49 protein-coding genes (1 of these 49 running past the window's edge) are annotated in these 57,671 nt (G+C 70.9%); 27 read left to right on the forward strand and 22 right to left on the reverse strand.

Annotated elements, in window-relative coordinates; translation table 11 throughout:
• The gene (locus HALOF300_RS08425; protein WP_156740515.1) at positions 1–1,212 is read left to right on the forward strand and encodes an MFS transporter; all 1,212 of its coding nucleotides are present in this window, start codon (positions 1–3) and stop codon (positions 1,210–1,212) included.
• 361 nt (positions 1,213–1,573) lie between these two features.
• Here the strand turns inward: HALOF300_RS08425 and HALOF300_RS08430 are convergent, their stop codons facing one another.
• The 4 genes from HALOF300_RS08430 to HALOF300_RS08445 form a co-directional block, all read right to left on the reverse strand.
• Positions 1,574–2,464, reverse strand: a complete 891-nt coding sequence (locus tag HALOF300_RS08430; RefSeq protein ID WP_231955147.1) for an endonuclease domain-containing protein — start codon at positions 2,462–2,464, stop codon at positions 1,574–1,576.
• A gap of 269 nt (positions 2,465–2,733) precedes the next feature.
• A complete protein-coding gene (locus tag HALOF300_RS08435) occupies positions 2,734–3,474 on the reverse strand; it encodes a DUF2306 domain-containing protein (RefSeq protein WP_156740517.1) in 741 nt (246 codons plus the stop codon).
• A 74-nt stretch (positions 3,475–3,548) separates the two neighbouring features.
• Complete coding sequence (locus HALOF300_RS08440; RefSeq protein ID WP_156740518.1) at positions 3,549–4,220, reverse strand: response regulator transcription factor; 672 nt, start codon at positions 4,218–4,220, stop codon at positions 3,549–3,551.
• Positions 4,217–5,590 carry a sensor histidine kinase gene (locus HALOF300_RS08445; protein WP_156740519.1) on the reverse strand — a complete coding sequence of 458 codons (1,374 nt, stop codon included), beginning with the start codon at positions 5,588–5,590 and terminating at the stop codon, positions 4,217–4,219. Before HALOF300_RS08445 ends, HALOF300_RS08440 begins: the two co-directional genes overlap by 4 nt.
• Positions 5,591–5,722: 132 nt before the next feature.
• On the opposite strand from HALOF300_RS08445, the gene HALOF300_RS08450 reads away from it, so the two are divergent.
• Positions 5,723–6,208, forward strand: a complete 486-nt coding sequence (locus tag HALOF300_RS08450; RefSeq protein WP_156740520.1) for a GNAT family N-acetyltransferase — start codon at positions 5,723–5,725, stop codon at positions 6,206–6,208.
• A 68-nt stretch (positions 6,209–6,276) separates the two neighbouring features.
• On the opposite strand, the gene HALOF300_RS08455 is transcribed toward HALOF300_RS08450, so the two are convergent.
• The 6 genes from HALOF300_RS08455 to HALOF300_RS08480 all read right to left on the reverse strand — a co-directional run bounded on the left by HALOF300_RS08455 (position 6,277) and on the right by HALOF300_RS08480 (position 12,944).
• Positions 6,277–7,584 carry an alkaline phosphatase family protein gene (locus tag HALOF300_RS08455; RefSeq protein WP_156740521.1) on the reverse strand — a complete coding sequence of 436 codons (1,308 nt, stop codon included), beginning with the start codon at positions 7,582–7,584 and terminating at the stop codon, positions 6,277–6,279.
• 110 nt (positions 7,585–7,694) lie between these two features.
• The gene (locus HALOF300_RS08460; RefSeq protein WP_156740522.1) at positions 7,695–8,423 is read right to left on the reverse strand and encodes a glycerophosphodiester phosphodiesterase; all 729 of its coding nucleotides are present in this window, start codon (positions 8,421–8,423) and stop codon (positions 7,695–7,697) included.
• Entirely contained in the window at positions 8,420–9,826 is a 1,407-nt protein-coding gene (locus HALOF300_RS08465) for an ABC transporter substrate-binding protein (RefSeq protein WP_156740523.1), read from the reverse strand. The genes HALOF300_RS08460 and HALOF300_RS08465 overlap by 4 nt, the downstream gene beginning before the upstream one ends.
• A gap of 55 nt (positions 9,827–9,881) precedes the next feature.
• On the reverse strand, positions 9,882–10,817 hold the full coding sequence (locus tag HALOF300_RS08470) for a carbohydrate ABC transporter permease (RefSeq protein ID WP_156740524.1): 936 nt from the start codon (positions 10,815–10,817) through the stop codon (positions 9,882–9,884).
• The gene (locus tag HALOF300_RS08475) at positions 10,814–11,776 is read right to left on the reverse strand and encodes a carbohydrate ABC transporter permease (protein ID WP_231955148.1); all 963 of its coding nucleotides are present in this window, start codon (positions 11,774–11,776) and stop codon (positions 10,814–10,816) included. Before HALOF300_RS08475 ends, HALOF300_RS08470 begins: the two co-directional genes overlap by 4 nt.
• A 430-nt stretch (positions 11,777–12,206) precedes the next feature.
• Positions 12,207–12,944 (reverse strand): sulfite exporter TauE/SafE family protein, encoded by a 738-nt coding sequence (locus HALOF300_RS08480; RefSeq protein ID WP_156740525.1) that lies wholly within the window; start codon positions 12,942–12,944, stop codon positions 12,207–12,209.
• Positions 12,945–13,091: 147 nt separating this feature from the next.
• On the opposite strand from HALOF300_RS08480, the gene HALOF300_RS08485 reads away from it, so the two are divergent.
• The 6 genes from HALOF300_RS08485 (at position 13,092) to HALOF300_RS08510 (ending at position 18,812) form a co-directional block, all read left to right on the forward strand.
• On the forward strand, positions 13,092–13,757 hold the full coding sequence (locus HALOF300_RS08485; RefSeq protein WP_156740526.1) for an IMPACT family protein: 666 nt from the start codon (positions 13,092–13,094) through the stop codon (positions 13,755–13,757).
• A 46-nt stretch (positions 13,758–13,803) separates the two neighbouring features.
• On the forward strand, positions 13,804–14,640 hold the full coding sequence (locus HALOF300_RS08490) for a siderophore-interacting protein (protein WP_231955150.1): 837 nt from the start codon (positions 13,804–13,806) through the stop codon (positions 14,638–14,640).
• Between the two features lie 197 nt (positions 14,641–14,837).
• On the forward strand, positions 14,838–15,890 hold the full coding sequence (locus tag HALOF300_RS08495; protein WP_156740527.1) for an ABC transporter substrate-binding protein: 1,053 nt from the start codon (positions 14,838–14,840) through the stop codon (positions 15,888–15,890).
• Complete coding sequence (locus HALOF300_RS08500) at positions 15,887–16,936, forward strand: FecCD family ABC transporter permease (protein WP_408636784.1); 1,050 nt, start codon at positions 15,887–15,889, stop codon at positions 16,934–16,936. The genes HALOF300_RS08495 and HALOF300_RS08500 overlap by 4 nt, the downstream gene beginning before the upstream one ends.
• Positions 16,933–17,994: a FecCD family ABC transporter permease gene (locus HALOF300_RS08505; protein WP_156740528.1), complete on the forward strand. Its 1,062-nt coding sequence runs from the start codon at positions 16,933–16,935 to the stop codon at positions 17,992–17,994. Before HALOF300_RS08500 ends, HALOF300_RS08505 begins: the two co-directional genes overlap by 4 nt.
• On the forward strand, positions 17,991–18,812 hold the full coding sequence (locus tag HALOF300_RS08510; protein ID WP_156740529.1) for an ABC transporter ATP-binding protein: 822 nt from the start codon (positions 17,991–17,993) through the stop codon (positions 18,810–18,812). Before HALOF300_RS08505 ends, HALOF300_RS08510 begins: the two co-directional genes overlap by 4 nt.
• A gap of 36 nt (positions 18,813–18,848) precedes the next feature.
• Here HALOF300_RS08510 and HALOF300_RS08515 read toward each other — a convergent pair whose 3' ends face one another.
• Together HALOF300_RS08515 and HALOF300_RS08520 are read right to left on the reverse strand one after the other, a co-directional pair.
• Positions 18,849–19,277, reverse strand: a complete 429-nt coding sequence (locus HALOF300_RS08515) for a type II toxin-antitoxin system VapC family toxin (protein WP_156740530.1) — start codon at positions 19,275–19,277, stop codon at positions 18,849–18,851.
• Positions 19,274–19,522 carry a FitA-like ribbon-helix-helix domain-containing protein gene (locus HALOF300_RS08520; RefSeq protein WP_156740531.1) on the reverse strand — a complete coding sequence of 83 codons (249 nt, stop codon included), beginning with the start codon at positions 19,520–19,522 and terminating at the stop codon, positions 19,274–19,276. The genes HALOF300_RS08515 and HALOF300_RS08520 overlap by 4 nt, the downstream gene beginning before the upstream one ends.
• A gap of 213 nt (positions 19,523–19,735) precedes the next feature.
• Between HALOF300_RS08520 and HALOF300_RS08525 the strand changes: the two genes are divergently transcribed.
• Positions 19,736–22,108 carry a LamG-like jellyroll fold domain-containing protein gene (locus HALOF300_RS08525; protein WP_156740532.1) on the forward strand — a complete coding sequence of 791 codons (2,373 nt, stop codon included), beginning with the start codon at positions 19,736–19,738 and terminating at the stop codon, positions 22,106–22,108.
• Between the two features lie 7 nt (positions 22,109–22,115).
• Here the strand turns inward: HALOF300_RS08525 and HALOF300_RS08530 are convergent, their stop codons facing one another.
• On the reverse strand, positions 22,116–23,144 hold the full coding sequence (locus HALOF300_RS08530; protein ID WP_231955151.1) for a LacI family DNA-binding transcriptional regulator: 1,029 nt from the start codon (positions 23,142–23,144) through the stop codon (positions 22,116–22,118).
• A 143-nt stretch (positions 23,145–23,287) separates the two neighbouring features.
• Positions 23,288–24,262, reverse strand: coding sequence for an aldo/keto reductase (locus HALOF300_RS08535; RefSeq protein ID WP_197522402.1), 975 nt, complete (start codon positions 24,260–24,262; stop codon positions 23,288–23,290).
• 125 nt (positions 24,263–24,387) lie between these two features.
• Here HALOF300_RS08535 and HALOF300_RS08540 point away from each other — a divergent pair, with 125 nt between their 5' ends.
• The 3 genes from HALOF300_RS08540 to pdxA are packed head-to-tail and all read left to right on the forward strand — an operon-like array spanning position 24,388 to position 27,439.
• Complete coding sequence (locus HALOF300_RS08540; protein WP_156740534.1) at positions 24,388–25,176, forward strand: DeoR/GlpR family DNA-binding transcription regulator; 789 nt, start codon at positions 24,388–24,390, stop codon at positions 25,174–25,176.
• A complete protein-coding gene (locus HALOF300_RS08545; RefSeq protein WP_197522403.1) occupies positions 25,173–26,384 on the forward strand; it encodes a four-carbon acid sugar kinase family protein in 1,212 nt (403 codons plus the stop codon). The genes HALOF300_RS08540 and HALOF300_RS08545 overlap by 4 nt, the downstream gene beginning before the upstream one ends.
• 26 nt (positions 26,385–26,410) lie before the next feature.
• Positions 26,411–27,439 carry a 4-hydroxythreonine-4-phosphate dehydrogenase PdxA gene (gene pdxA, locus HALOF300_RS08550; protein WP_231955153.1) on the forward strand — a complete coding sequence of 343 codons (1,029 nt, stop codon included), beginning with the start codon at positions 26,411–26,413 and terminating at the stop codon, positions 27,437–27,439.
• A gap of 86 nt (positions 27,440–27,525) precedes the next feature.
• Here pdxA and HALOF300_RS08555 read toward each other — a convergent pair whose 3' ends face one another.
• Together HALOF300_RS08555 and HALOF300_RS08560 are read right to left on the reverse strand one after the other, a co-directional pair.
• Positions 27,526–29,544: an ABC transporter substrate-binding protein gene (locus HALOF300_RS08555; protein WP_156740536.1), complete on the reverse strand. Its 2,019-nt coding sequence runs from the start codon at positions 29,542–29,544 to the stop codon at positions 27,526–27,528.
• 49 nt (positions 29,545–29,593) lie between these two features.
• On the reverse strand, positions 29,594–30,568 hold the full coding sequence (locus HALOF300_RS08560; RefSeq protein WP_197522404.1) for a dihydrodipicolinate synthase family protein: 975 nt from the start codon (positions 30,566–30,568) through the stop codon (positions 29,594–29,596).
• Between the two features lie 179 nt (positions 30,569–30,747).
• Here HALOF300_RS08560 and HALOF300_RS08565 point away from each other — a divergent pair, with 179 nt between their 5' ends.
• From HALOF300_RS08565 to HALOF300_RS08605, 9 genes are all read left to right on the forward strand, one after another.
• Positions 30,748–31,491: a GntR family transcriptional regulator gene (locus tag HALOF300_RS08565; RefSeq protein ID WP_197522405.1), complete on the forward strand. Its 744-nt coding sequence runs from the start codon at positions 30,748–30,750 to the stop codon at positions 31,489–31,491.
• Positions 31,488–32,588: a hypothetical protein gene (locus HALOF300_RS08570; protein WP_156740539.1), complete on the forward strand. Its 1,101-nt coding sequence runs from the start codon at positions 31,488–31,490 to the stop codon at positions 32,586–32,588. The genes HALOF300_RS08565 and HALOF300_RS08570 overlap by 4 nt, the downstream gene beginning before the upstream one ends.
• Complete coding sequence (locus HALOF300_RS08575) at positions 32,588–34,513, forward strand: glycoside hydrolase family 127 protein (RefSeq protein WP_197522406.1); 1,926 nt, start codon at positions 32,588–32,590, stop codon at positions 34,511–34,513. Before HALOF300_RS08570 ends, HALOF300_RS08575 begins: the two co-directional genes overlap by 1 nt.
• A 476-nt stretch (positions 34,514–34,989) precedes the next feature.
• Entirely contained in the window at positions 34,990–35,988 is a 999-nt protein-coding gene (locus HALOF300_RS08580; RefSeq protein WP_156740541.1) for an ABC transporter permease, read from the forward strand.
• Between the two features lie 2 nt (positions 35,989–35,990).
• Positions 35,991–37,253: an ABC transporter permease gene (locus HALOF300_RS08585; RefSeq protein WP_197522407.1), complete on the forward strand. Its 1,263-nt coding sequence runs from the start codon at positions 35,991–35,993 to the stop codon at positions 37,251–37,253.
• Positions 37,231–38,373 (forward strand): ABC transporter ATP-binding protein, encoded by a 1,143-nt coding sequence (locus HALOF300_RS08590; protein WP_156740542.1) that lies wholly within the window; start codon positions 37,231–37,233, stop codon positions 38,371–38,373. Before HALOF300_RS08585 ends, HALOF300_RS08590 begins: the two co-directional genes overlap by 23 nt.
• Complete coding sequence (locus HALOF300_RS08595; protein WP_156740543.1) at positions 38,370–39,443, forward strand: ABC transporter ATP-binding protein; 1,074 nt, start codon at positions 38,370–38,372, stop codon at positions 39,441–39,443. The genes HALOF300_RS08590 and HALOF300_RS08595 overlap by 4 nt, the downstream gene beginning before the upstream one ends.
• A 55-nt stretch (positions 39,444–39,498) precedes the next feature.
• Positions 39,499–40,605 carry a sialidase family protein gene (locus tag HALOF300_RS08600; protein WP_156740544.1) on the forward strand — a complete coding sequence of 369 codons (1,107 nt, stop codon included), beginning with the start codon at positions 39,499–39,501 and terminating at the stop codon, positions 40,603–40,605.
• Positions 40,602–42,698, forward strand: a complete 2,097-nt coding sequence (locus HALOF300_RS08605; RefSeq protein WP_156740545.1) for a hypothetical protein — start codon at positions 40,602–40,604, stop codon at positions 42,696–42,698. Before HALOF300_RS08600 ends, HALOF300_RS08605 begins: the two co-directional genes overlap by 4 nt.
• On the opposite strand, the gene HALOF300_RS08610 is transcribed toward HALOF300_RS08605, so the two are convergent.
• Positions 42,582–43,907 (reverse strand): glycoside hydrolase family 28 protein, encoded by a 1,326-nt coding sequence (locus tag HALOF300_RS08610; protein ID WP_156740546.1) that lies wholly within the window; start codon positions 43,905–43,907, stop codon positions 42,582–42,584. The genes HALOF300_RS08605 and HALOF300_RS08610 overlap by 117 nt on opposite strands.
• Before the next feature lie 172 nt (positions 43,908–44,079).
• Between HALOF300_RS08610 and HALOF300_RS08615 the strand changes: the two genes are divergently transcribed.
• The 5 genes from HALOF300_RS08615 (at position 44,080) to HALOF300_RS08635 (ending at position 50,965) form a co-directional block, all read left to right on the forward strand.
• A complete protein-coding gene (locus HALOF300_RS08615; protein WP_156740547.1) occupies positions 44,080–45,471 on the forward strand; it encodes a pectinesterase family protein in 1,392 nt (463 codons plus the stop codon).
• Between the two features lie 100 nt (positions 45,472–45,571).
• On the forward strand, positions 45,572–46,819 hold the full coding sequence (locus HALOF300_RS08620) for a RuBisCO large subunit C-terminal-like domain-containing protein (protein WP_156740548.1): 1,248 nt from the start codon (positions 45,572–45,574) through the stop codon (positions 46,817–46,819).
• A complete protein-coding gene (locus HALOF300_RS26955) occupies positions 46,816–48,285 on the forward strand; it encodes a four-carbon acid sugar kinase family protein (protein ID WP_197522408.1) in 1,470 nt (489 codons plus the stop codon). Before HALOF300_RS08620 ends, HALOF300_RS26955 begins: the two co-directional genes overlap by 4 nt.
• Positions 48,279–50,261, forward strand: coding sequence for a glycoside hydrolase family 127 protein (locus tag HALOF300_RS08630; protein ID WP_156740549.1), 1,983 nt, complete (start codon positions 48,279–48,281; stop codon positions 50,259–50,261). Before HALOF300_RS26955 ends, HALOF300_RS08630 begins: the two co-directional genes overlap by 7 nt.
• A 44-nt stretch (positions 50,262–50,305) precedes the next feature.
• A complete protein-coding gene (locus tag HALOF300_RS08635) occupies positions 50,306–50,965 on the forward strand; it encodes an aspartate/glutamate racemase family protein (protein WP_156740550.1) in 660 nt (219 codons plus the stop codon).
• Here HALOF300_RS08635 and HALOF300_RS08640 read toward each other — a convergent pair.
• Together HALOF300_RS08640 and HALOF300_RS08645 are read right to left on the reverse strand one after the other, a co-directional pair.
• Positions 50,901–51,485, reverse strand: a complete 585-nt coding sequence (locus HALOF300_RS08640) for an MFS transporter (protein WP_197522409.1) — start codon at positions 51,483–51,485, stop codon at positions 50,901–50,903. The two genes, HALOF300_RS08635 and HALOF300_RS08640, sit on opposite strands and share 65 nt — an antisense overlap.
• A gap of 26 nt (positions 51,486–51,511) precedes the next feature.
• On the reverse strand, positions 51,512–52,120 hold the full coding sequence (locus HALOF300_RS08645) for an NADPH-dependent FMN reductase (protein ID WP_156740551.1): 609 nt from the start codon (positions 52,118–52,120) through the stop codon (positions 51,512–51,514).
• Between the two features lie 85 nt (positions 52,121–52,205).
• On the opposite strand from HALOF300_RS08645, the gene HALOF300_RS08650 reads away from it, so the two are divergent.
• Positions 52,206–52,883, forward strand: a complete 678-nt coding sequence (locus HALOF300_RS08650; protein WP_156740552.1) for a TetR/AcrR family transcriptional regulator — start codon at positions 52,206–52,208, stop codon at positions 52,881–52,883.
• Here the strand turns inward: HALOF300_RS08650 and HALOF300_RS27715 are convergent.
• The 3 genes in view from HALOF300_RS27715 to HALOF300_RS08665 are tightly spaced (at most 50 nt apart) and all read right to left on the reverse strand, a layout consistent with a single transcriptional unit that may run on beyond the window.
• Positions 52,857–53,369 (reverse strand): 3'-5' exonuclease family protein, encoded by a 513-nt coding sequence (locus HALOF300_RS27715; protein WP_408636787.1) that lies wholly within the window; start codon positions 53,367–53,369, stop codon positions 52,857–52,859. The two genes, HALOF300_RS08650 and HALOF300_RS27715, sit on opposite strands and share 27 nt — an antisense overlap.
• Before the next feature lie 50 nt (positions 53,370–53,419).
• Entirely contained in the window at positions 53,420–56,161 is a 2,742-nt protein-coding gene (locus HALOF300_RS08660; RefSeq protein ID WP_156740554.1) for an alpha-L-rhamnosidase, read from the reverse strand.
• Positions 56,162–56,163: 2 nt separating this feature from the next.
• Positions 56,164–57,671, reverse strand: the end of a protein-coding gene (locus HALOF300_RS08665) for a glycoside hydrolase family 2 TIM barrel-domain containing protein (RefSeq protein WP_156740555.1). The gene runs 1,591 nt beyond the window's last position; 1,508 of the gene's 3,099 nt are visible here — the last part of the coding sequence; its start codon lies off the right edge, out of view — the gene reads right to left on this strand; its stop codon occupies positions 56,164–56,166.

The raw sequence follows: 57,671 nt of genomic DNA on the forward strand, positions 1-57,671 counted from the left end.
GTGCCCGCCCAGCCCACGCCGTCGCCCCTGCCGCCCCGCGGGCTGCGGACCGCGATCATCGCGATGGCGATCGGCGGCTTCGCGATCGGCACCACCGAGTTCGCCACCATGGGGCTGCTGCCGCAGATGGCGACGAGCCTCGGCGTCTCGGTACCGACCGCGGGCCAACTCATCTCCGCCTACGCGATCGGCGTCGTGATCGGGGCACCGCTGATCGTCGTGGTCGCGGCCCGGCTCGAGCGCAAGCAGCTCCTGGTGCTGCTGGCCGTGGCGATCGCCCTCGGCAACGCGTTCTCCGCGCTCGCGCCGGAGTTCGGCTCGATGGCAGTGTCCCGGTTCGTGGCCGGCCTGCCCCACGGGGCGTACTTCGGCGTGGCCTCGCTGATCGCGGCGACGCTCGCCCCGGCCGGCCGCCGGGCGCGCGCGGTGTCGCAGGTGATGCTCGGGCTCACCATCGCGACCATGATCGGCGTGCCCCTGTCGACGGCGCTGGGCCAGTGGGCGGGATGGCGCGCTGCCTACTGGGTGGTCGTCATCGTCTCGCTCGCAGCCGTGGCCGCGATCTGGCGGTTCGTACCGGCGCTGCCCCGCCCGGCGGGCCAGCGCGCGAGCGCCCGCGGGGAGCTGCGGGCGTTCCGGCACGCACAGGTATGGTTCACCCTCGGCATCGCGGCCGTCGGGTTCGGCGGCATGTTCGCCGTATACAGCTACATCGGCGAGATCGTGCCGGAGGTGCTGGGCCTGTCCATCGGCGCGGTGCCCCTGATCCTCGCCGTCTTCGGCACCGGGATGACCGTCGGCACCCTGATCGCCGGGCGCCTGGCCGACCGCTCCGTGATGGGCACCGCGATCGCCGGGCTGGCCGGGATGGCCGTCCTGCTCGCCGGCTTCGCGCTCACCGCGCACTGGGCCGTCGTCGGGGTCATCGGGCTGTTCGCGATCGCCACGATCTCGCAGTTCCTCGGGCCGTCGCTGCAGACGCGGCTGCTGGACTCCTCCCCGGACGCGCCGTCGCTGGCCGCCGCGCTGCACCACTCCGCGCTGAACATCGGCAACGCCGTGGGCGCATGGGTCGGTGGCCTGGTGCTGGCCGCCGGCTTCGGCTACCTGGCGCCCGCGTGGGCCGGGTCCGTGCTGGCGGTCGGCGGGCTCGGGATCGCGCTCATCGCCGTGGCCGCGCAGCGGCGCGCCGACGCCGCAGGTAGAGGTTGACGGCGGCCCCGCTCTGGTTCCGCTGACTTGAGATGCGGGTCGCGCCCGCGCCGACCCACAGTTCACGTCAGCGGAACTCCGAGGATGCCCGTTCCGCTGACTCGAGATGCGGGTCGCGAGCCGCACAACCCACACTTCGCGTCATCGGAACGGGGGCGTCGGTTCCACTGACTCCAGATGCGCATATCGGGCGGACATACCGACACTTGAAGTCAGCGGAGTCACGAGGCGCCGCGTTCCCCTGTCTCGAGATGCGGGTGCCGAACGTACCAACCGACCATTCGCGTCAGGGGAGGCGAGCCTGAGCGTTCGGCCCAGACGTCAGGGGGCGAGCCGGGGCGTCAGGGGGCGAGCCGGGGCGTCAGAGTCGGTCGGCGCGCGCACGCCGCACGCGCTTGAGCACGTTCTCGGGCCGACCGAACAGTTGCTCCTTGGTCACTCGGACCACGATCCAGCCCCGGGCGGCGAGATCCTCATACCGAGCGATGTCGAAGTCCCATTGCTCGCCGTCGGTCAGGTGGTGCTCACCCTCGTACTCGATGGCGATCTTGAGTTCCGGATACGGGAGATCGATGACAGCGACCATCGTGCCGTCGACCCATAACTCCCAGTTCGCCTCGGGCTCCGGCAACCCGGCTCCGACCACCAGCAGGCGCAGCCAGGTCTCGGGCCGTGATGCAGACCGCGTCCGGATCAAGGGCAGCGCTTCCCGCAGCGAAGCGATGCCCACGCGCCGACCGCTCCCGACCACGCCTGCCAGTTTCGCGATCGTCGTCAGCGGCGGCGGCGTGGTCGTGAACATCTGCTCGCGCACCAGCGCATCGCCGACGGCGACGAGGTCGCGCAGGTCCGTGAGCACAGTGCCGAGCATCGCCCAGGTGGTCGCCGGTGAGGCGAGGCGGACGCCGTACCTGGGATGGGTGACCACGCCCGCCCGATCCGCGTGCACCGCGTGGCCGCGGACCGCATGGTTCCGCGGCACGCGAGCCGGGCTCAACACACCGACGTCCGGCTCGAGAGGCGCTGCGAGGATCAACCGCGGCGGCAACGGCACGCCCCAGAGCAGCGCGGCCGTGAGGTGGGTGAAGAACTGGTTCGCCGGCATGACGAGCGCGTACGCCAGCGCCCGTTCGCTCAGTTCGGCCTCCTTGCGCGCGACTCGTCCGGGCTTGGCCACATCCGTGTTGCGCGCATCGCTCTTGGCAGCACCCGCGTGCCGCGCGTCTCCACGCTCGACCGTGCGCGTCCGCACACCCCGGAAGGGTCGGCCGAGATCGCGTGCCCGAAGTCGCGATGGGGTGACGCCGCGCCCCCGAGCCTGCCTCACCGAGAACGTCCGTCCAAGAGCCTCGGGGAGTTCACCACGCCTCATGGGGTCACGGTGCACCCACCCTCACGCCTCCTGGCGCCTCGCCCATCGGTCCTGTGGACGATCGCTCCTCGCGGATTCCTGTGGATGAGGCGCACCCGATTCCCCTGTCTCGAGATGCGAATGCCGACAGAGCATACTCACGACTCACGTCAGGCGAGCGCGCCCTCGACGCGTCGGGTCCGCCGACGCCGCAGGTAGAGGTTGACGAACAGCAGGTTCGGGATGAACGCGAGCCAGCACGTCGCGGCGTAGGCGACGCCGAACAGGGCGTCGAAGTCACCGCCGTACACCGACTGCAGGATCGGTAGCTGGCCCACGATCGTCAGGCCGAGCCAGGCCCGGAACGTGACCGCGGCGAACGTCACCGCGAAGTTGCGGATCATCCACTGGCCGTGCTGCCGATAGCGTCCGGCGCGCGCATGGGCATAGGCGAGCGCCGCCGTCGTGATCCAGAGCAGGTCACCCACCACGAGGCCGGCCGCGGCCACCGGACCGGACGTGGTCAGCAGCGCCACCACGATCCCGACGATCGAGGACGGGACGACCCCAGCGAACAGGTACACCCGCCCGATGTAGCGGTGCACGCGCGGCACCCGGCGGATCCGCCGCACGAACTGCAGCGGCCCGAGCGTGAGTGCGATGGCGCCGGTGGCGATGTGCGTCCACAGCAGCGGGTAGTGCCAGGGCAACTCGTCCCGGGTCTCGACCTGGGAGGTGGACACGTCGAAGCCCCCGTAGACGACGGCCGCGTAGGCCACCACGCCGAGGGAGAGGAACGCCACCGCCACCACCCGGAACCGGTTCCTGCCCGTGGCGGGTGGCTTGGACATGGCCGCGACGATCGCGTCCCGCCGGTCGGGGTTGCTGGGCCTGGTGAGCTGGTCCGTCATACCCGCGATCCTGCGCCGCGGGGCATGCCCGCCACATCGGCCCGCGGTCCAGAACCCGCCCTGCCACCGTGGTCCTAGCTCGCGGGTGGTCCCTGCCCCGGAGTGACGACGCCGTGGTCGAACGCGTACACGATCGCGGCGGCCCGGTCCCGCACGCCGAGCTTGCCGAACACGGCCCCGACGTGGGACTTCACGGTGCCGTCGCTGACGTGCAGGCCCGCGGCGATCTCGGCGTTCGTGGCGCCGCGAGCCATCCACCGGAGCACCTCCGCCTCGCGCTCGGTCAGCTCCTCGAGGCGTCGGCGCTGCCGCTGGTCGGGCACCACGGAGCGCCGGTACGCGGCCAGCAGCCGGGGGCTGACGGCGGGGTCGAACCAGGCGGCGCCGCCGGCCACGGCCCGCACGGCGTGGATCAGGTCGGTCGCGCCGGCGTCCTTGAGCAGGAACCCGGCGGCGCCCGCCTCGAGGGCGCTCCAGAGCACCTCGTCCTCGTCGAACGTGGTCAGGATCAGCACCGGCGGCGGCTGCGGCAGCGCCCGCACCTCCCGCGTCGCGGCGAGCCCGTCCCGGCGCGGCATCCGCACGTCCATCACCACCACGTCGGGCCGGGACCGGGCGACCGCGGCCGCGACCTCGGTGCCGTCGACGCACTCGGCGACCACCTCGAACCCGTCCGCCGGGGCCAGGATGCGCGCGATCCCGGCGCGCACGATCGCCTGGTCGTCGGCGAGGACGACCCGGATCACGGCGCACCACCGATCGGAACCTCACAGCGCACCGTCCACCCGGCCGGTGTCGGCCCGGCCTGCAGGTCTGCTCCGATGACCTCGGCCCGTTCGCGCATCCCGAGCAGGCCGTAGTGGCCGTGCACCGGGCGCGGCGGGACGGGTCGGAGCGGCCCCTCGGTGACGACCTCCATCATCACCGAGTCCGGCCCGACGGCGGTGCGCACCCGCGTGCGCGCGTCGGGTGCGTGGGTGGCCGCGTTCGCGAGCGCCTCCTGCGCGATCCGGTAGAGCGTGAGCCCGACGGCGGAGCCCGGCCCGGGTGCGCCGGTGGCAGTTGTTGCGCCCGTTCTGGCGGGTGCGCCGGTGGCGCCGGGCGCAGCCGTCCTGCCGGATGCAGCTGTCCCTCCAGGCGCACCGGTTCCGTCGGGCGCATCCGTCTCACCGGGCGCACCGGTTCCGTCGGACCCGTCGGTCCCGTCCTCCAGCGCCACGTCCAGCCCGCGTTCGGCGTAGCCGGCCACGAGCACGGGCAGCTGCGCCAGGCCCGGTAGCGGGGCGTTCCCGGACGGTTCGCCGTCGGCGCGGAGCAGGTCCATGGTCGCGCGGAGGTCCTGCATACTCGCCCGGCCGACCCGTTCGGCCGTGGCCAGGGCGTCGTCGGCGGAGTCGACGTCGCGGCGCAGCACGTGCCGGGCGCTGGTGACCTGCAGCAGCACGGCCGCCAGCCCGTGGCCGACGAGGTCGTGCAGATCCCGGGCGATCCGGCGTCGCTCGTCCTGCACGGCCCGTTCGGCGAGCTCGCGCCGGGCCCGGGTCAACTGGGCGGTGGTCTGCTCCTGGCGGCGGACCACCCAACCGAGGACCGCCGGGAACGAGATGCCGACGACCCACGGCGCCCACGCCACCTCGGCCTCCGGCCGCCCGAGCGCCAGTGCGAGAACGGCGACGACCGACAGCGCGACGAGCGCCCACGCCGTCGGGCGGTGCTCGCACCAGGCCACGCTCACCAGCGCGAACAGGGCGAGCAGGAACAGGGCCGGCTCGAAGTCCCCACCCCACAGCGCGCCGGCCGTGCCGACGATGACCGGGGCGGCCAGGACCGGGATCGACACGTCCCAGCGATACCAGGCCGCGAAGGCGGCGACCGGGAGCAGCAGGAAGAGTCCGTTGCGCCAGTCACCCGCGTCCGCGATCACGGCGAGCAGCGCGAACGCCACCGCCAGTACCGGCACCAGCCGGCGCGCGGGTCCCACCTCGCGGCCCGGGGGCGGCTGCGCCTCGGGCCGGGCCTGCTCCATCGAGGTCATGGCCACGACGGTACCGCCGCCGTCCCACCACAGGTCCAGCCGCCCCCGCTCGGGCTCCGCGTCCCACCTCCCGGTGCTCACCCAGTACCCGCCGCACTGACCTCGCCCGCCTCGATTCCGATCTCAACTCCGCGGGTACTAGGTGAGCAGCGTCCGAAGGGGCGGCGTCACCCGCCTCGGGACCCGAACCTGCCATGCGGCACGATGGGAGCCATGATCTCGATCCGCACCGCCACCGCGGCCGACGACGCCGCGATCGTCGCCATCGATGACGCGACCTGGTCTCCCACGAACTCTCCCGTGTCGGCGCCCGAGGGGCCGCGTTCGGCGTTCGCGCATCTGCCCACGTCGGATGTGCTCGTGGCGGTCACGGCCGAGGCCCGGGTGGCCGGCTACATCCAGTGGCACAACGTCTTCGGCATCGACTCCCACGCCCATGTGCTCGAGATCAACGGACTCGCAGTGGACCCCGCGCTGGCCGGCCGAGGCATCGGTACCGCCCTGGTGGAGGCGGCCGTGGCCGAGCTCGGCCGGCGCGGCGCGCGGAAGGTGAGCCTGCGGGTGCTCTCCACGAACCCGGCCGCGCGCCGGCTGTACGCCCGCTGCTCGTTCGTGGAGGAGGGCGTGCTGCGCGGGGAGTTCCTGCTCGACGGCGCCGAGGTGGACGACGTGCTCATGGCCCGCCACCTCCCCCGCTGAGCCGCGCCGCTGAGCCGCCCCGCTGAGCCGCCGAGCCCTCCGCTGAGCCGCCCAGTGCGCTGGCGCGGCTACCGCTCGACGAGCGTCGCGACGAGCACGTCCGCGATGAAAGTGCCCTCGGCGGTGGGCAGGTCGAGGCCGAGCACGGCCGCGAACGTGGGTGCCTCGTCGAGGATGGAGCGCCGCCCCGCGTGCACGCCCGCCGCGAAGTCCGGGCCGGACGCGATGAACACGGGCTGCCCGCCGTGCTCCGGGTGGTGCCCGTGGTTGCCGACGTAGCCGATGAAGTCCGCGTCGCCCGGCACGGCGATGACCGCGCGGTCCAGGTGCGGCGCCACCAGCACGCCCGGCTCGGAGATCACCACGTACTCGAACGGGCCGTCCAGGCCGAAGCGCTCCAGGGCGGCTGCCGCGGTGATGATCTCGTCGATCCGGAACGCGGGGTGCTCGACGATCTCGACGAGCACCGCCTCGACCTGCGCGCGCCGGGCCTCATCCAGGCCCTCCGTGAGGAACAGCTGTGCGGACAGGCCGGCGCCGTGGCAGTACACGTCGTAGTCGACGAGCGCCCCGGCGTCATCCAGTCGCAGCAGCCCGCGCTCGGCGAACAGGGCGTTGAGGTTCGTGTGCTGGGTGGTGGCGAGGTGGCCGTGGTCACTGACGAGGACGATGTTCGTCGACTCGAACGTGCCGACCTCCTCCAGGGTGGCGAGGATCTCGCCGAGGATCGCGTCGATGCGGCGCAGGGCCGCGTCCACCTGCGGGCTGTGCGGCCCGGTGGCGTGCCGGGCGGCGTCGACGGCGACCAGGTGCACGAACATCACGTCCGGTCGTTCCACGCGCAGGATGTCCTGGGTCACGCCCGACGCGAAGTCGTTGAAGTCCCGCTTCGGGGTCCAGACGACCTTGTGCACGTGCGGGGCCACGTAGGTCTCCCACGCGCCGGGCGACGCGGTGCCCCGGTAGAGCTCCTCGATGCCACCCCACTGGTCGACCTGCCACACCTCGGGCACGAGCACATCGATGTTCGGATCGTGCGCGGTCACCGGCCACTGCACGGCCGCGGTGCGCAGCCCGGCCGCCTTCGCCGCGGCGAACAGGGTGGGCACCCGGATGTGCCGGGAGTCCCAGAACCAGACCGGGTCCGGGGCGTGCGGGTCGAAGGTCACGTTGTTGTAGATCCCCGACGTGGCCGGTGTGCACCCGGTGGTCTGTGCCGTGTGGTTCGGGTAGGTGACGGTCGGGAACACGGACTCGATCTCCGCGATCGCGGACCGCTCGATCAGCCGGGAGAACGTGGGCAGGGTGCGCGCGTACTCGAGGTCCTCCCCCACCATCGCGTCGACGGAGATGACCAGCAGTCGGTTGCGTGCCATTGGGTGTGCCTTCCATGAAGGGTCGTCAAGCGGGCGACGGCGGGGGTGCCGTCGGGCGGGACCGTGCGGCAGCCCGCGCGAGGGTCTGTTCGCCCCGCGCAGCCCCCGGCTCAGAGCGTCGGTTGCGCCGCGAGCGCCGCCTCGGCGGTGCGGCGTGCCCAGGCCGGGTCGTCCGCCGTCATGAAGTCGACGCCGCCGGCCAGCCCGGCCGCCACGTCGGCGTCTGCCAGGGTGGGCCAGCCGGTCACGGTGACGCCCCGCGCCTGCCAGTGCGCCACCTCGTCCCGGGTCAGCCCGGAGTAGCGCAGCGAGTAGTTCCCACAGCCCAGCTCCGCCAGGGCGGCCCGCTGGACGTCGGTGGTCTCGGTCGCGATGAGGCCGGTGCGGTACCCGGGGTCGACCCGGAGCACCTCGGCGAGCGCCTCCGGCTTGAAGCTGATGAAGATCGACTTCTCCGCGTATCCTCCCTCGGCCACCAGGTGGGCGACGGGTCCGGCGGCCTCGAGCGCCTTGATCTCGATCAGGACCGGCACGTCGATGGCGTCGAGGGCGGCCTGGATCGTCGGGATCCGCTCACCTCCCGCGAGCTCGACCTCCTGGAGCTCGGCCCAGGTGAGCTCGGCGATGGCGCCGGTGGTGCGGCCCGATCCCACGGCTGTGCGGTCGACGGTCGGGTCGTGGTGGACCACCACGTGCCCGTCCGCGGTCAGGTGCACGTCCAGCTCGATCTGGTCCGCGCCGTCGGCGACGCCGCGTGCGAACGAGGTGAGCGTGTTCTCCGGCGCCAGGGCGCACGCGCCCCGGTGCCCGACGATCTGTGGGATCGGACCGGCGATCATGAACCCTTGACCTCCTCAAGGTCTTCGCGGTTGTCCTCGATGACCTCCTCGAAGGCGGCCTGCAGGCCCTCGAGGACGCCGGCGACATCCGCGTTGTCACCGTAGACCTGCGCCATGGCCGTGGCGAACTCGGTGGCGCCGGCCTGGTACCAGGTGGGCTCATCCGCGGTCTGGGCGTTCGGCAGCTGCTCGAGGGCAACGCCGAAGTTCGGGTTCTCGGCCACCAGGTCGGTGACCGTGTCGGTCTCGAGGGACTCGGTGACGATCGGCAGGTAGCCGGTGCCGGCGTGCCAGAACGCGGCGTTCTCCGGCTCGGCGAGGAACCGGAACAGCACGGCGCAGGCATCCTGACGCTCCTGGGACTCCGCCTTCACGATGGACAGACCGGAGCCACCGGTGGGCACCTTCGTCTCGTCCTCGATGCCACCGAGCATGAACGCGGTGCCGATCTCGAACTCGGCGGACTCGGTGGCCCCGCGCAGGGACGCGGTGGACCCGTGGGTGCCGGCCGCCAGGCCCGTGGTGAAGTCGGTCATCGCGGACTGGGCCATGTACCCGAACCCGTCGTCGTGGATGAACTTCGCCTTCCACTCCAGCCATTCCTGCATCGGGCCGTCGGTCACGGTCACCGTGAGCTCGTCGGAGAGCTGACCGCCCCAGGCCCAGGTGTGCGCCTGGCCGTACCAGTTGTCACCGGCGCCGAACGCGAACGGCATCAGCGGCTGACCGGCGACGCTCACGCTCTTCAGGGCCGGCGCGAACTCGGCGAGATCGGCCCAGCGGGTGGGGCCCTCGTCGGGCAGGCCGACCGCCTGGTACTGGGTCTTGTTGTAGTAGAACAGCGGCGTCGAGCGGGCGAACGGCACCACGTAGGTCCGGCCGGCCGCGACGCCCTCGTTGACGTAGTTCTGGAGGTACACGTCCAGGGACCACTCGTCGTCGAAGTAGTCGTCGAGCGGGGCGAGGGCGTCGGAGAAGTAGAACTGGATCCACTGCATCTCGGGGAAGCAGACGATGTCCGGCACCTGGCGGGCCTGCAGGGCCGCGGTGAACTTGGTGTTCAGGTCCGCGTAACTGCCCTGCGACTCCAGCGCCGCGTAGATGTCCTCCTGGGAGTCGTTGAACTTCGTGAACAGCTCCTGCAGGGCCTCGAAGTTCACGCCGGTGAACGGTGCCCAGAAGAGGATGTTGGTGCGGTCGGCGTACTGGGACGGGATCTCCGTGACCGGTGCCTGGGAGAACTCGGGACGCAGGTTCGAGCCCGCCTCGCCGTCGTCGGCGGCAGCGCCGCCGCCAGGGGCGCCGCACGCGGCCAGGCCGAGGCCCGCCGCGGAGGCGCCGAACGCCGTCAGCAGGGTTCGACGGTTCAGCATCAGCGAGGTGTCCAGACGGGACGAGGACATGCGGATCTCCTGTGGGTTGCTTGGGTTCTTGAGGTCTGGTGGTGCGGGTACGGACTCAGCCCTTGAGCGCGCCGGCGGCGATGCCGCCGATGATGCGCTTCTGAGCGAAGAAGAAGACGAGGAGCATCGGCAGGGCGACCATCACGGTGCCGGCCATGATCGAGCCCCAGTTGGAGTAGCCCTCCTGGCTGCGCAGGAACATCAGCCCGATCGGCAGCGTGCGCATGTCCGCCGTGGACGTCACGATCAGCGGCCAGACGAAGTCGTTCCACTTGCCGAACATCACGATCAGAGTTCCGGTGAGGATCATCGGGCGACACATCGGCAGCACCACCGACCACATCCGGCGCAGGTGCGCGGCGCCGTCGATCTTCGCGGCGTCGACGATCTCCGTCGGCACCACCCGCATCTGCTGGTAGATGAGGAACATCGCGAACGCGCTGCCGATCCCGGGCAGGATCAGACCGGCGTAGCTGTTCAGCCAGCCGAGGTGGCCCACGGTGATGTAGTTGACGAGCAACGTGACGTGCCCGGGCAGCATCAGCGAGCCGATCATCACCAGGAACAGCGGGGTCTTGAACCGGAACCGCACGAACGCGAACGCGTAGGCGGACAGGATCGCGAGCCCGATCTCCAGCGTGGTGCCGAAGAACGTCGTGATGATCGAGTTGATGAAGAACCGGTCGAACGGGGCCGAGCGCCACGCCTCGGCGAAGTTCTCCGGCTCGAGGATCGTCGGGATCCACTGCAGCGGGTAGGAGTAGATCTCGTTCTCGGCCTTCAGGGCGGAGCTGAACAGCCAGTACAGCGGCAGCACGAACACCGCGATCACGAGCGCGAGAGCCAGGTACTGCAGTACCCGCAGCGCCGGGTTGTGCACCACCTTGCGGTTCGGCGCGCGGGGAACATCGGTCTCGGCGGGGTCCGTCGGCTCCGCAGGGTTCACCGTCGGCGCCGGCGCGGTGACGGGAGGCTTTATGTCGAGGCTCATGAGTAGTGCACCTGCCTGCCCTGCGCACGGGCCTGGATGAGGGTGACGACGAGCAGGATCAGGAACAGCACCGTGGCCGCCGCGGCCGAGGTCCCGACGTCGAACTTCTTGAACGCCTCCTCGTAGACCATCCAGTTCAGGGTCGTCGAGGAGGAGCCGGGCCCACCGTCGGTGAGGGTGGCGATGATGTCGAACGCCTGCGCGGCGCTGATGATCCCGGTGACGGACAGGAAGAACGTGACCGGCGAGAGCAGCGGCCGGGTGATGTACCAGAACAGCTTCCGGCCCCGCGCGCCGTCGAGCTCGGCGGCCTCGTAGACGTCCTGCGGCAGGTCCTGGATGGCCGTGTAGTAGATGATCGTGACGAAGCCGAGGCGCTGCCACGAGTACGCGATGATGACCGCCCACAGCGACCAGTCCGAGGTGGTGGTCCAGTTCGGCGAGTCCAGACCGACCATGTTGAACAGCCACCGGCTCAGGCCGTAGGTGGGGTCGAACATGAACAGCCACAGGACGCCGACGGCCGCGCCGGGCAGCATGTGCGGGGCGAACGCCATGGTGCGGGCGAACCCGGAGAACTTCAGCCGCTGGGCGAGCAGCTGCCCGACCCCGAGCCCGAGCACCAGCGTCCCGCCGACCGCCACCAGGGTGAACAGCAGCGTGTTGGCGAGCACCTCGGCGAACCGGGGGCTGGCGAACATCCGCTGGTAGTTCTCCAGACCGACCCACTCCGGGAACGGGGCCACGAGGTCCCAGTCCATGAAGCTGAGGATGAAGTTGTAGGCCGTCGGGTAGTACGAGAAGACCACGATCGCCGCGATGTTCGGCAGGATCAGGACCAGGAAGAGAATGGCCTCGCGCCGGTTCGAGCGGCGACGCTCGGGCGTCACGGGCCGCTGGGGCGGCTTCGCCGCCTTCGACTTCCCGACGGCGATCGGCGCCTTGGTCAGCGCGCTCACGGACGCCTGCCGAGACACTGGGTTGAATCGAGCACCGGTACCTCCTGAAAGCCCGGAACGTGTTCCGCGGGCCGTTGGGAAACGTACGAGCCGAGGGTGAATACCAGAGCGTCGGTAGTCGACGCTCCGGTGAACACCGGTGAACGAGCCGACGAACCCGCAGGTCAGGCGCCCCGGGCAGGCGGCTTTGTGACGTGGCGCACACGGGCACCGTTGCAGATGCCGCAACCGGGGAGGTTCGTGAAGCGGACTTCAGGAAGTGCCTCGCGCGTGAGGAAGTACCTCACGCCGTCAGGCAGACCCGCAGGCCCGAAGAAGAAGTCTCTACCGTTCTGGCTCAGTCGCGAGGGCCTACCTCACCGCGGGAGGTCCTGTCTGGACGCGCCCGGCGGGCTCACGGCCGCACTCGCGTCACGGCGGTGCTCGGGGCTCAGATCCCAGCGAGCAGTCCCCGCAGCAGGGTCGCAGCGCCGCCGGCGTACGCCATCACGATCACGACCACCCGGGCTGCCGCCGGGCCCACCCGCCGCGCGAGGACCATCCCGACCGCCAGGCCGAGGAGCACCGCGAGCGCCACTCCCAGCCAGATCGACCAGCCGAGCGCCGCGAACGCCTCGGGGGCGCCGATGCCCTTGACCGCGAGCGAGACGAGGCCCATCACGAGGAAGACCGGTTGCAGGGTTGCGGCGAAGGACAGTTGCGACCAGCGCGAGGCCACGCCGTAGACGCTGAGGGCCGGGCCACCCACCCCGGCGGTGACGTTCATGAACCCGGATGCCCCGCCGAACGCGAGCATCGGCGCCCGGCCTGACATGGTGCCGAGCCGGGCGGCCAGGAACGACGCCGACATCCCGAGCAGCACGGCGAGCCCGATGCCGATATCCAGGACCCGGTCGGCGACGTTCAGCGCCACCCACGCCCCGGGGATCGTGCCCACGAGCGCGCCCGCCGTCAGGAAGCGGAACCGCTGCCAGTCGATCAGGTCGCGCAGCCGCACCAGCAGGAGCAGGGACGACAGCGTCCCACCCGCGTTCGCGACCACGACGCCGTCGAACGGTCCGAGCAGCAGGACCAGGAACGGCGCCGAGACCAGGGCGAAGCCGAGGCCGGTGATGCGCTGCAGGGCCGCCCCCGCCACCACGGCGAGCAGTGCCAGCGCGACGATCATGGGCGGGACCCCTCGGACGGGTCCGTTGTGCTGGTGATGGTGCTGACCTCCGCTGCCGCGCTCACGTCCGGCGACCCTATCTCGCCGACGGGCGGCACTTGGACGGCGCCCGGACCGGCGCCCGGACAGCTGCGGGAGGATGGGGAGATGACCGATCTGACCCTGCGCGGCGGCCCCGGTGCGCGCCTGGATGCCGAGATCGAGGTGAAGCGCTCGCGCTTCCTGTGCCGACTCGTCAGGGTGAGCGACGAGGACGAGGCGAGGGCCGCCGTCGAGCGGGCCCGCAAGGAGCACCACGGCGCCCGGCACCACTGCTCGGCGTTCGTGCTCGGCGGCTCCGGTGAGCCGGGGCAGGTACGCCGGTCCAATGACGACGGCGAGCCGTCCGGCACCGCCGGTGCCCCGATGCTCGAGGCCCTGACCGGACGCGGCCTGATCGATTGCGCGGCGGTGGTGACGCGGTACTTCGGTGGCGTTCTGCTGGGGGCGGGCGGGCTGGTGCGGGCCTACTCCGATGCGGTCCTGGCCGCCGCCGACACAGCGGCTTCGAATGGTCTGCTGGTGGCCCGCGAGCGCCGGGACCTGTACTCGGTCGCGTTGCCGCACGCCGACGCCGGCCGAGTGGAGGCAGAGCTCCGCCGTCATGCCGGGGTGATGGTCCTGGACACGACCTACGACGAGCGGGCCGTGCTGCGGCTGGCCGGGGACGGCGGTGAGCTGGCGGCGCTCGTGGCCGCTGCCACCTCCGGAGCGGGCGACCTGGTGCCGCTTGGCCACCAGTGGGTGGACGCCGAGACGACGGCTTCGAACTAGGGGTAAGGTAAGGCTCGCCTCAGTTCCGATCGGTCAGGAGTCCACGGTGGTTCGCACGAACATGACGGCGGTGCGGTCGAAGCCGGTGACGACGACGCTCGTCACCCTTGAGGTGCTGCGCAGCGAGCGGATCTCGCCGAGCTTCGCGCGCGTGAGCCTCGGCGGGCGCGACATCGAGCACTTCGTCCCGATGGGCTACGACCAGTGGTTCCGCCTGTTCATCCCGATCACGGACCCCGAGTCGCTGGGCTGGGTGCCCAGCAAGCTGGACACACTCAGCTACCTGAAGTATCTGACCCACGCCAAGACCGAGCGGCCGGTGCTGCGCAACTACACGGTGCGCGCGTACCGGCCGGACGGCCCGCTCGGTCCGGAGCTCGACATCGACTTCGTGCTGCACGGCAGCGCCGCGGACGGGACGGCCGGGCCGGCCGCATCGTGGGCGGAGACCTGCTCGCCGGGGGACGTGGTCGCCATCCTCGACGAGGGCATCGCGTTCCGCGCCGAGCCCGAACCGGGGCGGGTGCTGCTCGTCGGGGACGAGACGGCGCTGCCCGCCATCGCCGGGATCCTCGCCTCGCTGCCCGGGACGACCACCGGCCGGGCGCTGATCGAGATCCCAGCCGAGGGCGACCAGCAAGTGCTCGAAGGGCCCGACGGCGTCGAGGTCACCTGGGTGGTCCGGGACGACGTCCATCACACCCCGGGCCGCGCGGTGCTCGCCGCGGCGCAGGCGCTGCCGTCGCCGGCCGCGGGCACCTACGCGTGGGTGGCCGGCGAGCAGACGCTGCCCGTCGCGCTGCGCCGGCACCTGGTCCGGGGCGGCGCCGGGAAGGACGACGTCACGTTCTCCGGATACTGGAAGGCGTCCAGGCGGCACTGACCGCGGGCGGCAGGCGCACGGCGGCGATCCATGACGACGCACACCGGATCCCCGCGGCTGGCGTTGTCGGCGCACCGGCGCGAGTGTTAGGGTCGCCATACCTAAGCGCCAGGGTGGTTCTCCGGGCGCCCCAGGGGACCGCCGCGTGCGGCCCCTCCCCTTCCTTGTTCCCACACCGAGAGTGGAGTCCGTTTCCCGTGCGTTCCTATCGACCCCTGGCTGTGGCCGTCGCCGCGGCGGCCGCCCTGACCCTCGCCGCGTGCGGCTCCACCGCTGACGGCGCCGAAGGTTCCGCCGACGCCGACGATGCCGCCACCACGGCCGACTCGGGGGCCGAGTACCCGATCACCATCGAGCACGCGCTCGGCACCACCGTGATCGAGTCCCAGCCGGAGCGGGTCGCCACGGTGAACTGGGCCAACCACGAGGTGCCGCTGGCGCTCGGCGTGGTCCCGGTCGGCATGGCCGCCGCGAACTTCGGCGACGACGACGGCGACGGCCTGCTGCCGTGGGTCGAGGAGAAGCTGGAGGAGCTCGGCGGCGAGGCTCCGGTGCTGTTCGACGAGACCGACGGCATCGACTTCGAGGCCGTCGGGGACACCGCCCCGGACGTCATCCTGGCCGCCTACTCCGGTCTGACCCAGGAGGACTACGACACCCTCAGCGAGATCGCCCCGGTGGTGCCCTACCCCGAGGCCCCGTGGGCGACCCCGTGGCGCGAGATCATCGAGGTGAACGCGACCGCGATGGGCATGGCCGCGGAGGGCGAGGAGCTCGTCGCCTCCCTCGAGACCGAGATCGCCGAGGCCGCGGCGGCCTACCCGCAGCTCGAGGGCCGCTCGGCGATGTTCCTCACCCACGTGGACACCACGGACCTCAGCGAGGTCAGCTTCTACACCACGCATGACACCCGGGCCCTCTTCTTCGAGGATCTCGGCCTGAGCACGCCGGAGTCGATCGCGACCGCGTCCGCGGAGACCGACCAGTTCGCCCTCACCCAGAGCGCCGAGCAGGCCGACGCGTTCAACGACGTCGACATCATCGTCACCTACGGCGGCGACGAGCTCGTCACCGCCCTCGAGGCGGACCCGCTGCTGTCCCAGATGCCGGCCGTCGAGAACGGGGCGATCGTGAACCTGCCGGGCGAAAGCCCGCTCGGCACCGCCGCGAACCCGACCCCGCTGTCCATCTCCTGGATCCTCGACGACTACCTGGCCCTGCTGGGTGAGGCGGCCGACGCCTCTCAGTGAGCACGACCACCACGAACGCCCCGGGCGCCGTCGCGCAATCATCGCGACGGCGCCCGCGGCGCGCCCGCGGCCTCTGGCTGCTCGCGGTCGTCGCGGTGCTCGCGGCCCTGATGGTGGCCTCGATCCTGATCGGCTCCCGCGACGTCGACCTCGCCGACGTGATCGCCGCCCTTGGCGGCGGCACCGACGGGTTCGGTCAGGGATCGGTGGCCAAACGGATCCCGCGCACCCTGCTCGCCGTCATCACCGGCGCCGCGCTGGGGGTCTCCGGCGCGGTGATGCAGGGGGTCACGCGCAACCCCCTCGCGGACCCGGGCATCCTCGGCATCAACATGGGCGCCTCGCTCGCCGTGGTGATCGGCATCGGCTACTTCGGCCTCACCGCTGCGACCAGCTACATCTGGGTGGCCATCACCGGGGCGGCGATCACCGCCGTCGCCGTCTACGTGATCGGCTCGCTCGGCCGCGGCGGCGCCACGCCGCTCAAGCTCGCGCTCGCCGGCGCCGCGACGGCAGCGGCGCTCGCCTCGTTCATCAGCGGGATCCGGCTCATCCGCGGCGATATCTCCGACAGTGCCCTGTCCTGGCAGATCGGCGGCGTCGGCGGGGCCACGTTCGCGTCCATCGGGCAGGTCGCGCCGTTCCTGATCGGTGGGTTCGCGATCTGCCTGCTGTGCGCCCGCGGCCTGAACTCCCTCGCGCTCGGGGACGACCTGGCCGCCGGACTCGGCGAGCGGGTCGCCATCGCGCGCGGGGTGTCCTCGCTCGGCGCGGTGGTGCTGTGTGGGGCGGCGACGGCGGTGACCGGGCCGATCGGGTTCGTCGGGCTGGTCGTGCCGCACGCGTGCCGCCTGCTGGTCGGCGTGGACCACCGCTGGCTGCTGCCGTTCTCCGCCGTCACCGGCGCCGCGCTGCTGACCGCCGCGGACATCGTCGGCCGGATCGCAGCCCGGCCGAGCGAGGTCGCCGTCGGAATCGTGACCGCCCTGATCGGGGCGCCCTTCTTCATCGCGATCGTGCGCCGCCAGAAGGTGCGCGAGCTGTGACGACGCAGACGCACCGACCGGCGTCGACGCTCGACACTCTGGACGCTGTCCGCGGCGGCCGTACGCGACGCACGGCCCGCCGTCGGACCATCATCCTGGTGCTCGCGGTGGCGGTGGCGGTGGTCTTCGCGGTGACCCTCATGGTCGGGCGGACGTTCTACCCGCCCGCGGACGTGATCGCGGTGATCCTCGGACAGGACGTGCCCGGTGCGTCGTTCACCGTCGGCACGTTGCGGCTGCCGCGGGCTGTGCTCGCCGTCGCCGCGGGCGCCTGCTTCGGCCTCTCCGGCGTCACGTTCCAGACGATGCTGCGCAACCCGCTGGCCAGCCCTGACATCATCGGGATCTCCTCCGGCGCCAGCGCCGCCGCGGCGTTCGCGATCGTGATGCTCTCCCTGGGCAGCACCGGGGTGTCCGCGTTCGCGATCGTCGCCGGCCTGGCCGTCGCCCTGATCGTGTACGTGCTCGCGTTCAAGGATGGGGTGGCCGGGACCCGGCTGATCCTGATCGGCATCGGGATCTCCGCGATGCTGGACAGCGTCACCGCGTACGTGCTCTCCCAGGCCGCGCAGTGGGACCTGCAGGAGGCGACGCGCTGGCTCACCGGCAGCCTGAACGGCACGAAGTGGCCGGAGACGGTCACCGTGCTGATCGCCGCCGCCGTGCTCGTGCCGGTGCTGCTCGGACAGGCGCGCAACCTCTCCGCGCTGCAACTGGGCGAGGACACCGCCGCGGCGCTCGGGGCCCGCCCGGAGCGCACCCGGCTGGTGCTGATCCTCGCCGCGGTGCTGCTCATCTCCTTCGCGACGGCGGCCGCCGGGCCGATCGCGTTCGTCGCCTTCCTCTCGGGTCCGATCGCGGCCCGCCTGGTCGGCCCCGGCGGTTCGCTGCTGGTCCCGGCGGCGTGCGTCGGTGCACTGCTCGTGCTCGTGGCCGACCTGGCCGGCCAGTTCGCGTTCGGCACCCGGTTCCCGGTGGGCGTCATCACCGGCGTGCTCGGGGCGCCGTACCTGATCTACCTGATCATCCGCACCAACCGCGTGGGAGGCTCCCTGTGACCACGGACCACTCGCTGACCGTCGAATCCTTGACGGCCGGCTACGGCGACCGCACCGTGCTGAGCTCGCTCGACCTGCTCGTCCCACCGGGCGCGATCACCGCGATCGTCGGCGCGAACGCCTGCGGCAAGTCCACGCTGCTGCGCGCGATGTCCCGCCTGCTCGCCCCGCGCGGCGGCCGGGTGCTGCTCGACGGGCGGCAGGTGCACAAGATGCCGGCGAAGGAACTCGCGCGCACCCTCGGCCTGCTGCCGCAGTCGCCGATCGCCCCGGAGGGCATCACGGTTGCGGACCTGGTCGGCCGCGGCCGGCACCCGCACCAGGGGCTGCTCTCGCGGTGGTCCGCCGCGGACGACGCCGCGGTCGCGGCCGCCCTGGACGCCACCGCGACGGCGGACCTCGCCGAGCGCGCCGTGGACGAGCTCTCCGGTGGTCAGCGCCAGCGGGTCTGGATCGCGATGGCACTGGCGCAGCAGACCGACCTGCTGCTCCTGGACGAGCCGACCACGTTCCTCGACGTGAGCCACCAGATCGAGGTCCTCGACCTGCTCACCGACCTCAACGCCGACCGCGGCACCACGATCGTCATGGTCCTGCACGACCTCAACCTGGCCGCCCGGTACTCCGACCACCTGATCGCCATGGCCGACGGGCGGGTGCACGCCGTCGGCGAGCCCGGTGAGGTGCTCACCGACGAGACCGTGCGGACGGTGTTCGGGCTGGAGTCCCGGGTCATCCCCGACCCGGTCTCCGGCAAGCCGCTGATGCTGCCGATCGGGCGGCACCACGCGCGGGCGGGCGCGCCGAGCCTGGGCTGAGCCGGACGGGGGCACGTCTCGGAGCCGCGGTCCGCATCACCCGGGGGTGCCGATCTCGCGACACGGGTCGATCAGCACGATGCCGAGACCCTCGAAGTCTCGGACGTCCCGGGTCGCGAGGCCGGCTCCGCTCACCCGGGCGATCGATGCGATCAGGGCGTCCATGCCCCCGATCGGGCGGCTGAGCGCCCGGCGGGACGCCACGATCTCGGCGTACTCGCTCGCGCACTCCTGGAGCAGGGGAAGGCACGCGCCGAGCGAGTCGAACGCGGCCTCGGCACCAGCGGCGAGCCGCTCCTTGCCTGCGCCGTCGGGCAGGAGCGCGATGCCGGCCAGGATCTCCGCGCGATTGACGACCGTGGTGACCGGCTGTTCGGGCAGGTCGCGGATCCAGGTCAGGACCACCGGAGCGGCGCGTGGCCCCCTCATCGCCTCGGAGATCACGTTCGTATCGAGAATGATCACGCCGAGCCCAGGTCGGCTGCGGTGGCGGGCTCGTCCTCGGTCTCCGGCAGGTCGACGCCGCCGACCTCGCCACCGACCGCGATCAGCTGTTCGATCCAGTTCAGATCCACCCGTTGACCGGCGTTGAGCGCCTCCAGGAGGATCGTGCGCGCCTCTGCCTCCATCGACCGGCCGTTCGCGGCAGCGCGCATCCGCAGCCGCTGCTTCGCGGCATCGGGCAACTTCCTGATCGTGATCGCGCTCATGTTGCCATGATCTCAATGCAACAACTGCGCGCCGGAGCCCTGTGAGCGACGTGGCGATCCGCATCCCGCACCGGCCCGCAGTCTTTACATCGATGTAGACGCCGGGCTAGCGTGGCTTCCGTCGGCATGGCCGGCATCCCGGCCGGCCGGCCGGCGCGGCGATCCCGTTCGCCACCCCGAACCCTGAGTCCAGCGTTGAACACCAGGAGCGCCATGTCTGTCCGTCCCCTCCTCGCCCTCATCGGTGCCGCGCTCGTGGCCCTCGTCCCGGCTGCTGCGGCGGCCCGTCCGCCGGCGCCCGCCCCGACCGAACCACCGGAGTTCACCGACGCCTCCGTGCACGACCCGTCGCTGGTGGTCGCCGACGGGGAGTTCTGGGTGTTCGGCTCGCACCTGGCCGCGGCCCGCTCCGACGACCTGATGAACTGGGAACTGGTGGCCGACGGCGCCAACGCGGACAACCCGCTGTTCGAGGACGTGCGCGCCGAGCTCGCGGAGACGTTCGAGTGGGCCCAGACGGATACGCTCTGGGCGGCGGACGTGATCCAGCTCGAGGACGGCCGCTTCTACATGTACTACAACGCCTGCAAGGGCGACTCGCCACGTTCGGCGATGGGCGTCGCCGTCGCCGACTCGGTCGACGGGCCGTACGAGGACCTCGGCATCATCCTGCGCTCGGGCATGTGGGACGAGCCGAGCGAGGACGGCACCATCTACGACGCACGGGTGCACCCGAACGTGGTGGACCCGGACACGTTCTTCGACGCCGAGGGCAACCTCTGGATGGTCTACGGCTCCTACTCCGGCGGCATCTTCATCCTCGAGATGGACCGCGAGACCGGGCTGCCAGTCCCCGGCCAGGGCTACGGCGAGCACCTGATGGGCGGCAACCACAGCCGGATCGAGGGGCCCACCATCATGTACAACCCCGAGACCGAGTACTACTACCTGTTCACCTCCTTCGGCGGCCTCGGTGCGGACGGTGGCTACAACATGCGCGTGGCACGTTCGGCGAACCCGGGCGGCCCCTACGTCGACGCCGAGGGCAACCCGATGTCCGAGGTGCGCTCGGACCCGTCCCTGCCACTGTTCGACGACGCCTCGATCGAGCCGTTCGGCGTGAAGCTGATGGGCAGCCACCTGTTCGGCCACGAGGTGGGCGATCCGGGCGAGGAGCCCGGCGTCGGGTACGTCTCACCCGGGCACAACACCACCTACTACGACCCGCAGACCCGCGAGCAGTTCCTCATCTTCCACACGCGCTTCCCTGGTCAGGGGGAGTTCCATCAGCTCCGCACCCACCAGATGTTCATGAATGAGCACGGCTGGCCCGTGGTGGCGCCGTACCGCTACGCACCGGCCAGCTCGTTCGACGACCGCGTCGTGCGCCGCCCCGATGTGGCCGGCGAGTACGCGTTCATCGACCACGGCAAGGAGATCTCCGCCGACCTCCAAGAGGCGAGCACCATCGAGCTGCACCGCAACGGCGAGATCAGCGGCGCCGTCGAGGGCCGCTGGCACCTGCTGCAGGGCCGTGACCGGGCCCGGCTGACCATCGACGGCGAGGAGTACACGGGCTACTTCGTGCGCCAGTGGGAGCCGCAGTCCGCTTCGTGGGTACTCACCTTCACCGTCTCCTCCGACGGCGGTGTGTCGCTCTGGGGAAGCAGGCTCGCTCCGCTCACCGATCAGCAGGCGCTCGACGCCGTGCTCGCCGACCTGGACCTCGGCGACACCTCCGCGGTCATCGCCGACCTGGCCCTGCCCACCCAGGGCACCCGCGGCGTCGGCATCGAATGGGCCAGCTCCGACCCGGCCGTGGTCTCGACCACCGGCGACGTCGTGCGCCCCGAACCCGGCGCCGGGGATGCCCACGTCACGCTCACGGCGACCCTCACCCAGGGCGAGCTGACCGCGACGGCGACGTTCGCCGTCGTCGTCTCCGAGAAGGTGGTGGGCGGCCTGGTGGCGCGCTACGACTTCGAGGGCGACCTCGCCGAGACGCAGGGCCGCGTCGCGGACGGCCAGCCCACCGGCACCCGCATCGACACCACCGGGGGTGCCGTCGGCTACACCGAGGGCGTCAGCGGGCAGGCGCTGCAGCTCGACGGCAGCGCCGGGGTAAGGCTGCCGGACGGGCTGCTCGTCGGGCCGACCTACTCGGTGAGCCTGTGGCTGCGGCCCGATGCCCTCACGCCCTACACGACGACGTTCTTCGGCGCCCGGGACCCGAACAACTGGGTGAGCCTGCTGCCGCGGGGGCACGACGGCGTCGATGGGGACACCATGGTCTGGTCCGGCAACGCCTGGTACGACGCGTCCGCCGGGCAGCAGACCCCGGTCGGCGAGTGGACCCACCTTGCCCTGACCGTGGATGAGGGCGCCCTGACCGTCTATGTGGACGGAGTCGAGGCGTTCGCCGGCACCGGGTTCCCGGACGTGTTCACCACGACCTCCGGCGCGTTCGCACTCGGGGTGAACTGGTGGGACACCCCGTACGCGGGCGCGATCGACGAGCTGGAGCTGCACACGACGGCGTTGACGGCGGCGGAGGTGGCAGCGTTGGCCGGGGCGGCCGCGGGCTGAGGGCGTCTCAGGTTCGGCCGGCCGGCAGACCAAGGGTCGACTCCCGGGGCACCACCTCGAACTCGGCCATGATGGTCTCGTGCTCGGCCGGCGCGACCTGCTCGACGATCCGGCGGTGCAGCAGCGCGACGGCGGATCGTGCGATCTGCGCCCGGCCGGGTGACACCGAGCTGAGGCTCGGGTAGGTGAACCTGGCGTCCTCGACGTCGTCGAACCCGATCACGGCGACGTCCTGCGGCACCCGGATCCCGCGGGTGTGGAGCTCGCGCAGTACCCCGATGGCGAGCGCGTCGTTGAGTGCGAAGACTGCGTCGAGATCGGTTCCGGCGTCGAGCATGGTCGCGATCGTGCGTGCCCCGGTCTCGCGGTGCCACAGCCCGGACTCCCCGATCAGGGCCGGGTCCACGGCGATCCCGGCCGCCTCGAGGGCCTCGCGGTAGCCCGCCTCCCGCAGCGCCGCGGATCCGACCCGCTCCCCCCGGTGCCCACCGACCATCGCGATGCGACGCCGGCCCAGGCCGAGCAGGTGCTGCGTGGCGGCGCTTGCAGCGTCCACGTTCTGCATCGTGACGTGATCGGCGGGAGCGGCGAAGATCCGCTCCCCGAGCACCACCAGCGGGAAGTCGACATCGAGAAGGTGCCGGTCGTCCTGACCCAACGCCAGCGGGGAGAAGATGACACCGTCCACGAGCTGGCGGCGCGGGTCCCGCAGCACGGCGATCTCACGATCCCGGTCGCTGTTCGTCTGCTCGATCAGCACGGTCAGCCCGACCTGCTCGGCCTCGGCGATCACCGAGTCCGCGAGCTCGGCGAAGTAGGGCAGCTTGAGCTCGGGCACGGCCAGGCTGATCAGAGAGGTGCGCCCGGTGCGCAGCCCACGTGCGGTGGTGTTGATCTGGTAGCCGAGCTTCTGGATCGAGTCCAGCACGCGGGCCCGGGTGCCCTCTCGGATGTAGGGGTAGTCGTTGACCACGTTCGAGACGGTCTTCACCGAGACGCCGGCCAGCTTCGCGACGTCGCTCATGGTGGCGGCCACGGGGCGGACCTCCGTTCGTGTCGATGACGACCCCGAGCCTAGACAACCCTTCCCGGCGCCGCCCCGGTTCCCGTGCCGCCCGGGTCTGCCCCGTGCGGCCGGTTCCCGCCGCGCGACAGGGTCTCCCCGTGCTCCCGGTACCGTCAGCGTGCGTAGTGTGGCGCGCCCGCGAGGAGGGGCGCCGTGGCTGCGTCAATCCGCACCCGCAGCTCCGCCTCGAGCGGCCCGCGCCCCAGTGCCGCGACGTTCGAACGGATCTGTTCCGGCGTGGACCCGCCGACGAGGATCGCGCCCACCCCGGGCACCCCGAGCAGCCACCGCAGCGCCAGTTCGATCAACGTGAGCGCGGCTCCGTCCGCGATCGCGCGCAGCTCGTCGAGCACCTGGAACCGTTCCTGGGTCCAGTACCGCTGACGGTACATCGGAGCGAGGGCAGAGGAACCGAACCGCCCGTCCGCAGGCTCCTCGGCGATCGTGTGCCGGCCCGTGAGCAAGCCGCCCGCGAGCGGGTTGTAGACAACCGTCTGCACACCGCGGGCCGCCGCGAAGGGGAGGAACTCCACCTCGAGTCGCCGGGCCAGTGCGTTGTAGAGCTGCTGGGCACGCCGTGGAACCGCCACCTGCTGTCGGCGGCAGAGCTCGTGGACCTCGACCGTCTCCCAGGCCGAGTGATTCGACAGCCCGAAGCGGTCGGCCAGCCCGAGTTCGAGCACCTCGGACACGCCACCGACGGTCTCCGTCAACGGGGTGCTGCGGTCCGGCTGGTGCAGGTACAGCGTGTCCAGCGGCCGCCCCAGACGCTCGACGCTGGTCCGGGCCGCGGCGATGACCTCCCCGTGCGCCAGCGGTCCGGCGCCTCGTCCGGGCTGCATGCCGACCTTCGAGGACACCGCGATGCCCTCGGGTGCGCTGCGTAGCACGCGACCGATGATCTGCTCGCTCGCACCGCCCGCGTAGGTGTTCGCGGTGTCCAGCTCGGTGATCCCGGCTTCGATCGCGGCCTCGATGATCCGGCCCGCCGTGGGTTCGTCGACGGTGTCGCCGAAGGACATCGTGCCGAGGACCAGGCGCACGGCACCCTCGGGCTGCAGGCTCGAGTCGTCCAACAGTTCATCCATGAGTCCTCCATCGGAAGTCATCGCGCGCAGAACGCGCAGTCAAACTAGCACGAAACGCGCAGCACGTGAGTAGGATGCTCCCGTGCCGTGACACCTCCGGACGGGCGATGAAGAGGGAGACCCCGATGGCCAGCAAGGCGGAACAACGCCGTGAGGAGATCCTCGCGCGCGCTCGCGAGATGGGCCTTGCCAGCGTGGACGACCTCGCGAGCCGCTTCGGGGTGACTGCCTCGACGATCCGGCGCGACCTCGCCCTGCTGAGCCGGTCCGGCCGCCTTGCCCGGACCTATGGCGGGGCCATCGCGCCAGGCGGGCCCACGGAGACCTCCCTGCTCCAGCGCGAGCATGAGAGCTTCGACGCCAAGTCCGCGATCGCGCGGTGGGCGGCCGAACAGGTCCGGCCGGGTGAGTCGATCCTCCTCGACGCCGGCTCCACGGTCGCTCTGCTCGCCCGGCGGCTGCCCGCGCTGGAGGGCGTCGGCGTGACCACCGCAAGTGTCCCCGTCATCAACCTGCTACGGTCCCGGCCGGACCTCGCGCTGACCTGCCTCGGTGGACGCCTGCGTGAACTTTCGGCGGCGTTCGTCGGACCGCTCACGGAGCTGACTCTGGAACGGCTCACGTTCGACCGACTGTTCCTCGGGACCGACGGAGTCGGCGTGGACGGGTCCATCTGCGAGGCCGAGCTCGACCAGACCCGCCTGAAGGAGCTGATGGCTCGTAGATCCCGCTGTGTCTACGTGCTCGCGCACTCGGCGAAACTCGGTCATGCGCCGTTCAACAGCTGGGCCCGGCTCGACGGCCCGTGGACGCTCGTGACCGACGACGGCGCGGACCCGGACTTCCTGGACGCCTTCCGTGCCACCGGCCGGGACGTGGTCATCACGGCCACGGCGGAGAGAGCCCGGACGTGAGGCCGGCACACGTCTGGGCCGACGACCTCACCGGCGCGGCGGAGTTCGCGCGGCTCTGGCAGTCCGGCACGGGCCGGGACGTGCACGTGCGGCTCGGGCGACCCGATCCGACCACGCCCGCGGCGAGCGCGGACGAGGACACCGTCTGGGACCTCGACCTGCGGCACCACGACGATGCCGAGGCGCTCCGTGTTGTGACCACCGCTCTCGCCGCCACGGACTCGGCCGCGACCGTGTTCCTGAAGCTGGACTCGCGGCTGCGCGGACCGGTCCGCGCGTACGTTAGCGCGGTGTTGCAGGCCGGGCGGCCGGTGCTGCTCTGCCCCGCGAACCCAGCCATGGGCCGGTTGACGGTAGCCGGCCGGCACGGCGACGCCGGCACGTACACGAGCGCGCAGACCGACACGGACAACTTCTCGCCCGTCAGCCTCACCGAACTGGGATCCGGCCTGGCGCACCGACACCTCGGTCGCACCGACTACGACCTGATCCCCCCGCTGCTCTCCCGCGGCGATCCGATCCTCCTCACGGTGGACATCTCGACCGCCGCGGACCTGGATCGACTCGCGGCCGCCGGCGCCCGTCACCCCCACGCGACCTTCGCCGGGTCGGCACCATTCCTCGGCGCCCTCGCCCGGACGGTCCGCGACCCTGCGCCGGAGGCCTCTGAGGCGCCCGTCAGGTCTGCGTTGGTCGCGACCGGTCCGGCGCCCGTACGTGCCCTCCTTGCCGTGCTCGGCACCAGTGAGCACATCAGTCGCGTCCAGGTCGACGCACTGGCAGCACGCGACAAGCTCACGCAGATCGTCCTTCCGGCCGAGGGAACCGACCCGGACGCGATGGCGGTGGCGGTCCGCCGTGCTCGGGCGGGGCTCGCCCGTGGCGAGCACGTGATCCTCACGTTCCCCGTCACGGGAGCGGCGACGCAACGTGAGCGGGCCGGCATGGACGCGTTGGTCTCAGCCTGCGCGGGCGCGCTGACCGGCGCCCCACCCGACGTGGCGCTGCTCCTCAGCGGAGGCCACACGGCACGCCTGGTCCTGGAGCGACTGGACCTGCGCGACCTACGCAGCGCACCGTCCGCCGTCACCCCGGTCGCCCGGCTGTACGCACCGGATGGCCGGACCATCTGGACCAAGCCCGGCAGCTACGGAGGCGCCGGGATCCTCCTTGACCTGCTCCAGCCCACCGCGGCGTCCCTGGCCTGACCACCCGACCCTGAGAAGGAACCACCGTGGAATCGACCGACCGAGCGTCCACCCGTCCCGTCATCGCCGTGACGATGGGAGATCCGGCCGGCGTGGGACCGGAGATCTGTGCCGCTGCACTGACCAGCCCGGACGTCCTGGACCTCTGTCGGCCGGTGCTGGTCGGCGACCTGCCGCGGATGGCACGGGCGGCCGCACTGATGGGCGTGCCCGCGACGATGCACGAAGTGGAGCACCCGGCGCACGCTGCTCCGGGCACCACCCGCATCGAGGTGGTCCAGGTGGGCACACTGCCCGGGGACCTGCCCTTCGGCGAGGTCAGCCCCGTCGCCGGACACGCCGCCTACACCTACATCGAGCGGGCCGCCGGCTACGCCGTGACCCGGGACGTGGCGGCCATCGCGACCGCACCCCTGAACAAGGCCGCATTGCACGCCGCCGGCCATCGATTCCCCGGCCACACGGAGTTGCTCGCGCACCTGACCGGCGTACCGGAGGTCTCGATGATGCTCACCACGCCCAAGCTCCGCGTCATCCACGTGACCACCCACATCGGTCTGATCGACGCGATCGCACGCATCGACCCACCGCTGGTGCGCCGCACGGTCGCCCGGGGCATCGAGGCGCTCGAGCGCGCCGGGCTGGCCAACCCTCGGGTCGGCGTGTGCGCCATCAATCCGCACGCCGGCGAGAACGGGCTGTTCGGCTACGGCGAGGAGGCCGAGAAGATCCAGCCGGCGATCGACGAACTCGTCGCCCTCGGCCACGACGTACACGGGCCGCTGCCCGCCGACACCGCGTTCTTCCTCGCCAGCCGAGGTGATTTCGACCTCGTCGTGGCCATGTACCACGACCAGGGACACGGTCCGGTGAAGGTGCTCGGGATCGACGACGGCGTGAACATCACCGTGGGCCTGCCGGTGATCCGGACGTCCGTGGACCACGGCACCGCGTTCGACATCGCGGGCACGGGCACGGTCACCACGGCCAGCATGGCCGAGGCGCTGCGGCAGGCAGCCGCGCTGGCGGGGCATGCGCCGAGCCGCACGGCCTGAGAGAACGGCGACGGCGCCGCGCACGATCAGGGTGCGCGACGCCGTCGGGTATCGAGAGCCGGGAGCGGTTGTCGGAGCCGCCCGAGCTAGGCGGTGAAGAAGTACTGCTCCGGGTTGGACGGGCCGGGCGGCTGGTATCCGACGTCTCCGGGCATCTCGTCCGGCAGGTTCGTCGCCATGTCGTTGCGCACGATCCCATAGCCGTTCGGCTGCGTGCAGATGCCGATGTAGAAGAACTGGTCCTTCGCGATGTCCAGGACCTGACGCGCGAGGTCGACCGCCTCGTCCGCGTCATAGGTGGTGCGCATCTCGTCGAACAGCGCGAGCTGCTCCTGGATGATCTCGGGCGGTGCTTCGTCCGTCTCGCCCCGGTACCACAGCGCCCAGGTGTGACCGTAGCGGGAGGAGCCGCGCGGGTTGGACGGTACGAAGTAGTGGTTCGATCCCTGCGTGGCGCGGATCTCGAAACCGCCCGCGGTCCAGGTGGACACCTCGGCCTGGTTCGCCTCCACCCGCTCCCAGTACAGGGTCTCGGCCAGGGGCGTGACGTTGGCCTCGACACCGACCGCCGCCCAGTCCTGCTTGATCAGTTCGAACGCGTCGAGATGGTCGGGCATCGATGAGGGCACCAGGACCGTGATGCTGATCGGCGCACCCTCGCTGAGCCGGATGCCGTTCGCGTCCGTCTCGGTGTATCCGGCACGATCGAGTGCCTCGTTGGCCAGCTCCACGGAGTACTCCGTGAACTGGGTGCCGAACTCCTCGTCGTAGGCGGGGTGCCCCTCGACCGGCGCGCACTGCCAGGGAATGGTCTGCCCGGCATAGATGGTGTCGATGATGCGCTGCCGGTTGATCGCGTAGGACAGGCCCACCCGGAAGTCCTTGTTGGAGTAGATCTTCCGCTTGCGCTCGTCCTCCAACGTCTGGTTGAAGCCGAGCACCATGGCATTGGGGCCCTGCGGCGACAGGGTGAACATCCGGTAGTCGCCGCTCTCCTGGTTGTCCGTGACCACCGGGAGATTGCGGATCGTGTCGAAGTTGCGCATCTGCATGTCGAGCTCACCATTGGTGATCTTCAGCAGCTCGACCTCGATGTCCTGCAGGATCTCGCAGCGGATCTCGTCGAGGTAGGGCAGTTGGCTCCCGTCGGGATCGACCTTCCAGTAGTACGGGTTCCGCTCCGCTGTGACATAGCTGCCGTCGCCGAGGGCGGCGGTCAGCCGCCACGGATGCAGGCTCGGCGAGTCCACGTTGGAGAACGGCTCGAGCTTGGACTCCCACAACTGCACCCAGTCGTCGAGGTTCGCCTGCGCGACCAGCTCCGCGATCTCGGTGTTGTACGTCTCGTGGAACTGCTCGAAGTAGTGCCTGGGCAGGACCATCATGGTGCCCGAGGCCAACTCCTCGAGGAAGCCCGGCTTGGGTTCGTCGAAAACGTACCGGATGACCGTGCCGTCACTCTCGAAGGTGCCCGGTTTGGCCGGGTCGTTCACGTTCGTCCAGAGCGAGTAGATCCCACCAGGATGCAAAGCCGGATTGATGTTCACGTCCTCGTAGGCGAACCGGAAGTCCTCGTCCGTGACTGGCTCGCCGTCCGACCACCGCATTCCCTCGCGCAGCGTGAACTGGAAGACCCGGCCGCCGTCGAGCTCCTCAAAGACCTCGCACACGTTCGCGATGATCTCGCTGGTCCCCGGCTGGCCGGTCCACCCTGGGATCCACCGCACCAACGGCTCGTACCCGACCGACTGTTCCAGCCAGGTGCGATCCTCCTCCGTGATCATCGCCGACCGCCACGTCCCGCCGTACCGGCCGACCTCGTTCAGCGGCTCAACCACGAGCGGAGTGCTCGGGAGCCGCTCCTCGACCGGTGGCAGCTCCCCGGCCTCCACCTGTGCGGCGAGCGACGGCGCCTCCTTGCCCTTGGGGCCGGCGCCGGCCCCATCGTCCGCACCCTGGGCGGGGTCCGTCTCGAAGAAGGAACAGCCGGCCAGGGCAGAGACGGCGGCCAGACCGCCGCCGGTCAGCAGCAGTGAGCGGCGACTGACCACGCTCGACCAGAGTCGATCACGGTCGGCCGACTCCGGAGTGGTTCTTGGAAACATCGTTGTTCTCCTCTTCCTTTGGGTGACACGCCGGCCGGCGGAGGCTGGTTCAGCCGTGGTCGCCGGCACTCTCCATGCGACCGATGACCGGCAGTGCGTGCTTCTCCACGTACTGGCGGTCCTCGTCCGACAACTGGGTCTGCGGTGCGGCGCTGTGATCGGAGTCGATGCGGCCCAACACCGCGAGCAGGTGCTTGTAGACGCTGTTGGTCAAGCCAGGGGCCGCGGACTTTCCCGGTGGGGTCAAGGACTCGATGAGTTCCTCGCTCTGCTCCTGCAGTGCCAGAACGAGGTCCCAGTCACCCTTCCGTGCGGCCTCGTACTGGCGCACCAGATGACGTGGGGTCAGATTCCCCGTCGAGGAGACCGAGCCGACGGCGCCGAGCAGGTAGCCGAGGTCAGCCACGCTGGATCCTCCGGTCAAGCAGGGCAGTGGGGTCCCCGCATCACGCAGGCGACGCTGCAGCCGGCGGAACCACACCATGTTCGAACTGCTGTCCTTCGCTCCGCAGAGGATCCCGTCGGCGACGAGTTCGACGATCGAGTCGATCGAGAGCGTGGCGGGGATGAACTGGGGCAGGTGGTAGGCGACAACCGGGCCATCGACGGCGTGGGCCAGGGCGCGATAGTGCCGCTTCAGCTCGTCCTGGTCGAAACCGACGAAGTAGGGCGGGAGCACCGAGACCATCGCGGCACCCGCGGCGACGGCCTCCCGGGCGTGCCGCACCGCGAGGCTGGTCGAGGTGTCTCCGACGTGCGCCACGACCGGGACGCGCCCCGCTGCGGCTTTGGCGCACAGGCGAACCACCTCGGCGCGTCCCTCGCCGTCCAGCGAGTAGAACTCGCCGGTGGTGCCGTTGGCCCACAGTCCGTGCACCCCGGCGGCCACGAGGTGGCCGACGTGCGACTCCAGCGACTCCGAGTCGATCTCGCCATCAGGGGTCATCGGGAGCACAACCGGCGGGAGCACGCCGTGTAGGTGGTAGGAGGACTCTTCGTTCTCAGGTGTGAATGCCAGTGGCATGTAGGCATCCTTTGGGCACAACTGGGACGTTGTCAAGACCGAACTAGACTCCCAGTGGCGCTTGGCGCCCGATTCGGAGTCGAATGTGCCCACCTGCGGGGCGCCGATGGCATACCATGGGCGGACCACAACGAGCGGGCTCGAGCGCATCGACGACCGATGCGGATGGGGAGGACTGCGTGACTACGTCCATGGCGTCAACGGCAGGGACCGGGGCCTCGGAGCAGGTGAGCCAGGCGACACTGGAGAACCGCGCGCACGACGCACTGGTGAGCTGGCTGACCGAGGAGCACCCGCAGCCGGGACAGACGGTGCCGATCCGAGAGTTCGCCCGCAAGCTCGGCATGAGCAGGACGCCGGTCCGGAGCGCCGTGGGGCGCCTGCACGAGCGCGGTCTGCTCTCCTACGACTCCACCGCGGGGTTCACCGTCGCCGTCCCCTCCCTCTCCTCGTTGTACGAACTGTTCGAGCTCCGCGTGATGATCGAGTCGCACAGCCTGCGCCGGTACACCGAGCAGGAGCCGCCGCCGGCGCCCAGGATCCTGCACGATCTGGTGGCCGAGGCGGGCGAACTCGCCGAGGCCGCACTGCAGGAGCCCGCGCAGTACATCGCGTTCCGCGAGAACGACAGCAGGTTCCATCGCACGCTGGTGGAGATGTCCGGATTCCCACGGCTGATCGCCCTGCACGACGATCTGCACCTGAGCATCCATGTCACCCGAGCCGGGATGGAGGCGCCGATGAACCGGGACCGACTGGACGCCGCCGTCGCCGAGCACCGCGAGATCGTCGAGGCACTCGATGCCGGTGACGGCGCGGCGGCGCGAGCGGCTCTGGAGTCGCACATCCTCCGGGTCCGCGATCAGACGATCGTGTTCCTTTCCCGCCCGCAGCCCACCGTTGGCGGTGGCTTCGCCCGGTGAGCGTCGCACGCCCCCGCCCGGTGGTCGACGCCGCGATCGAGGCTAGCCGCGGCCCCGAGTGGCGGACGATGCCCGCGGAGTCCGTCGGCGTCGACGTCGACCGCCTGATCACGATCCGCTCCGGCCACGACGTCACCGAACGCCGCCGCCGCCTGGTCGACCACCTGTGGAAGCACGCCGGCCTCCCCTCGTCCACGCCCTCGATCGACGCCGGGGTTACCGTGCCCGAGCTCGACTCGCTCTCCCGGAGCCGCATCGACCGGGCCACCCTGTCGATGGCACACGCCCTGAAATCGACCAGCTACCTGGTCCATCCGCGGCGGCCGGTGCCGGGACGGTTGGGAATCTTCCTGGCCGGGCATGGCAATGCGCGCAAGCCCGTGTATCACCGGCCGCAGCTCGCGGCGATGCAGACCTTCCTCGATCGCGGCTACCGGGTCGCGGCCATCGACATGCCGCTGCAGGGCTGGAACCCGGCGGACATGGAGCTTCCCACGCCGGGCGCCACTGCGCCCGTGGACCCGGCCAGCCACGAACGGTTCGCCCAGTACGAGACGCCGGACTTCAGTGCCGCGACCTACTTCCTGGATCCCGTCGTCACCCTGCTCAACCACGCCGCCCGAGCGGGCCGACTGACCGACGTCGTCACCTTCGGCTTCTCCGGCGGCGCCTGGACCACCGTGATGCACGCCGCGGTCGATCCGCGAGTGAGGCTGAGCATCCAGGTGGCCGGGACGTGGCCCTTCTTCCTGCGCCCACATCCGGCCGCACACCCCAACTTCGGCGACTGGGAACAGCGGCGGGAGAGCATGCCCGGCCTGTACGACATCGCCGGCTATCTCGATCTCTATGTCCTCGGCGCGACCGGCGGCGGTCGGCGCCAACTGCAGATCCTGAACCGGTTCGACCCGTCCTGCTTCCCCGGGGTCGGCCACCGCAGCTACGCGCAGCCGGTGCGCGACCGCGCCGCCCTACTGGGTGGCGACTGGGAGGTCATCGACGACGCCACCCACGGCAAGCACCAGATCTCTGACCACGCCGTCGCGATGCTCGCGTACGAACTGGACCGACAACCCGATCCCCCTGAGGAGCGATGATGACCATCGGCACGACGACCTCCGGCCGCGGACCACTCGTCCCGACCCCCCGAGCCGTCGCGGTGCAACGCCCACTTGGGACCGCGACGCTCACTGGCGGCCTGTGGCGGCACTGGCAGCAGGTGAACCGCTCGGCGAGCATCCCGCTCGGCATCGCCAAACTGGACGAGGCCGGCAACTTCACGAACCTGCGGCTGGCCGCCGGCGAACAACTGGATGCCGAGCACCGGGGCCCGGTCTACATGGACTCGGACATCTACAAGATGCTCGAGACGGTCGCCTACGAGCTGGACCGCGGCGAGGACAACGAGCTCCTGGAGTTCGTCACGCAGGCTTCTGAGCTGATCTGCGCCGCCCAGGCCCCGGACGGCTATCTGAACTCGACCTACCAGGTGCGCGGACCTCAGGCGCGATATCAGGACCTGAACAACAGCCACGAGCTCTATACCGCGGGACACCTGTTCCAGGCCGTTATCGCGCTGGCCCGGACCGGCGACGAGCGCCTCGTCCCGGTGGCCCGGCGACTGGCCGACCACCTCGTTCAGGTGTTCCTCACGGAGCGCCTGGAGAAACTGGACGGGCATCCCGGCGTGGAGACCGCGCTCGTGGAGCTCTATCGTCAGCTGGGCACACCCGAGTACCTGGACCTGGCGCAGCGCCTCCTCGACGACCGAGGCAAGGGCATGGTGGGTCGGCACCCGGTCGGTCCGCTCTACCAGCAGGACGCGTTCGGGGTGCGGGAGGCGCCGGTCCTGACCGGCCACGCCGTGCGGGCGATGTACCTGGAGGCCGGCATCGTCGACGTCTACCTGGAGACCGGCGACCGCTCACTCCTGAACGCCTCGGTCGCCCGCTGGGAGGACCTGGTCGCCACGCGGACCGCGCTGACCGGTGGCCACGGGTCACGGCAGTTGAAGGAGGCCTTCGGGGAAGCCTACGAGCTCCCGCCGGACCAGTCCTACAACGAGACATGCGCGGCGGTCGCCAGCGTCCACTGGAGCTGGCGACTGCTGTTGGCCACCGGCGAGTCCCGGTACGCCGACCTGATCGAACGCACCGTCTACAACGTCTTCGCCGCCTCGGTCTCGCTCGACGGCCTGGAGTTCTTCAAGGGCAACCCATTGCAGCGACGCTCGGACCACGCCCTGGCGATCGGCGACCCACGCTGGCGCGACGGATGGTTCTGGTCCGCCTGCTGCCCCCCGAACGTGACCCGGTTGATGGCCTCGCTGCAGCACTATCTCGGTACCAGCGACGACGACGGCATCACCGTGCACCAGTACGCGGACGCCATCCTCGGCAGCAACCTGCCGGACGGCGAGGTGGAGCTGGAGGTGGGTACGAGTCTGCCGTGGCAGGGCGACACCGGCGTGCGGATCCGATCGACGCCGGACTCCGAGTGGACCCTGTCGCTGCGCGTCCCGTCCTGGAGTCCCGCCCCGGCGGTTCACCTCAACGGAGCACCGGTGCCGGCCACGAACGAGTCCGGCTACCTGCGGATCCGCCGGGTCTGGCAGCCGCAGGACGAGCTCCGGCTCTGCTTCGACATCGCGCCTCGCCTGACCGGCCCGCACCCCCGTATCGACGCACTTCGTGGCTGCTTCGCTCTGGAGCGCGGCCCCCTGGTGTACTGCTTCGAGCAGGTCGACCAGGACGCCACGGTCGACCTCGAGCAGGTCCAGATCGTTCCTGACCACGAAGCGATCACGACCAGCCATCATGAGGACCTGCCGGGCATCGGCCGCACCGTCTCGCTCAGCGTCCCCGCAGCGCAACTCCTGCGTGCACCGACCGACGGGCTCCCGTACTTCCTCGGAACGCGTTCCTGGACCACGCGAGGAGCCCGTGCCGTAGCCGTCCCCTACTTCCAGTGGGCCAACCGGGACCGGCGAGCGATGCGGATCTGGATGCCGGTGCACGGCTGACCTGCGTGGGATCCGTTCCGTGACCACGGCCGGGCACCCTCGTGCCACTGGCATGCCATTGGTCGATCCCGAGAGCGATTGCGGATCAATTGCCGCCTCGCAACGCACTCGGATCCGGGATGCCACCAGAATGCCGGATGTTCAAGAAACCGGGCTCTAGACGTTGCCAGTGACCCCGATCACGGGTTAGCATCACGAAGCCGCATGTTCACGAGCATGTGGGTAGATATGCAAGGAGCCCAATGAAGCGCTGTATCTGGTGGACTTCCCCACCACCGAGTCCCGCGATGTCGGGTTGTTCCCGACCGGTGGCGACCGGCTGCCCAGGTCGAACGCAAACGCGCGGCGACGCACGCACGGCGCCGCGCGGCCGAGGACCAGGCATCCGCCGCATGGCACCAGCGGTGCGTCATGCGCCGTCGTGGTCGGACGAGTCCGCGCCCGCTGCGCACCGACGCCACTGAAGGGAACTTGGTATGGGCAAGTACACGCTCAGGCGCATCGGCCTGATGCTGGTCACCCTGGTCGCGATATCGTTCGTGACCTTCTGGATCATCCAACTGCCGCCCGGGGACTACGTATCCACCCTGGTCGCGCAGGCGGAGTCCCGCGGTGAGACGATCACCCCGGAACAGATGGAGGCCCTGCGTACCCGCTACGGCTTGGACGATCCGTTCCTCCTGCAGTACTGGAACTGGATCACGAACATCGTCCTCCATGGCGACTTCGGCCAGTCGTTCGCCTACAACCGCCCCGTCTCGACCCTGATCTGGGACCGAGTGGCGCTCTCGTTCTTCCTCTCGATCAGCACCCTGCTGTTCGTCTGGGCCGTGGCCTTCCCGGTAGGCATCTACTCCGCCGTCAAGCAGTACTCCCCGGGTGACTACATCGCGACGTTCTTCGGCTTCGTCGGCATGGCGATCCCGGAGTTCCTGCTGGCGCTGGTCTTCCTCTGGTTGGGCGTCAGATACTTCGACCAGAGTGCCGGCGGCCTGTTCTCACCCGAGTACGTCGACGCCGCCTGGAACCTCGGCAAGGTACTCGACCTCGCGTCGCATCTGTGGCTGCCGATCCTGATCATCGGTATCTCCGGAACCGCGGGCCTGATCCGAGTCACCCGGGCGAACCTCCTGGACGAGCTCTACAAGCCGTACGTCATCACGGCACGCGCCAAGGGCCTGCCGGAGTGGAAGCTGCTCCTCAAGTACCCGGTGCGGATGTCCCTGAGCCCGTTCTTCAGCACCGTGGGCTGGCTGCTTCCGGGCCTGATCAGCGGCGAGACGATCATCTCGATCGTGCTCAGCCTCCCCACCACCGGACCACTGCTGTTCGGTGGCGTGCTCAGCCAGGACATGTACCTCGTGGGCAGCTTCATCCTCATCCTCAGCGCGCTGACCGTGGTGGGGACCCTGCTGAGCGACCTGGCGCTCGCTTGGTGGGACCCCCGAATCCGACGCCGCTACCAGGAGAGCTGACCATGACGGACAGGACAGAACGTCCGGGCACCGGGACCTCCGGCACGGCAACGGACGTGTGGGACGAGCCGAACCCGGTCGCCGGGGGCGCCACCATGACCCAGGAGGGGATGGAGATCCCCCTCCCGGACTCCGGCGCCGACCACCCCACCGGTCCCAGGGCCGAGTTGGCCCGAGCGGCGATGGCGCGAGGCGGAACGGCCTCGCAGTGGCGTCTGGTCTGGCGGCGTTTCCGCAGGCACAAGGTCGCGTACGTCTCGATCTGGATCGTCCTGGCCATCTACCTCGTGATGGCCTTCGCCGAGTTCCTGGCCCCCTCGACCGCCACGGCCCAGGACGCCGAGTACGCGTACGCTCCGCCGCAGGCGCTGCACATCTCCCACCCGACCGAGGGCTTCGGCCTCCACGTCAACGGCTTCACGGTGACGCAGAACCCGGACACGTTCGCGAACGAGTTCGAGATCGACGAGGACCGTCACATCCCGGTCGGGTTCTTCGTCCGCGGCGAGCCCTATGAGCTCTGGGGCGTCTTCCCGATGGACGTGCACCTCATCGGGCCCGAGGACCCGGACCAACCCTTCTACCTCTGGGGCGCGGACCGGGCCGGACGGGACTCGCTGAGCCGCATCCTGTACGGCTCCCGGGTGTCGTTGTCGATCGGGCTGGTCGGCGTGGCCATCAGCCTGGTCCTCGGCATCGCGCTCGGCGGCATCTCGGGCTACTACGGAGGAAAGCCGGACACGCTGATCCAGCGGATCATCGAGTTCCTGATGGCTATCCCGACCCTGCCCCTGTGGCTCGCGCTCTCGGCGGCGATACCGGCGTCCTGGGGCCCACTCGCTCGCTATTTCGCGATCACCGCCATCCTGTCGGTGATCGGCTGGACCGGCATGGCGAGACAGGTCAGAGGGAAGTTCCTCTCCCTGCGGGAGGAGGACTTCATCACGGCCGCATCGCTGGATGGATGCAACAAACCGCGGATCATCTTCCGCCACATGGTGCCGTCGTTCTCGAGCCACGTGATCGCCTCGCTCACCATGGCCGTACCAGGAATGATCCTTGCCGAGACCTCGCTGAGCTTCCTCGGGCTCGGCCTCCAAGCACCCGCCGTGAGTTGGGGTGTGCTCCTCCAGGACGCGCAGAACATCCGAACGATCGAGACGGCACCGTGGCTCCTGCTGCCCGGGCTCGCGATCTTCATCACTGTCCTGGCCATGAACTTCGTCGGAGATGGATTGCGTGATGCTGCAGACCCCTACAAGTGACCAGACCACCCTCCGCCGGCTGGACCCGGACGCACAGCCGGTGCTCGAGCTGGCCGGTCTGCGTACCGAGTTCCACCTCGAGGACGGCGTCGTCACCGCCGTCGACGGAGTGGACCTGACGATCCGTCGCGGTGAGACCCTGGCCGTGGTCGGTGAGTCCGGGTGCGGCAAGAGTGTGATGGCTCGCTCGATCCTGCAGCTGGTGGACCGGCCCGGGCGGATCGTCGGCGGTCAGGTGTGGGTACCCCGCCCACCCGCCACTGACGTCGAACGCATGACCGGCCGGTCCAGGCGGTCCCGCCGCCGGCGGCGCCGCGAGGCCGCGGTCGATGCCGCGACGGCCGGCGGCCCGGACGGCATGGTCGGCCTCATCGGCGCCGCGCCGGAACTCATCCGGGCGGTCCGCGGCAAGCGCATCGCGATGGTGTTCCAGGAACCGATGACGTCCCTGTCCGCCGTGCACCGGGTGGGCGACCAGATCATCGAGGCGATCCAGTTGCACGAGCCGTTGCCGATGGAGGCCGCCCGTGAACGCGCGATCGACCTGTTGCGTCGGGTCGGGATCGCCGCACCCGAGAAACGGGTGGACGCCTACCCCTTCGAACTGAGCGGTGGTATGCGCCAGCGCGTGATGATCGCGATGGCGCTGTCCTGCGACCCCGAGCTGCTGATCGCGGATGAACCGACCACCGCGCTGGACGTGACCACCCAGGCCCAGATCCTGGAGCTGCTGGCATCCCTGCGCGACGAGCTCGGCATGGCGATCATGCTGATCACGCACGACCTCGGCGTGGCCGCCCAGCTCGCCGACTCCGTGGCGGTGATGTACCTCGGGAACATAGTCGAGCGCGGTGACCTGGCGGAGATCTTCCGGGCCCCCCGCCACCCGTACACCCGGGCGCTGCTGCGCTCGATACCGAAGCTCGGGCAGGGGCGCGACGTCCGGCTGGCGCCGGTGCGCGGCATGGTGCCCCATCCCTTCGCACGTCCCAGCGGCTGCCCGTTCCACGACCGGTGCGACTCCTTCCAGCCCGGCCTGTGTGACACCGCCCCACCACCGTTGATCCGCGACGAGCAGGGCCACGAGGTTCGCTGCGTGCTGTACGAGGAGGACAAATGAGCCAGGACACCGAAGTTGTCAGCGAGACCGCAGGGCCGGACACGTCCGACGTGCTCCTCGAGACCCGGCAGCTGAGCAAGTCCTTTCCGATCACGAAGGGCATGTGGGGCCGAACCGTCGGCCACGTCAAAGCCGTGGAGAGCGTGGACCTGCAGATCAAGCAGGGACAGACCGTGGGACTGGTTGGTGAGTCCGGGTGCGGAAAGAGCACGCTGGGCCGGTGCATCCTGCGAGCGCATGAGCCGACCTCCGGAGAGATCCTCTACCGGCGCGCCGACGGCAGGGTGGTCGACCTCGCACCGCTCACCGAACGTCAGTTGAGGCCGTACCGCACGGACATCCGGATGGTTTTCCAGGACCCGTTCTCCTCCCTGAACCCGCGGATGACCCTGGCGGAGATCGTCGGCGAGCCGCTGCGCGTCAACAAGGTCGTCAAGGAGTCGGAGGTCGAGGACCGGGTGGCCACGCTGCTGACCCGGGTGGGCTTGCGCCCCGAGTACCTGCGCCGCTATCCGAACGCCTTCAGCGGAGGCGAGCGGCAGCGGGTCGGCCTGGCTCGGGCGCTCGCCCTCGACCCACGTCTGGTGGTCGCCGACGAGGCGGTCAGCGCCCTCGACGTCTCGGTCCGCGCCCAGATCCTCAACCTGATGAGGGACCTGCAGACCGACGAGAACCTCACCTACCTGTTCATCTCCCACGACCTCGGCATGGTCGAGTACATGGCCGACGAGGTCGTGGTGATGTACGTCGGTCACGTGGTGGAGACCGGACCCACGGCCGAGCTGTACCGCCGGCCGCACCACCCCTACACCGAGGCTCTTCTCTCGGCGGTCCCCAACCCCGACCCGAACGCGGCCAAGCGCAGGGAACGGATCGTGCTCAGGGGCGAGGTTGCCGACCCCTCCGACGTCCCGTCCGGCTGCCCGTTCCGTACGAGATGCGCCTACGCGCAGGAACTGTGCGAGACCGAGGTGCCATCGCTACGGGAGATCGCCCCTGGGCGCCGCGTCGCCTGCCACTTCAGCGAGGAGCTCGGGCTGCGCGGCATCGAGGATCTCGGTGCCGCATGAGGTGCCACCCGAGAGTTGTCCCGACCGCTGGCACGATGACCCCCGAAAGGCTGCGATGGACCCGCGACTGACCGGACGCCTCGAGCCGTCAGCGACCGACCCGCGCCTGCGGGAAGCTCTGCTGCCGGTCCTGCACGATGTGGACAGCCACGCCGCCACCCTGGTGCAGACGCGTGGGGGTGACCTGCTCTGCGCGTGGTTCAACGGACCCCAGGAGGGTGACCGCGAGACGAACGTGGTGCTCGCGCGACTGCCGGCGGGCACGGACGAGTGGTCCCAGCCGATCCTGATCGCCGCCGACCCGGACCGGTCGGAGCAGAACCCGGTCCTGTTCCGGGCGCCCGACGGCCGGATCTGGCTGCTGCACACCTCGAACACGCCGCACGACCGCACGGACGCGCACGTGCTGGTGCGCACCTCGGACGACGGGCGCACCTGGTCCGGCCCACGGACGTTGTTCGACGGGCCCGGCTTCTTCCTCCGGAACCCACCGCTCTTCCTGCCCGACGGCACCTGGCTGCTGCCGGCCTACCAGGTGGACGCCGGCGGCGAGTACAGCGTCGTCGCCCGCAGCTCCGACGAGGGGCGCAGTTGGCAGGTGTCCGAGGTACCGGGTAGCCGGCACCGGGTCCAGATGAGCATCGCGCCCAGGCCCGACGGCGGCCTGCTCGGCCTGTTCCGCTCGCGCGCCGCCGACCGGGCCTACTCCTCCGAGTCCACCGATCTGGGCCGCACCTGGACGCCTCCGGTGCGCACCGCGCTTGCCAACAACAACTCGGCGCTGCACCACATCGCTCTGGCTGACGGCCGGCTCGCCGCCGTGTTCAACGACGCGACGATGGAACGCGACCAGTTCCGGTTCGTGCCGTCCGGGGACGGCTGGCGGAAGAAGGCGGTCCGCACACCGCTCACGCTCGCGCTCTCCGAGGATGGCGGCCGAACCTGGCCACATCAGCGCAACCTCCAGGTGGCGGACATCGAGTACAAGGACGCCCCGGTCGGCTACTCCTACCCGGCGATGATCCAGACGTCGGACGGCGCCCTTCAGGTGGCCTACTCCTACCTCCGCAAGACCATCAAGCACGTCCGACTCGAACCCGACTGGATCGTTGGTGAGCAGGACGCCGACCTGGCTCTCGACACCACGGAGGACGTGACGTGAGTGGGAGGTCGAGCGGACCCGACCTGGTCAGGTACGTCATCGGCCGAGCGGAGGACGACGAGCTCCCTGACTGGCCCGACCTGCTGGGCCGGATGCTCGTGGTGTCCTCGGGGCGACCGTGGCGGGCGGGCGTGCCGGGTCTGACCGGTGCCGAGATGCGCGCCACCAGCGACGGGGTACGTGTGGGGGGATCGGTGGGACCGCTCCGGGTCCAGGTGTTCGCCCGGCGGGGCGAGCACGGACTCGAGTTCGACCTCGACTGGCACAACGACTCCGGATCTCCCATCACCGACCTGGTCGTGGGGCTGCGGCTGCAGGGACCCGCCGGGGCGCGGGTGACGATCCCGCAGGTGATCCACCACGACAACCCCTCGGCCGATCCCGACCGGGTGGTGCCGCACGTGAGCCGGGGCGGGTTCGTCACCGAGGTGCATCGGCTACCGATCCCGGCGGTCTGCCTGCAGGACGAACACGGCGAGACCCTGACCCTGGTCTCGCACCCCGACCCCGCCGAGGACCCGCAGGGCCGGGTGCGGTACGGGTCGCTGGGGGCGGTGAGCGGCGACGACGCCCACGCGCTCGGACTGAGCGGAGTCACGTTGTTCGACGGCGAGCCGGACGTCACCTACGTGCACAAGGCTCGGACCGCCGCCACCACGGCGGGGTACCGGGACCTGGCGCCCGGGGACAGCCTGCGCCAACGGTTCGTCGTCATCCGCGGACGGGCGGCTTCGGGCCACGGATTCCGAGAACTGGTCCGGATCGGCCGGGAACTCTTCGGTGGCGGCGAGCGCACCCTCGGCGGTCCACTGGACGATCGCCGTCATCTCGACCTGCGGATCGCGGCACTGGATGCACGGGCGTTCGCGGACGGTCCGGCGGTCGGCTACCTCAAGTTCCCCTCCTGGGGTGAGCCGCGGTCCAGGCCCGGCCGAGCGGCCGTGGACTTCCTCTACGGCTGGACCGGGCAGTGCCTGCGGCTGGCGTGGTGCGACGCCCGGGTCGGCCTGGAGCGGGGCGAGCCGGACCGTCTCGAGCGCGCACGTGCCGCCGTCGAGTTCTACCTGAGCGGGTCCGGCACCGGTGTCCCGGGACTGCGGTACAACTCCTATGTCCACGACGACCGCCGCTGGCAGGGGCTGCGCTGCCGGGGGCGTGAGATCGTCTCCGCCCGCGCTCACGGCGAGACCATGGCGGACCTCGCCGACCTGATCTCACTCCTACGCCGGTACGGGACGCCCGCGCCCGCCGGCTGGACGACGGCACTGACGGAGGCCGCGGAGTTCTTCACAACGGCGACCACGCCCTCGGGGCTGGTGCCGATCGGCTGGACCGCCGACGGCCGACCGCTTCCGGACGCGCCCTGGTCGGCCGGCATCCCGGCCGTTCGGGCCACGGCGCTGGCCGCCGAGGCCTGCGCTCGGCCGGACCTGCTGAGCCGCGCCATCGAGCTTGCCGATGCCTACCACGAGCTCCATACCCGCACCTTCGACCGGCCCTTCGCGCACTCCACCCTCGACGCCGCGTGCGAGGACAAGGAGGGCGGGATGAGCTACTTCGAGCTGTTGATGACCTTGCACGACCTGACCGGCGCGGACCGGTACCTGCGGCGTGCGCGGGTCGTGGCCGACTGGCTGCTCACCTGGGTCTACCACTGGAACCCGCAGTACGACCGGGGCGCGCCGCTGCGCGACTCGGGCTTCAGCGCGGTCGGCTGGCCGGGCGTGAGCGTCCAGAACCACCATCTGGACGTGTTCTTCCCCAGTTTCGACCTCTGGCGGTTGGGTCGGCTCACCGGTGACGTCGGGCTGCAGCGGTGGGCCCGGACGATCATGGCCACGATGGGCCAGGGGGTGTGCACCACCCCCGGCGCGTGGGGCTTCGACGTCGTCGGTGAGCAGGCAGAGGCGTTCTTCGTCACGAACTGGCAGGACAGAGGGCACGCCAACACCTGGAACCCCTCCTGGGTCATCGCGCTACCGCTGTGGCAGCTGCTCCGGTTCGCCGCGGCCGGGGCCGAGATCGGAGTCGACCACGTGCCGGACGACGTCCGGACCATCGAGCGTTCCGAACGAGCAGTCCCGCAGGCGTAGCCGGCGGATCGGCGCGTCCGGCAGCCCGATCAGCCGAACCGCGCACCCGGCGGCGCCGGCGCGCACCCGGTGCAACTCGATGTCGGAGACGGACGGGGGATGCTCCCCGGTGGTCAGCCGGCCGTAGTCCAGCGCGATCTCGAGCACTGCCTGGCGGACCACCCCGACGTCGATGTCGGCGAACAGGATGTCCCGGATGTGACCGCCACGCTCGGGATTGGACTTGATCCGCAACGCCCGGCCGAGGTCCGGGCTGGACATGCTGCACCGGTAGGCGACCACGTCCGAGACTCCCCCGCTGGTCTCGCTGCCCACCGTGACCCCGCCATGACCTGCCCGCATGCGGCAGTCGCGGATCACCACGCCCACGGTGGCCTCCCCCGGCTGCCACCCGTCCGGCCCCTTGCCCGCCTTGATCGCGATGCAGTCGTCACCGGTGTCGAACGTGCAGTCCTCGATCAGCACATCCCGCGAGGACTCCGGGTTGCACCCGTCGTTGTTCGGCCCGTGGCTGTCCACCGTGACTTCACTGATCGTGACGTTGGTGCACCGGAGCGGATGGATCGTCCACATAGGGGAGCGCCGGAACGTGACCCCGCTGACGAGCACGTTCCGGCAGTCGACGAACTGCAGCAGGTTCGGGCGCAGGTGGTCACCCGCACCGAACACCCGCTGCGCCACCGGCACGCCGGCGGCCGCCGCCGCGAGCAGGCGTTGCTTCGCGGGGCCCTCGTGCGGGGCCGGCGACCGCACCCAGTTCCACCAGTGCTCCTCGTCCGCGCCGCCGTCCACCACGCCCGGCCCGGTCACGGCGATGTTGCTCCGGCCGATCGCGTAGAGCAACGGCGAGTAGTTGTGACAGTCCACGCCCTCGTAGCGGGTGCGGACCTGCGGCAGATAGTCATCAGGGTCCTGGCTGAACGCCAGCACCGCCCCAGCCGCCAGGTGCAGTTCCACGTCGTCGAGCAGGTGCACGGCCCCGGTCCGGAACCGCCCGGCCGGCACGAGCACGCGCCCACCGCCGGCCGCCGAACAGGCCGCTATCGCCGCCGCGATCGCGGCCGTGCAGTCGCTCACCCCGTCTCCGACGGCCCCGTACGCGGTGACCTCCAGGACACGGTCGGCGAACACCGGAGGTGACACCCGGCGCAGGATCTCGGCCGCGCGCGAATCCACGATCCCGGTGAGGGGGGTGCCGCCGTCGCTCATCGTCGTCCTTTCGAAAGGCAGGGTCGGTCGACAGCAGCGCCGTTCGGGAACGTCCGTCCCCGGGACCGGCCCTCCGGCCAAACTGCGCGATCTGCGCATCAAGACTAGCGCGGAATGCGTATAGTGCGCCTATGCCTGCTGCTACCCGGCCCGCTCGAGAGTCGCTGTGACGATGGGTCCGCGAACGGCCGGCGCCGACCCGGCCGGTGGCCGCACGCGGGTGTCACCTACCGGTGATGGCGTCTGCGTGGACGCGCCGCTGCGCCTACGGTTCGAGCACCCGGTGGAGATCGGCCGGCGTGGCCGGCTACGGGTACATCGCGGCGACGGCGCGGTGGTGGACACGATCGATCTCGCGGACCCTGAGGTCGGGCGCCGGCCGATCGGCTCCGCCCGGTCCGAGTACGGCGAGCTCCACTTGTGGAACTACCATGCCGTGCTCGTCGAGGGCGAACAGGTCATCCTCACCCTGCACGGCGCCCTCGATCCGGACGAGGACTTCGTGGTGACGATGGACCCGGGCTTCGTGCGGGGGCACCCTGGTATCACCATCGAGGACGGCTGGCGCTTCCACACCCGCACGCCACCCCTGCCCGGCGCCAGGAGCCTGGCGGTGGACGCGGCCGGGCACCGGCACTTCTGCACGGTGCAGGGCGCCATCGACGTCGTTCCGGAGGGCAATGACCGAGACGTCCTGATCACGATCGCACCCGGAACATACCGGGAGATCGTCTACGTACCGCCCACGAAGCCGCACCTCACGCTGCGCGGCGCCGACCGGGCGCGGACTGTGATCAGCTACCCGAACAACGACCTGCTCAACGGTGACGCGGCGATGCGCGGGCTGCCGATCGAGATCAGTTGCTGCCCGAAACGCGTGCTCGAGGAGTCCGACCGGTTCAACTGCTGGCGCGCCGTGTTCGGGGTGGATGCCGACGACGTGACGGTGGAAGACGTGACGATCCACAACACGACCCCCTACGGCGGCAGTCAGGCGGAGGCCTTCCGGGGCAACGGGAGGCGGCTCAGGCTGCGCCGGGTCTCGCTGCTCAGCCACCAGGACACGATGCGCCTGCAAGGCAGCTGCTACGTCGTGGACAGTTACATCGAGGGCGAGGTGGACGTCATCTGGGGCACCGGCGGCATCGTCGTGGTGGACACCGAGATCAAGGCGCTCGGCCCCGGCTACCTCACCCAGATCCGCAACGTCGACGACGGCCCGGGCGCCGTGTTCGTCAACGTCAGCCTGACCAGGGCGCCGACTGTGCCGGACGGGAGCACCTACCTGAGCCGCGTCGAGCTGTCCCGGTTCGCGCACAGCCAGGTGGTGTTCGTCGATGCCACCATGGACGCCCACATCGCCACGACCGGATGGATCACCACGGACGTCGGCGGCCGCTGGGACACCAGCCGACTCCGCCTGCGCGAGCACGGCACCCGTACCATCGACGGGCGCCCGGTCGATCTCGGCGGGCGATCGGGCGTGGCCCGGCTGCTCGACGCCGACGAGGCTGCGCAGTTCCGGGACCCGGCGACGTTCCTGGGTGGCTGGGACCCTCGCTGACCACGTCGCCCGCGACGCTGGTTGCACGTCCAGTCATTCATGCATAGGCTTGAAGGCGGTCAGGGTCCGGGACACGGACCGGCCGCGCGAAGGAGCCTGGATGAGCGTCGTCACCGCGGTCTACGACATCGAGACCGCACTGCCCCTCGAGCAGGCGGCCGCCGTGATGGCGAGCGAGCAGTCCAGCGGCACCTTCGTCGCCGTGGCCCGGGAGACCGAGGACCTCAAACGCAGGTACGCGGCCCGGGTGGTCGGTATCGAAGAGTTGCCGCTGAGCGGGCGCCCGCCCCTGCCCGGCGCCTCCGGAGACTGGAGCCGGGCGCGGCGGGCGCGGGTGAGCATCGAGTTCCCCCTGCACAACTTCGGGCCGTCGATCCCGAACCTGCTCGCCGCCGTCGCCGGGAACCTGTTCGAGATCCGGGAGGCGGGCGCCCTGCGCCTGGTGGACCTGGACCTGCCGGCGGCATTCGCCGAGCGATACCCCGGGCCGGCGTTCGGCTGGGACGGCACCCTCGCACTGACCGGCCGCGAGCGCGGCCCGCTGCTGGGCACCATCGTCAAGCCCAGCATCGGGCTGAGCGCGGACCAGCTCGGCGAGCTGGTCACTGAACTCGCGGACGCCGGCATCGACTTCATCAAGGACGACGAACTCCAGGGCAACGCCCCGAACCTGCCGTTGGCCGAGCGGGTCCGCGTGGTGACGGACGCGCTGCATCGCGCCGCGGACCGCAACGGCCGGATGCCGATGTACGCGTTCAACATCACCGATGACATCGATCGGCTGGCCGCGAACCATGACCTCGTGGAGGCCGCCGGCGGTACCTGCGTGATGATCTGCGTGAACACCGTGGGCCTGGCCGGCCTGCAGTACCTGCGAGCGCACTCCGAACTCCCGATCCACGGCCACCGCACGATGTTCGGGGCGTACTCGCGTTCGCCGCAAGTCGGCATCGACTTCATGGTGTTCCAGAAGCTCTCCCGCCTGGCCGGCTCCGATCACGTGCACACGAACGGGCTGAGCAACAAGTTCTACGAGAGCGACGAGCAGGTGCTGGCCTCGATCGCCGCGGTGCGTGCCCCGCTGCTCGGCGGCTACGAGGCGGTCCCCGTGCTCTCCTCCGGGCAGACCGCCGCATTGGCCACGCGCACCTACGAACAGGTCGGCACCGACCGGCTCCTCGTCCTGGCCGGGGGCGGCATCCACGGCCACCCGGGTGGCTCGGCGGCCGGGGTCAGGGCCATGCGCGAGGCGTGGTCGGCAGCGCTGACGGGCGAGGCCCTCGAGGAGCGCGCCGCGTCCGTGCCGGAGCTCGCGGCGGCCCTGGCCGCGTTCGGGCCGCCCCGATGAGGATCGGTTTCTACGGGGACGACTTCACCGGCTCGGTGGATGCCCTGCTGCAGCTGCGCGCGGCCGGGCTCACCGGCGTGCTCGCCACGTCCGTGGCCGCCGCGCAACGCCTCGGCGACGAGCACGACGCGGTCGGCATCGCCGGCGTCGCACGCTCCCTGCCGACCGAGGAGATCGCCGCCGAGGTGCTCCCCGCGCTGCGCTGGTTCGCCGGCCGCGGTGCCCCGATCGTGCAGTACAAGGCCTGCTCGACGGCGGACTCCTCCCCCGCGGTCGGCAGCCTCGGTCGCGTCCTCGAACTCGGCCGCGAGGTGTTCGGCGAGCGAGTTGTCCCGGTGCTGTTCGCCCAGCCGGACTTCGGCCGATACACGTTCTTCGGGCACCACTTCGCCAGCGACGGCGAGCGGGTGTTCCGGCTCGACCGCCAACCGACGATGAGCGCGCACCCGGTGACGCCGAGCACCGAGTCGGACCTGGTGCGCCACCTCGGCGCCCAGACGGACCTGCCGATCGCCGCGCTGGACTGGCGCAACTACGGTCCGACGGCGGAGCCCGGGTCGGGCGCGAACATCGCCACCCGCGTCGGCCGGCACCGCGCCGGAGCCGCTTCCGCAGAAGCGCTCGCCCCCCACCCCGCATCCGCGGAAGCGCTCGCCCTCCGCGCTGCTTCCGCGGAAGCGCTCCCCCGCGCCGCTTCCGCGCAGGCGCCACCTGGCCCGGCCGATGCCCTCGCCCTCGCGATCGCCGCCAGCGGCGCGGCCGCGGTGGTCCTGGACGCCTTCACCGACGGCCACCTCGACCTGATCGGCGAGGCGATCCTGATCCCGCCGGGCGACGGCCCTCGGTTCGTCCTCGGCGCGGGCGGCCTGAGCCTCGGCGTGGGCCACGCCCTCGCGGCTCGACCCGATGCGAACCGGACCGCGCAGAACCGGCTGGGCTCCGCCGTCGTCCCGGCCGAAGGCCCCTGCCTGGCGCTCTCCGGCAGCCGGTCCCCCCGGACCTGGGAGCAGATCCAGGCCGCGACCCGAGCCGGCTGGACGGCCGTGGACCTGCGCGAGCCGAGCGCCGTCGAACGGGCGGTCGCCGCCCACGCCGGCGGCGCGGACACGGTGTTCCACTCGAGCACCCCCGGCGGCGAGCCCGTGTCCTCAGACCGCGTGGTCGACGGCCTGGCCGAGGTCGGCCGGGCCCGCCTGCGCGCCGCGCCACGCACCCGGCTCGTGGTCTGCGGCGGCGACACCAGCGGGCATCTGCTCCGCAGCCTCGACGTGGACGCGCTGACCATCTCCTCACGCCCGTGGGGCAACGTGGTGCTGTGCCGCGCGCACGCCCCCGGCCGGCCGGCCGACGGCACCGCGATCGTGCTCAAGGGCGGCCAGATGGGCCACCCGGATCTGTTCGAGGACGTCCGGCTCGGCCGCGCGTCGACCACCAGCGACCCGATGGGGGACCCAGCCCGATGCTGACCGACACCACCGCCAGCCCGCACGCCGTGATGACGTCGCTGCCGCCGTCGTCGGTCACCCTGGACGCCCACGGCCCGCTCGGGCGGCTGCGCGCGAACACTCTCGAGGTGACCATCCCGTCGATGGGCGACCTGATGTTCGACCCGCAGATCGCGCACGCCGTGGAGAACTTCAAGATCGCGGCCGGCCGAGCGCAGGGCGAGCACCACGCCGCCCCGTTCATGGACGGTGACCTGTACAAGTGGCTCGAGGCCGCCGTCGTCGCCGAGCCGGATGCCCCGGGCCTGGCCGACCGGGTCGCGCAGGCCGCGGAGGCCATCGTCGCGGCACAGCGCCCGGACGGGTATGTGCACACGAGGACGATCATCGCGGCGAACCGGGGCGAGGACGTCGCGCCGCTGACCGACCGCCTGCAGTTCGAGACCTACAACCTCGGCCACCTGATGACGCTCGGCTGCCTGCACAAGCGGCTCACCGGCTCCGACACCTACTACGCCGCTGCCCTCGGTGCGGCCGAGTTCCTTCGCCACGCGGCACAGGAACGGCCCGAGGCACTGGCGGACTGCAACATCTGCCCCTCCCACTACATGGGGACCATCGAGATCTACCGCAGCACCGGCGACGCCCGCTACCTCGACCTCGCCCGCAGGCTGCTCGAGCTGCACGGCGACAAGGGCTCGGCCGGCGGGGACGACAACCAGGATGTCTACCCGGTGCAGTCCCAGCACGTCGCGACCGGGCACGCGGTGCGCGCGAACTACCTGTTCGCCGGCATGACCGACTACGCCCTGGAGACCGGCGACCCGGCGTTCCGCGAGGCCGTCGAGGCGCTCTGGGACGACGTCGTCTCCGCGAAGCTGTACCTGACCGGCGGGTGCGGCGCCGTGTACGACGGCGCCTCCCCGGACGCCGGGCAGGACTACTCCACGATCACGAAGACGCACCAGGCCTACGGTCGGCCCTTCCAGCTGCCGCAGACGACGGCGTACAACGAGTCCTGCGCGACCCTCGGCTTCGTGCTGTGGTCCTGGCGGATGCTCGCGCTGACCGGCGAGGCCAAGTACGCCGACGAGATCGAGCGAGTCCTGTTCAACTCGCTGCCTGCGATGATCGGCGCGGAGGGCTCCTCCTACTTCTATACGAACCCGATGCGCGCGGTCCGCGACCTGCCGTTCCAGATGCGCCGGGCGGGCGACCCGGAGCGGACCACCCCCCCGGCCTCGGACCACCGACTCCGCCAGGAGTACATGACCAACTGCTTCTGCTGCCCGCCGAACATCGCCCGGGTCATCGCGGAGTTGCCGTACTACGTCTACTCCCGGAGCACCGACGCACTCTGGGTGCACCAGTTCCTGCCCGGCACCGTGAACCTCACGATCGGCGACGTGCCCGTCGAAGTCACGCAGACCACCCGCTACCCGAGCGAGGGCACCGTGCGGATCCGGGTCCGGGCGCAGGCGCCCGTGCGAGCGACGGTGCGGGTGCGGGTGCCCGGCTGGGCACCCGAGACTGCGGTGAGCGTCGCCGGCGAGGCCACCTCCGCCGTCGAGAGCGGTTACGCGGTCATCGACCGCACCTGGTCCGACGAGGAGATCCTCGTCGAGATCCCACTGCGCGTGCGCACGATGGTCGCCCACCACTTCGTGGAGGAGGCGACCAACCAGGTCGCCATCATGCGCGGACCGGTCGTGTACTGCGTGGAGAGCGCGGACCTGCCCGACGGCGTGGGCGTGGAGTCCGTCCACGTGCCGGCGGGCGCGCACTGGAGCGCGGCCGACGGCGCGGGCATCTTCACCGACTACGTCACCCTGCACACCGACGCCGTCCGGATCCCGAGCCCGGTTCCGGCCGGATCGCTCTACGGCGAGCTGCGCGAGGAGGCGCCCGTCCCGCTGCCGCTGGCGCTGGTCCCGTACGCCCGCTGGGCCAACCGCGGCCCCGGTGAGATGTCCGTCTGGCTGCCGCGGCTGCGGTGACCAGCACCCCCGAACACGGCCCAGAAAGCAAGGAAGGCACCGCCATGACCCGAATCTCGTTCATCCACACCGGGGCCGTCGTGATCCCGACGTTCACCGAGCTCGCCGCCGCGCACCTGTCCGGCATCGAGGTCCACCACCTGCTCGACGACAAGATCGTCGCCGACCTCGGCCGCGACGCCGAGGGCACCGGGGTCCGCGAGCGCCTGCTCGACCTCGGCCGGGCGGCGCGCAGCGCGGGGGCGGACGCGGTCGTGTTCTCGTGCTCGTCCATCTCCGGGTACGCGGCCGGCCTGTCTGCCGAGCTCGGCATCCCGGTGCTGCGCATCGACGAGGCGATGGCGGACGCGGCCATCGCGGCCGGCTCCCGGATCGCTGTGATCGCGACCCTAGCCACCACCCTCGCCCCGACAGCAGCCCTGCTGCGCGAGCGCGCCGGGCTGGCCGGCGCCCGCCCCGAGCTGCACGAGGTGATCGTGGCGGGCGCATTCGAAGCCGTCTCCGGAGGGGACCGGGCCCGCCACGACGAGCTCGTCGGCGCCGCGATCGTCGAGTGGGCCGCGCAGGTGGACGTGGTGGTGCTCGCCCAGGCCTCCATGGCCGGGGCCGCCGCAACCGTGGAGGGGGCGGTGCCGGTGCTCACCAGCCCCGAGCTCGGCGTGCGCCGGGTGGCCGAGGTGCTGGCTGGAAGCGGTGAGCACTGAGCCAGGTCGCAGCCTCGCCCACCCGAGACCGACGGGCCGAGCGCCAAGCCGAGACCTGCGGTGGCGCCCATGGCGGCGAACGCGCGGGTCCGTGCGGCGCCGGTGAAGGTCGCCGCCAGGATCGCTCCCCGGAGGCCATCACCCCGGCCGCGCCCAGACCGGTGAGCGCCCGCGCGGCCAGGAGCACGCCGATGCTCGGCGCGAGCCCGGCCGCGAGACTCCCGACGACAAAGGCGACGGCGCCCAGGCGGTAGGCACGGCGGCGTCCGAGCGTGTCGGCCAGGGACCCGGCGACGAGCATGAGCGCGGAGGCGGTCAGGAAGTAGACCGTCACGACCCACTGGGCGGCAGCGCCGCCGGTGTCCAGGTCCGCACCGATGCGTGGGATCGCCACACTGGCACCCGACATAGACATCGGCAGCACCAGGAAGCCGGCGAGGATGACGAGCAGGGTGCCGAGCGCCGCGGTGCTCGACGTGTCGGCGGAGCCGACGTCGGGATCGTCGTCTGTCGTGTGCATGGGAGTCACCGGGCCGCTGGCGGGGTTCAGTTCTCGGTCGCCTGGGCGCGCACCGAAGCCAGTGCACGGCTCCAGACGACCACGTCGTACAGCAGCCTCGCGAGGTCCTCCGTATGGCGGTCGTCAGGTACGAAGAGCCCGGTGGCGGCGGGGTCGGTGACGTCGATGCCGGTGTAGTCGAAGTCCGTGTAGGTGCTGAGGGCGACCTGGGCGGCGACGTCGGCGAGCTTGAGCTCGGCCGCGACCTGGCGGAGCTGCTCGACGGCGCGGACACCACCGTTGACGCCGTAGCTGACGAACCCGGCCGCCTTGTGGTTCCACTCGGTGTACAGGTAGTCGACGGCGTTCTTCAGCGGGCCGGGCACCCCGTGGTTGTACTCGGGGGTGACGAATACGTACCCGTCATAGGAGGCGATCGCCTCCGACCATCGCTTGGTGTGCTCGTGGGCGTAGATGCCCCAGGCGCCCGGGGCAGGCTCGTCGAGCACGGGCAGATCGAAGTCGGCCACGTCGATCAGCTCGACCGCCACGCCCTCGGGGGCGACCTGCCGGGCGGTCTGCAGCGCCCAGTCAGCCACGGCCTTGCCGCGGCGGTGCGTGCGGGTGCTACCAGCGACAACGGCGATGCGGGTCATGGGATCCTCCATGTCGAAGTAAAGTACAACGAGCACTTTACATGCTAGATTCGAGCTGGCAAGCCCCGATCAAGAAGGAGTCGCCATGAGTCATCCGGAGGCGGCCGCAGCCACCCCCGCGCAGCCGAGCCCCCGGCTACGGCCGGACAAGCACGCCGCGATCATGGCCGGCGGACGCGCGGTCTTCGCCCGCGACGGCTACGCGAGAGCGAGCATCGACGCCATCGCCACCGCGTCAAGAGTCTCGACCCGGACGATCTACAAGCACTTCGCCGACAAGACGGCGCTGTTCGCCGCGGTCCTCATCAACTCAGCCACGCAGGTCGCTGCGGCCGAGACCGCCCTCGTCGAACGGCACCTGTCGACCGTGGCGACCGCCGAAGGGGTCGAGCCAGCGCTGCGGGCATTCGCGACCGAATGGCTCAACGACGCCGGTGATTGGCTCATCGGCATGCCAGACTCAGCAGCGCACCGGGCACTGGTTGCCCAAGTTCGGGCCGAGGCAGGGCACCTGGGAACTGAAGTCGTCTCCACGTGGTGGCAGGCCGGTGCTGGACGCGTCCGCGTCGAACTGGCTGAGGTCTTCGCGCGCTGGGCCGAGCGCGGATTCCTGAGCATCACCGACCCGGACCGAGCAGCAGTGCACTTCTCACGGCTCGTCTCAGCCACACCCGGCGCACCGGCCTCCCCGATCACCCCTGAAGAGCGCGCGGGCTGGATCACAGACGGCGTGGCCCTATTCGTACGCGGGTACAAACCATGAGCCACCGTGCCGGCCGCGAACGCGGCATCCGTCCCCGCAAGCCTGTCCCGGCGCTGAGAGATCTCCCGCACCCCAGTCGCTCGTTCGCACGCTGCCCTTTGACATCTCGACACCAATGGTTCGCCGAAGCAGCGGCTGGACGCTGTGTTCATGCGCGGGCAATGTCGGCTGCAGGATTTTGGATGCTGCCTTCGTACACGCGGCCGCCGAGACTCGCACGTCCCAGCCCGCCTCGAGGAATCTCAGGTCGAAGGGAGCGAAGTGGAAGACTTTGAGGACGCCTGGGTCCCCGAGCACCTCGGCCAACGCGCTGGGGTGCCCCGTCACATTGCGAATGAAGACCGGACCGGTCTGCGGAGTGAACAGTTGGCTCAGTTGTAGCTGATCGGCCCTCCAGTCCAATCCGCTCGTCTCGGTGTCGACGGCAACGACTCCTGCCGCCCGGACGGAGCGGGCAACCTCCGGAGAGACGTCGCCGTCGAACATCGTCACGGTCACCCCGGAACCTACCCGAGCCGCAGCCGGAGGTTCCCGCGTCACACCTCAGTGGCCGTCGCGCCGACAGGCGAGTCAACGAGGCCGGCGGTCACCCCGTCCACGACCACGCGGTGCCGGCCGCCGCCGACCCGGATCTCGACCTCCCCGTGCGGCCCGACCGCGACCTCCCCGGCCACGCTCCCACCGGCACCGTCGCAGACGCTGGCGAGGTCCGCCGTCGGGAGGGATAGCACGCCGCGAGCACCGGGCGGGAGCTCCACGTCCAGGCTGAACCGGCCGTCGACGAGCACCCAGGAGGCCGCGACCCGGCCGAGCGGCGTCTCCTGGCCGGCTGCGGCTCGGTTCACGCCGGCGCCCGGACGGGGTCGCACGAGTACGTCCCGGTAGCCGACCGAACCGGGTACCCGGTCGATGCCGCCGAGGGTGGCGTAGATCCAGTCGACCACGGCGCCGAGGCTGTAGTGGTTGAAGGAGTTCATGTTCGCGGACTGGAACCCGCCCTCCGGGGTCCACCCGTCCCAGCGCTCCCAGATCGTGGTGGCGCCGTGCCGGATCGGGAACAGCCAGCTCGGGTAGTCCTCCTGGACGAGCAGCGCGTGGGCGAGGTCGTCGTGGCCGAATGCACTCAGCACCCGGCAGATCTTCGACACCCCCACGAAGCCCGTGGTGAGCCGGTTCCCGGCCGTGCGGACCAGGTGCACGAGGCGGTCCACGGCGCCCGGGATCTGGTCCGCCGGGAGGAGGTCGTGGTCGAGGGCGAGCAGGTAGCAGGTCTGCGTGTCCGAGGTGATGATCCCGTCCCGCACGAACTCGGCCACGAACGCGTCCCGGATCTCCTGCGCCAGGGAGGTGAACCGAAGCTCGTCCTCCGCGTGGCCGAGGATCGCGGCGGCCCGCGCCACCAGGGAGGTGGAGTTCGCGAAGTACGCGGTGGCGAGCACGTCCCGCGCGGTCTCGGTCCCGGCGTGCAGCCAGTCGCCGTAGTTCGACCCGACCCGCTTGCGCCAGAGCAGGTCCGGGTTCGCGCGGCGGATGTGCTCGACCCAGCGCACCATCGCCGGGTAGGACCGCTCGAGCTGGCGCCGGTCGCCGTAGGTGTCGAACAGCATCATCGGGATGATCACGCCGGCGTCGCCCCACGCGGGCGCCCCCTCGCCCATCCATGGGCCGGCCGGGGCGATGTCGCCGAAGGCGCCGTCCGGGCTCTGCCCCGAGACGACGTCCACCATCCAGGTGGCGAAGAACGCGGACACGTCGCTGGCCCGGGCTGCGGTGGGTGCGAACACCTGGGCGTCGGCGAGCCAACCGAGCCGCTCGTCCCGCTGCGGGCAGTCGGTCGGGACGGACAGGAAGTTGCCGCGCTGGCTCCACCGGGTGTTTGACACGATCTGCAGCACGTCGGGGTTGTCGCAGTCGAAGTCACCGACCTCCTCGAGGTCGCTGCTGATCACCACGGCGCGCACGTCGTCCGGGTCCAGCTCGGCACCGAGCCCGGTGACCCGCGCGTACCGGAACCCGTGGAACGTGAACCGGGGTTCGAAGGTCTCCTCGGCGTCACCGCGGGCGTAGTAGAGGTCCCGTGCCTCGGCGCGGCGCAGGTTCTCCAGGTACAGGTTGCCGTCTGCGTCGAGGGTCTCCGCGTGGGTCAGTTCGATGAACTGCCCGACGGCGGCGCCCCGGATCCGCAGGCGCAGGTGCCCCACGAGGTTCTGGCCGAAGTCCAGGACGGCTGCGCCGTCGGCGTCGGCCCGCACGCTCACCGGGGCCACCTCGGCCACCGCGCGGATCGGCGGGGCAGTGGCCCCGGTGACGTTCGCGGTGTCGTCGCCGGCGGGCCGTGCCCGGCGCCAGCTCGAGTCGTCGAAGCCGCGGGTGTCCCAGCTCTCGGGTCGGCGACGGGCGTCGACGCCCTCGCCCATGAGCAGGTCCGCGTGCAGCCACTCGCCGGCGGACTCGCGCCAGGTCTCGTCCGTGCGGATCACCTGGGTGGTGCCGTCGGCGAGCGTGAGGTGCAGTTCGGCGAGCAGCGCAGGTGCGGTTCCGTACAGCCGGCCCGCGTTGCGGGCGTCGTAGCCGACGAAGCCGCTCCACCAGCCGTCGGCGAGCACCACCCCGATGGCGTTGATGCCGGTGCGGACCGCGGACGTGACGTCGTAGGTCTGGTAGAAGATCCGCCGCTGGTAGTCGGTCCAGCCCGGGTTGAGTGCGGTGTCATGCACCACCCGGCCGTTGATGCGCGCCTCGTACAGGCCTCGGGCGGTGATGTGCAGCCGTGCGGAGGTCACGGCACGCGTCGCGAACGTCGTGCGCAATAGAGAGGGCGCGGGCAGGCCGCGCGTGTTCCAGGTGAGATCGTCGTCGGCGGGCGCCAGGAACGCGGGCCGGTCCGTGCGGTCGCGACCGATCCACCGGGCGACCCACGGCCGCCCGAGGCGACCCGTCTCGAAGGTGCCGGACGCGCCGACGCCCGCGACGCCGTCGGCGTCCCAGACCTGCACGTTCCAGGTGTAGCCGGTGAACGGCCGCAGCGGGACGCCTGCGTAGCCGATCTCGAACTGGTCGTCCGAGGCGACCCGGCCGGTGTCCCAGGCCGTCTCCCCGCGCCCGCCGGTCACGACGACCCGGTAGGCGGCCTGCCGCGTTCCGGCGCTGCTGGTCCGCAGCCGCCAGGCGAACCGGGGCCGGGGCTCGTCGAGGCCGATCGGATTCTCGAGGTGCTCCACGCGCAGTGCGTAGGGCTCCAGGACCGAGGTGGTCGCGGCGTGGCCGGCGGAGGTCATGGCTATTGCTCCTTCTGGGGCTGGAACATGGTGCTGAACGTCAGGGCGAACCGGGTGGGCTCGGGATGCACCCGGTACCGGTCGGGGGTGGCCGGCCCGCAGGACGAGCTGCCGAGGCCGTGCTGAGCCAGGTCGAGGTGCAGGTACAACCGGTCCTCGGGGTGCAGGTCGTGTGGGTGCTTCGCGGCGTCGAGCGCCTCCGTGGACCAGCGCCGGGCCGTGAAGTCGAACGTGGGCGAGCCGGCCACGCGCAGGCCTGGCGAGTCGGCGCCGGTGAGCTCGAGCCAGCGGGCGCGGTGCCGGTTGCCGGTCTCCTGGGGCACCAGATATTCGAAGCCGAGGTCGTCGACGGACTGGGCGTACCGGCCCACCTTCGCCGCGGTGAGGGAGTCGATGTAGGACTCCCCCGGCCCGAGGCCGAACCAGGTGGCCCGGGCCACGGCGGCGGGCAGTCCGAGGCGTACCCCGAGCCGGGGCAGGGTCACCTCATGGTGGCCGTACGGGACGTCGTGCCAGGGTCCGTACGGGGTCACGTCCACGGTGAGGGTGACTTCCCCCGGGTCGTCGGCGGGCGGCGCCGTGGGCCCGCTCCCGGCGGTCCAGGTGTAGGCGATGTCGAGCCCGAACGGCTGCGTGGCCGGGGCGAGCCGAGCGCGGACGCACGCGCCGCCGTCACCGATCAGGACGTCGGTCACCGAGTGCAGCATCCGGTCCAGCCCGACGGCGCGCCACACCTTCGCGAGGTTGTTCAGCTCTCCCTGGCCCCGGTCGTTCTCGGTCGGTGCGCGCCAGATGTCCAGGCGGAGCCCGCTCACGTCGAGCCCGCCGAGGCTGATCAGGTCCCCGGTCCGGGTGTCCAGCACCGCCGCCCCCACGGCCAGCGTGCCCGGATCCGCTGAGGCAGCGGGTTCCGCCCGGGACAGAACCGTAGAACCGTCTGACCCGGGCGTACTCTTCTGGCTCAGCGTGCGAGGACGCGCGTGCTGCGCCAGTTGGCCCTGACCCCAGCCGACCTCGTGGCCGGCGGCGGCCCACGGCGTCGCTTGGGCCAGGCGCGCGGAGACGGTCAGCCAGGTCTCGCCCTCGCCGGCCGCCCCGAGGTCCACGGCCTCGGGCAGCTCGACTCGCGTCTGCTCCCCCGGCGCGAGCACCGGCACGACCATGTCTCCGACGGCGAGCGCGACGCCGTCGCGGGCGAGCTCCCAGGTGAAGGCGAGGTGGCCGGTGTCGAGCACGTCGTAGTGGTTGCGCACGGTGATGCCGTCGGCGTCCACGTCGAACCTGACCGGCTCGAGCACCTTCGCCAGCTCGAGCAGGCCCGGCGAGGGCACCCGGTCCGGGCGGACGAGCCCGTCGATGCAGTAGGAGCCGCCGTTGGGCCGGTAGTCGATGTCGCCGCCGTGGCGCAGGTACTCCACGCCGTCTGGGGTGCGACCGCGGAACCCGTGGTCGATCCACTCCCACACGAACGCGCCCGCCATCCGGTCCGAGGACTCCAGGATCTCCTGGT

The organism is Occultella aeris (assembly GCF_902703175.1).
In the GTDB taxonomy this organism is placed as follows: Bacteria; Actinomycetota; Actinomycetes; order Actinomycetales; family Beutenbergiaceae; genus Occultella; species Occultella aeris.

What these genes read in the sequence shown, in the direction of transcription:
- HALOF300_RS08590 (WP_156740542.1), top strand. Translation starts at nt 37,231, where the DNA reads ATGCTGCAGACCCCTACAAGTGACCAGACCACCCTCCGCCGGCTGGAC.
- HALOF300_RS08635 (WP_156740550.1), top strand. Translation starts at nt 50,306, where the DNA reads ATGACCCGAATCTCGTTCATCCACACCGGGGCCGTCGTGATCCCGACG.
- HALOF300_RS08615 (WP_156740547.1), top strand. Translation starts at nt 44,080, where the DNA reads ATGGGTCCGCGAACGGCCGGCGCCGACCCGGCCGGTGGCCGCACGCGG.
- HALOF300_RS08645 (WP_156740551.1), bottom strand. Translation starts at nt 52,120, where the DNA reads ATGACCCGCATCGCCGTTGTCGCTGGTAGCACCCGCACGCACCGCCGC.
- HALOF300_RS08485 (WP_156740526.1), top strand. Translation starts at nt 13,092, where the DNA reads ATGACCGATCTGACCCTGCGCGGCGGCCCCGGTGCGCGCCTGGATGCC.
- HALOF300_RS08620 (WP_156740548.1), top strand. Translation starts at nt 45,572, where the DNA reads ATGAGCGTCGTCACCGCGGTCTACGACATCGAGACCGCACTGCCCCTC.
- HALOF300_RS08465 (WP_156740523.1), bottom strand. Translation starts at nt 9,826, where the DNA reads ATGTCCTCGTCCCGTCTGGACACCTCGCTGATGCTGAACCGTCGAACC.
- HALOF300_RS08470 (WP_156740524.1), bottom strand. Translation starts at nt 10,817, where the DNA reads ATGAGCCTCGACATAAAGCCTCCCGTCACCGCGCCGGCGCCGACGGTG.
- HALOF300_RS08555 (WP_156740536.1), bottom strand. Translation starts at nt 29,544, where the DNA reads ATGTTTCCAAGAACCACTCCGGAGTCGGCCGACCGTGATCGACTCTGG.
- HALOF300_RS08650 (WP_156740552.1), top strand. Translation starts at nt 52,206, where the DNA reads ATGAGTCATCCGGAGGCGGCCGCAGCCACCCCCGCGCAGCCGAGCCCC.
- HALOF300_RS08600 (WP_156740544.1), top strand. Translation starts at nt 39,499, where the DNA reads ATGGACCCGCGACTGACCGGACGCCTCGAGCCGTCAGCGACCGACCCG.
- HALOF300_RS08610 (WP_156740546.1), bottom strand. Translation starts at nt 43,907, where the DNA reads ATGAGCGACGGCGGCACCCCCCTCACCGGGATCGTGGATTCGCGCGCG.
- HALOF300_RS08535 (WP_197522402.1), bottom strand. Translation starts at nt 24,262, where the DNA reads ATGGATGAACTGTTGGACGACTCGAGCCTGCAGCCCGAGGGTGCCGTG.
- HALOF300_RS08540 (WP_156740534.1), top strand. Translation starts at nt 24,388, where the DNA reads ATGGCCAGCAAGGCGGAACAACGCCGTGAGGAGATCCTCGCGCGCGCT.
- HALOF300_RS08660 (WP_156740554.1), bottom strand. Translation starts at nt 56,161, where the DNA reads ATGACCTCCGCCGGCCACGCCGCGACCACCTCGGTCCTGGAGCCCTAC.
- HALOF300_RS08525 (WP_156740532.1), top strand. Translation starts at nt 19,736, where the DNA reads ATGTCTGTCCGTCCCCTCCTCGCCCTCATCGGTGCCGCGCTCGTGGCC.
- HALOF300_RS08435 (WP_156740517.1), bottom strand. Translation starts at nt 3,474, where the DNA reads ATGACGGACCAGCTCACCAGGCCCAGCAACCCCGACCGGCGGGACGCG.
- HALOF300_RS08460 (WP_156740522.1), bottom strand. Translation starts at nt 8,423, where the DNA reads ATGATCGCCGGTCCGATCCCACAGATCGTCGGGCACCGGGGCGCGTGC.
- HALOF300_RS08640 (WP_197522409.1), bottom strand. Translation starts at nt 51,485, where the DNA reads ATGCACACGACAGACGACGATCCCGACGTCGGCTCCGCCGACACGTCG.
- HALOF300_RS08595 (WP_156740543.1), top strand. Translation starts at nt 38,370, where the DNA reads ATGAGCCAGGACACCGAAGTTGTCAGCGAGACCGCAGGGCCGGACACG.
- HALOF300_RS08450 (WP_156740520.1), top strand. Translation starts at nt 5,723, where the DNA reads ATGATCTCGATCCGCACCGCCACCGCGGCCGACGACGCCGCGATCGTC.
- HALOF300_RS08455 (WP_156740521.1), bottom strand. Translation starts at nt 7,584, where the DNA reads ATGGCACGCAACCGACTGCTGGTCATCTCCGTCGACGCGATGGTGGGG.
- HALOF300_RS08520 (WP_156740531.1), bottom strand. Translation starts at nt 19,522, where the DNA reads ATGAGCGCGATCACGATCAGGAAGTTGCCCGATGCCGCGAAGCAGCGG.
- HALOF300_RS08630 (WP_156740549.1), top strand. Translation starts at nt 48,279, where the DNA reads ATGCTGACCGACACCACCGCCAGCCCGCACGCCGTGATGACGTCGCTG.
- HALOF300_RS27715 (WP_408636787.1), bottom strand. Translation starts at nt 53,369, where the DNA reads ATGTTCGACGGCGACGTCTCTCCGGAGGTTGCCCGCTCCGTCCGGGCG.
- HALOF300_RS08560 (WP_197522404.1), bottom strand. Translation starts at nt 30,568, where the DNA reads ATGCCACTGGCATTCACACCTGAGAACGAAGAGTCCTCCTACCACCTA.
- HALOF300_RS08480 (WP_156740525.1), bottom strand. Translation starts at nt 12,944, where the DNA reads ATGATCGTCGCGCTGGCACTGCTCGCCGTGGTGGCGGGGGCGGCCCTG.
- HALOF300_RS08585 (WP_197522407.1), top strand. Translation starts at nt 35,991, where the DNA reads ATGACGGACAGGACAGAACGTCCGGGCACCGGGACCTCCGGCACGGCA.
- HALOF300_RS26955 (WP_197522408.1), top strand. Translation starts at nt 46,816, where the DNA reads ATGAGGATCGGTTTCTACGGGGACGACTTCACCGGCTCGGTGGATGCC.
- HALOF300_RS08575 (WP_197522406.1), top strand. Translation starts at nt 32,588, where the DNA reads ATGACCATCGGCACGACGACCTCCGGCCGCGGACCACTCGTCCCGACC.
- HALOF300_RS08580 (WP_156740541.1), top strand. Translation starts at nt 34,990, where the DNA reads ATGGGCAAGTACACGCTCAGGCGCATCGGCCTGATGCTGGTCACCCTG.